At 71.3% G+C, this 57537-nt stretch carries 47 protein-coding genes (1 of these 47 only partly in view); 18 read left to right on the top strand and 29 right to left on the bottom strand.

Annotated features, from left to right (window positions below; translation table 11 throughout):
• Positions 1–1036, bottom strand: the 5' portion of a protein-coding gene (locus IO39_RS48980; protein WP_043640814.1) for a glucarate dehydratase family protein. 221 nt of this gene lie to the left of the window's left edge; only the first 1036 of its 1257 coding nucleotides appear in the window; its start codon is at positions 1034–1036; its stop codon lies beyond the left edge, outside the window.
• Between the two features lie 103 nt (positions 1037–1139).
• On the opposite strand from IO39_RS48980, the gene IO39_RS48975 reads away from it, so the two are divergent.
• Positions 1140–2609 carry an aldehyde dehydrogenase (NADP(+)) gene (locus tag IO39_RS48975; protein ID WP_043640812.1) on the top strand — a complete coding sequence of 490 codons (1470 nt, stop codon included), beginning with the start codon at positions 1140–1142 and terminating at the stop codon, positions 2607–2609.
• Positions 2610–3977: 1368 nt separating this feature from the next.
• On the opposite strand, the gene IO39_RS48970 is transcribed toward IO39_RS48975, so the two are convergent.
• The 5 genes from IO39_RS48970 to IO39_RS48950 form a co-directional block, all read right to left on the bottom strand.
• On the bottom strand, positions 3978–4898 hold the full coding sequence (locus tag IO39_RS48970; RefSeq protein WP_043640809.1) for a 5-dehydro-4-deoxyglucarate dehydratase: 921 nt from the start codon (positions 4896–4898) through the stop codon (positions 3978–3980).
• 13 nt (positions 4899–4911) lie between these two features.
• A complete protein-coding gene (locus IO39_RS48965; protein WP_043640807.1) occupies positions 4912–5682 on the bottom strand; it encodes an IclR family transcriptional regulator in 771 nt (256 codons plus the stop codon).
• 67 nt (positions 5683–5749) lie between these two features.
• Positions 5750–6529 carry a carbohydrate ABC transporter permease gene (locus IO39_RS48960; protein WP_245642703.1) on the bottom strand — a complete coding sequence of 260 codons (780 nt, stop codon included), beginning with the start codon at positions 6527–6529 and terminating at the stop codon, positions 5750–5752.
• A gap of 1381 nt (positions 6530–7910) precedes the next feature.
• Positions 7911–8840: a carbohydrate ABC transporter permease gene (locus tag IO39_RS48955; protein WP_043640803.1), complete on the bottom strand. Its 930-nt coding sequence runs from the start codon at positions 8838–8840 to the stop codon at positions 7911–7913.
• Entirely contained in the window at positions 8837–10117 is a 1281-nt protein-coding gene (locus tag IO39_RS48950; protein ID WP_281200415.1) for a sugar ABC transporter substrate-binding protein, read from the bottom strand. The genes IO39_RS48955 and IO39_RS48950 overlap by 4 nt, the downstream gene beginning before the upstream one ends.
• Positions 10118–10283: 166 nt before the next feature.
• Here IO39_RS48950 and IO39_RS48945 point away from each other — a divergent pair, with 166 nt between their 5' ends.
• The 3 genes from IO39_RS48945 (at position 10284) to IO39_RS48935 (ending at position 13212) form a co-directional block, all read left to right on the top strand.
• Positions 10284–11078 carry an NAD-dependent epimerase/dehydratase family protein gene (locus tag IO39_RS48945; protein WP_043640797.1) on the top strand — a complete coding sequence of 265 codons (795 nt, stop codon included), beginning with the start codon at positions 10284–10286 and terminating at the stop codon, positions 11076–11078.
• Between the two features lie 242 nt (positions 11079–11320).
• Entirely contained in the window at positions 11321–12283 is a 963-nt protein-coding gene (locus IO39_RS48940) for a LacI family DNA-binding transcriptional regulator (RefSeq protein ID WP_043640794.1), read from the top strand.
• Complete coding sequence (locus IO39_RS48935) at positions 12280–13212, top strand: aldose epimerase family protein (protein ID WP_043640791.1); 933 nt, start codon at positions 12280–12282, stop codon at positions 13210–13212. The genes IO39_RS48940 and IO39_RS48935 overlap by 4 nt, the downstream gene beginning before the upstream one ends.
• Here IO39_RS48935 and IO39_RS48930 read toward each other — a convergent pair.
• The gene (locus IO39_RS48930; protein ID WP_043640788.1) at positions 13205–15664 is read right to left on the bottom strand and encodes a SpoIIE family protein phosphatase; all 2460 of its coding nucleotides are present in this window, start codon (positions 15662–15664) and stop codon (positions 13205–13207) included. The two genes, IO39_RS48935 and IO39_RS48930, sit on opposite strands and share 8 nt — an antisense overlap.
• A gap of 296 nt (positions 15665–15960) precedes the next feature.
• Here IO39_RS48930 and IO39_RS48925 point away from each other — a divergent pair, with 296 nt between their 5' ends.
• From IO39_RS48925 to IO39_RS48895, 7 genes are all read left to right on the top strand, one after another.
• Positions 15961–16575, top strand: a complete 615-nt coding sequence (locus tag IO39_RS48925; RefSeq protein ID WP_043640784.1) for a response regulator — start codon at positions 15961–15963, stop codon at positions 16573–16575.
• A 184-nt stretch (positions 16576–16759) separates the two neighbouring features.
• Complete coding sequence (locus tag IO39_RS48920) at positions 16760–19273, top strand: DNA translocase FtsK (RefSeq protein WP_043640781.1); 2514 nt, start codon at positions 16760–16762, stop codon at positions 19271–19273.
• Positions 19274–19356: 83 nt separating this feature from the next.
• Positions 19357–20115: a helix-turn-helix domain-containing protein gene (locus IO39_RS48915; protein WP_043640778.1), complete on the top strand. Its 759-nt coding sequence runs from the start codon at positions 19357–19359 to the stop codon at positions 20113–20115.
• A 60-nt stretch (positions 20116–20175) separates the two neighbouring features.
• Positions 20176–21585, top strand: coding sequence for a 30S ribosomal protein S12 methylthiotransferase RimO (rimO, locus tag IO39_RS48910; RefSeq protein WP_043641039.1), 1410 nt, complete (start codon positions 20176–20178; stop codon positions 21583–21585).
• Entirely contained in the window at positions 21582–22154 is a 573-nt protein-coding gene (gene pgsA, locus IO39_RS48905) for a CDP-diacylglycerol--glycerol-3-phosphate 3-phosphatidyltransferase (RefSeq protein WP_043640775.1), read from the top strand. Before rimO ends, pgsA begins: the two co-directional genes overlap by 4 nt.
• 3 nt (positions 22155–22157) lie before the next feature.
• On the top strand, positions 22158–22649 hold the full coding sequence (locus IO39_RS48900) for a CinA family protein (protein ID WP_043640772.1): 492 nt from the start codon (positions 22158–22160) through the stop codon (positions 22647–22649).
• Positions 22650–22935: 286 nt separating this feature from the next.
• Positions 22936–23292 carry a helix-turn-helix domain-containing protein gene (locus IO39_RS48895; protein ID WP_043641037.1) on the top strand — a complete coding sequence of 119 codons (357 nt, stop codon included), beginning with the start codon at positions 22936–22938 and terminating at the stop codon, positions 23290–23292.
• Here the strand turns inward: IO39_RS48895 and IO39_RS48890 are convergent.
• Positions 23289–24068: a DNA-formamidopyrimidine glycosylase family protein gene (locus IO39_RS48890; protein ID WP_043640771.1), complete on the bottom strand. Its 780-nt coding sequence runs from the start codon at positions 24066–24068 to the stop codon at positions 23289–23291. The two genes, IO39_RS48895 and IO39_RS48890, sit on opposite strands and share 4 nt — an antisense overlap.
• A 490-nt stretch (positions 24069–24558) precedes the next feature.
• The gene (locus IO39_RS48885; protein WP_052424346.1) at positions 24559–25665 is read right to left on the bottom strand and encodes a PP2C family protein-serine/threonine phosphatase; all 1107 of its coding nucleotides are present in this window, start codon (positions 25663–25665) and stop codon (positions 24559–24561) included.
• Between the two features lie 281 nt (positions 25666–25946).
• On the opposite strand from IO39_RS48885, the gene IO39_RS48880 reads away from it, so the two are divergent.
• Positions 25947–27914, top strand: a complete 1968-nt coding sequence (locus IO39_RS48880; RefSeq protein WP_157549926.1) for an ATP-binding protein — start codon at positions 25947–25949, stop codon at positions 27912–27914.
• Positions 27915–28004: 90 nt separating this feature from the next.
• Here the strand turns inward: IO39_RS48880 and IO39_RS48875 are convergent, their stop codons facing one another.
• Positions 28005–28454, bottom strand: a complete 450-nt coding sequence (locus IO39_RS48875; RefSeq protein ID WP_043640770.1) for an RrF2 family transcriptional regulator — start codon at positions 28452–28454, stop codon at positions 28005–28007.
• A 145-nt stretch (positions 28455–28599) separates the two neighbouring features.
• On the opposite strand from IO39_RS48875, the gene IO39_RS48870 reads away from it, so the two are divergent.
• Positions 28600–29781, top strand: coding sequence for an ROK family transcriptional regulator (locus tag IO39_RS48870; RefSeq protein ID WP_043640768.1), 1182 nt, complete (start codon positions 28600–28602; stop codon positions 29779–29781).
• Between the two features lie 210 nt (positions 29782–29991).
• On the opposite strand, the gene IO39_RS48865 is transcribed toward IO39_RS48870, so the two are convergent.
• The 4 genes from IO39_RS48865 to IO39_RS48850 all read right to left on the bottom strand — a co-directional run bounded on the left by IO39_RS48865 (position 29992) and on the right by IO39_RS48850 (position 34797).
• The gene (locus IO39_RS48865) at positions 29992–31548 is read right to left on the bottom strand and encodes a glycoside hydrolase family 3 protein (RefSeq protein ID WP_043640764.1); all 1557 of its coding nucleotides are present in this window, start codon (positions 31546–31548) and stop codon (positions 29992–29994) included.
• 71 nt (positions 31549–31619) lie between these two features.
• The gene (locus IO39_RS48860) at positions 31620–32471 is read right to left on the bottom strand and encodes a carbohydrate ABC transporter permease (protein ID WP_043640762.1); all 852 of its coding nucleotides are present in this window, start codon (positions 32469–32471) and stop codon (positions 31620–31622) included.
• Positions 32468–33478 (bottom strand): carbohydrate ABC transporter permease, encoded by a 1011-nt coding sequence (locus tag IO39_RS48855; RefSeq protein WP_043640759.1) that lies wholly within the window; start codon positions 33476–33478, stop codon positions 32468–32470. The genes IO39_RS48860 and IO39_RS48855 overlap by 4 nt, the downstream gene beginning before the upstream one ends.
• A 2-nt stretch (positions 33479–33480) precedes the next feature.
• On the bottom strand, positions 33481–34797 hold the full coding sequence (locus tag IO39_RS48850; RefSeq protein WP_043640756.1) for an extracellular solute-binding protein: 1317 nt from the start codon (positions 34795–34797) through the stop codon (positions 33481–33483).
• A 137-nt stretch (positions 34798–34934) separates the two neighbouring features.
• On the opposite strand from IO39_RS48850, the gene IO39_RS48845 reads away from it, so the two are divergent.
• From IO39_RS48845 to IO39_RS48835, 3 genes are all read left to right on the top strand, one after another.
• On the top strand, positions 34935–36083 hold the full coding sequence (locus IO39_RS48845) for an ROK family transcriptional regulator (protein ID WP_043640754.1): 1149 nt from the start codon (positions 34935–34937) through the stop codon (positions 36081–36083).
• 12 nt (positions 36084–36095) lie between these two features.
• On the top strand, positions 36096–36758 hold the full coding sequence (locus IO39_RS48840; RefSeq protein ID WP_043640751.1) for a M15 family metallopeptidase: 663 nt from the start codon (positions 36096–36098) through the stop codon (positions 36756–36758).
• 86 nt (positions 36759–36844) lie between these two features.
• Positions 36845–37930 carry a carboxylate-amine ligase gene (locus tag IO39_RS48835; RefSeq protein ID WP_043640748.1) on the top strand — a complete coding sequence of 362 codons (1086 nt, stop codon included), beginning with the start codon at positions 36845–36847 and terminating at the stop codon, positions 37928–37930.
• Between the two features lie 12 nt (positions 37931–37942).
• Here the strand turns inward: IO39_RS48835 and IO39_RS48830 are convergent, their stop codons facing one another.
• From IO39_RS48830 to IO39_RS48770, 13 genes are all read right to left on the bottom strand, one after another.
• A complete protein-coding gene (locus tag IO39_RS48830) occupies positions 37943–38689 on the bottom strand; it encodes a sulfite exporter TauE/SafE family protein (protein ID WP_043640746.1) in 747 nt (248 codons plus the stop codon).
• A complete protein-coding gene (locus IO39_RS48825; RefSeq protein ID WP_211267437.1) occupies positions 38686–40494 on the bottom strand; it encodes a gamma-glutamyltransferase family protein in 1809 nt (602 codons plus the stop codon). The genes IO39_RS48830 and IO39_RS48825 overlap by 4 nt, the downstream gene beginning before the upstream one ends.
• Before the next feature lie 48 nt (positions 40495–40542).
• Positions 40543–41505, bottom strand: coding sequence for an ABC transporter ATP-binding protein (locus IO39_RS58665; protein WP_052424344.1), 963 nt, complete (start codon positions 41503–41505; stop codon positions 40543–40545).
• Positions 41502–42467 carry an ABC transporter ATP-binding protein gene (locus IO39_RS58660; protein WP_043640740.1) on the bottom strand — a complete coding sequence of 322 codons (966 nt, stop codon included), beginning with the start codon at positions 42465–42467 and terminating at the stop codon, positions 41502–41504. Before IO39_RS58660 ends, IO39_RS58665 begins: the two co-directional genes overlap by 4 nt.
• Complete coding sequence (locus IO39_RS48810; RefSeq protein WP_043640737.1) at positions 42464–43351, bottom strand: ABC transporter permease; 888 nt, start codon at positions 43349–43351, stop codon at positions 42464–42466. The genes IO39_RS58660 and IO39_RS48810 overlap by 4 nt, the downstream gene beginning before the upstream one ends.
• The gene (locus IO39_RS48805) at positions 43344–44303 is read right to left on the bottom strand and encodes an ABC transporter permease (RefSeq protein WP_043640735.1); all 960 of its coding nucleotides are present in this window, start codon (positions 44301–44303) and stop codon (positions 43344–43346) included. The genes IO39_RS48810 and IO39_RS48805 overlap by 8 nt, the downstream gene beginning before the upstream one ends.
• On the bottom strand, positions 44303–45919 hold the full coding sequence (locus IO39_RS48800; RefSeq protein ID WP_043640733.1) for an ABC transporter substrate-binding protein: 1617 nt from the start codon (positions 45917–45919) through the stop codon (positions 44303–44305). Before IO39_RS48800 ends, IO39_RS48805 begins: the two co-directional genes overlap by 1 nt.
• A 90-nt stretch (positions 45920–46009) precedes the next feature.
• Positions 46010–46687 carry a GntR family transcriptional regulator gene (locus tag IO39_RS48795; protein ID WP_043640730.1) on the bottom strand — a complete coding sequence of 226 codons (678 nt, stop codon included), beginning with the start codon at positions 46685–46687 and terminating at the stop codon, positions 46010–46012.
• Between the two features lie 25 nt (positions 46688–46712).
• Entirely contained in the window at positions 46713–47504 is a 792-nt protein-coding gene (locus tag IO39_RS48790) for a hypothetical protein (RefSeq protein ID WP_052424342.1), read from the bottom strand.
• A gap of 9 nt (positions 47505–47513) precedes the next feature.
• Positions 47514–49328 (bottom strand): hypothetical protein, encoded by a 1815-nt coding sequence (locus IO39_RS48785; protein WP_157549925.1) that lies wholly within the window; start codon positions 49326–49328, stop codon positions 47514–47516.
• The gene (locus tag IO39_RS48780; protein ID WP_043640727.1) at positions 49319–50071 is read right to left on the bottom strand and encodes an ABC transporter ATP-binding protein; all 753 of its coding nucleotides are present in this window, start codon (positions 50069–50071) and stop codon (positions 49319–49321) included. Before IO39_RS48780 ends, IO39_RS48785 begins: the two co-directional genes overlap by 10 nt.
• Positions 50068–50673: a TetR/AcrR family transcriptional regulator gene (locus IO39_RS48775; RefSeq protein WP_169789252.1), complete on the bottom strand. Its 606-nt coding sequence runs from the start codon at positions 50671–50673 to the stop codon at positions 50068–50070. The genes IO39_RS48780 and IO39_RS48775 overlap by 4 nt, the downstream gene beginning before the upstream one ends.
• Positions 50674–50929: 256 nt before the next feature.
• Entirely contained in the window at positions 50930–55981 is a 5052-nt protein-coding gene (locus IO39_RS48770) for an Lhr family helicase (RefSeq protein ID WP_439331515.1), read from the bottom strand.
• Positions 55982–56064: 83 nt separating this feature from the next.
• Between IO39_RS48770 and IO39_RS48765 the strand changes: the two genes are divergently transcribed.
• Positions 56065–56553, top strand: a complete 489-nt coding sequence (locus IO39_RS48765; protein ID WP_052424339.1) for a VOC family protein — start codon at positions 56065–56067, stop codon at positions 56551–56553.
• Positions 56554–56572: 19 nt separating this feature from the next.
• On the opposite strand, the gene IO39_RS55770 is transcribed toward IO39_RS48765, so the two are convergent.
• Complete coding sequence (locus IO39_RS55770; RefSeq protein ID WP_157549924.1) at positions 56573–56767, bottom strand: hypothetical protein; 195 nt, start codon at positions 56765–56767, stop codon at positions 56573–56575.
• Positions 56768–56811: 44 nt separating this feature from the next.
• Here IO39_RS55770 and IO39_RS48755 point away from each other — a divergent pair, with 44 nt between their 5' ends.
• The gene (locus IO39_RS48755) at positions 56812–57006 is read left to right on the top strand and encodes a DUF3046 domain-containing protein (protein ID WP_043640719.1); all 195 of its coding nucleotides are present in this window, start codon (positions 56812–56814) and stop codon (positions 57004–57006) included.
• A 154-nt stretch (positions 57007–57160) separates the two neighbouring features.
• On the opposite strand, the gene IO39_RS48750 is transcribed toward IO39_RS48755, so the two are convergent.
• Complete coding sequence (locus IO39_RS48750) at positions 57161–57385, bottom strand: hypothetical protein (RefSeq protein WP_245642701.1); 225 nt, start codon at positions 57383–57385, stop codon at positions 57161–57163.
• Between the last annotated feature and the right edge of the window lie 152 nt (positions 57386–57537).

Genomic DNA, 57537 nt, shown 5'->3' with positions numbered 1-57537 from the left:
GGGTGTGCGTGTCGCAGGCGAACGTGAGGTTCGGCGTGGCCGCGGCCAGGTGGGTCATGGCGGCCAGGCTGATTCCGAGGTGGGAGTTGGAGTGCATGGACAGGCCGATGCCGAATGTGTCACACATGGCGGCGATGTGGGAAGAACGTACGAGGCCGCCCCAATAGTGGTGGTCCAGGAGGAGTACGCCGATCGCGCGCGACGCCATCGCAGGCGGGAAGTGCTCCGGGGTGACCACGCACATGTTCGTGGCGAGGGGCATGGGGACGGCGGCGGCCACCTGCGCCATGCCGTCGATGCCGGCGGTCGGGTCTTCCAGGTATTGGAGGACGCCTTCGAGTTCACGGCCCACGCGGATCGAAGTCGCCACCGACCAGGCGGCGTTCGGGTCCAGGCGGAGCGGCACTTCGGGGAACGCCTCGTGCAGGGCGCGGATCGCGGCGATCTCCTGGTCAGGGGGGAAGACGCCGCCCTTGAGCTTGATCGAGGTGAAGCCGTACTCCTGGATGAGGAGGTGGGCCTGCTCGATGATGCGGGGCTCGTCGAGCGCGCCGCCGAAGCGGTCGGGCTCATCGCCCGGGTGGCCTGCCCACTTGTAGAAGAGATATGCGCTGTACGGCACCGCGTCCCTGACCTTGCCGCCCAGGAGTTCGCTCACCGGAACTCCGGCCGCTTTACCGCGAATGTCGAGGCAGGCCACCTCGAAGGGGGAGAAGATCCGGTCGACGCTCTTCTCCTTGGTGGTGGCGCCGGTCAGGCCGTGCAGGTCGGGCACCGTTGCGCCGACAATCGCGGAGATCCGGGCGTACATCGTGTTCAGGGCATGGACGTCGAGGCCGATCAGGGCCTGGGCGCATTCACGTACCTTGCCGAGATGATCGAGGTCGCCGTAGGTCTCGCCCAACCCGGTCAGGCCCTCGTCCGTGACGACCTCGACAATGGTACGGAGAGCCCATGGCTCGTGGACTCCGGCGGCGTTCAGGAGAGGCGGATCCCGGAAAGCGACAGGTGTTACGTGGATCTGCCTGATGATCATCGCACGCCGTCCATGTATGTGAACGATTGCCAGATTTGTGGACAAGTTGCCGCAACTGTAAGAATCAGGTTGAAGAAGTGTCAAGACTCCGAAGGGCCATTCGATGATCTACGGACACGACCCCAGGACCGGCGAGACCGTGGGCGCAGCCCTGCCCGAGACCGACAGCGCCGGGGTCGACGCGATCGTTTCCGCTGCGGCCGCCGCGGGGGCGGCGTGGCGGGCGACCCCGGCTGCCGAGCGGGCCGTTGCGCTGGAGGCGGTCGCCGGCGCGCTTGCCGCCCACGTGGACGAGTTGTGGCAGCTCGCCGACCAGGAGACCGCGCTCGGCGAGGTGCGGCTGCGGGGCGAGGTGGCGCGTACGGCGGGGCAGTTCAGGCTCTTCGCCGAGGTGATCAGGGATGGCGGTTACCTCGACGCCATCATCGATCACGCTGACTCTTCGCTCACGCCGCCCCGGCCGGACGTGCGCAGGATGAAGCACCCTCTGCAGGGCGTCGTGGCCGTGTTCGCGGCGAGCAACTTTCCGTTCGCGTTCTCCGTGGCCGGTGGTGACACCGCCTCCGCGCTGGCGGCGGGATGCCCCGTGGTCGTCAAGGCGCACCCCGGGCACCCGAACACGTCGGAGCGGGTGGCGAAGATCGTACGGGAGGCGCTGCCGAACCCCGATCTGCTCGGGCTCGTGCAGGGCATGCAGGCCGGTGTCGATCTCGTACAGCACCCCGGTGTGGTCGCGGCCGGCTTCACCGGCTCCGTGGCCGGGGGCAAGGCGATCCAGAAGCTGATCGACGAGCGGGAGGTGCCGATCCCGTTCTTCGGTGAGCTCGGCAGCGTCAACCCCGTGGTCGTGCTTCCGTCGGCGCCGGTGAAGGAGGTGGCCGCCGGTTTCGCGTCGTCCCTGACGCTGGGGGTCGGGCAGTTCTGCACGAACCCCGGGCTCATGTTCGTGCCCGAGGGGGACGAGCTGCAGCAGGCGATCGTGGAGGCCGTCGAGGGGACCAGCGGTGGGCCGATGCTCGCCGAGCGAATCAGGGACGGGTACCTCGGAGGCGTCGAGCGGCTGGGCGAGCTGCGGCTGCTGGCCGAGGGCAAGCCGGGGGAGGGCAGCTGGGCTGTCACGCCCAAGGTGTTCACCGTCGACCTCGAGACGTTCGCGCAGAAGTTGCCGCAGATCGGTGAGGAGTGCTTCGGGCCGGCGTCCATCGTGGTGACGTACCGGGAGGTTTCGGACCTGCGGCCGGTGCTTGAGCGGCTGGAAGGGTCGCTGACCGCGACCGTTCACGGCACCCGGCCGGAGGAGGCGGGGGATGTCGCCGAGGCGCTGGCCAAGAGGGCTGGGCGGCTCATCTGGAACGGGTGGCCGACCGGTGTCGCGGTGTGCTGGGCCATGCACCACGGTGGTCCCTGGCCTGCTGCTACGACGCCGTACACGTCGGTGGGAGCTACGGCCATCGACCGGTGGCTCGCTCCGACCGCTTACCAGGACTGGCCGGACACGCTGCTGCCGGATGAGCTCAAGGAGGGCAACCCGCTGTCCATCCCGCGGAGGGTCGACGGTCGGCTGCAGGCCTGAGCGATGGCGTGACTGGAGTCGCCGGCCTGGGCTGTGGTGAATCGATGACCGGTTCCCTGCGTGGCAGGTCGGCGACGCACGACCCCGCCTTCCGCCTCTCAGGATCGCCTAGTAGCCGAAGCCTGAGGTTTGGAGCCGGAGGACGGGGCTGCGATCTGAGGTTGGGGTCCAAGGTTTGAGGCTGATCTGAGGTTGGGCCCAAGGTTTGGGCTATGAGCTTTGGGTCTGCGGTCCCGGGCTGTGAGGTTTGGGGTCTGCGGTCCCGGGCTGTGAGCTTTGGGGTTGGGGTTCCGGGCTGTGAGGTTGGGTCGGAGGTTCGGGGGCTGTTATCTGAGGTCGGGGTCGAAGGTTCGGGGTTGGCACTGAGGTTCGCGGTCCCAGGTTTGGGCTCGATCCTCAGGTTTGCGGTCCCGGCGTTTGGGCTGGTCCTGAGCCTTGGGGTCTGAAGTTTGGGCCTGGGTCGGGCGTAACGCGGTGGACATGGTCTTCAGAGGTGGATCTCAATAAGTGGGGGTCACCGGTCGGGGTTTCCCTGCGCCAGGTGCTGCTGGGGCCTCACACTGTTGTCCGCGGCCATCACGTGCCTCCTTCGATCTTTGGTTTGCGCCTTGAAGGATCACGCGATGGCCGTCACCGTTTCACGATTTCCACGCCTGTGAGCGGGTCACGCTCGTACTTCTCTTCCGCGGGCGCAACCAGTCTGGGGAAGCCGGTTCGTCGGGGCTGTCGTCTGACCGCGGAGGCCGCGTGGTCCTGGAAGGATCACCGGTGGCGGTAGCTGTCTGGTCACGGATATCGCCTGGATGGGAAGCCGTCTGGTCGCACGTTGGCTGGCCGCGGAAGCTGGCTGGTCCCGGAAGTCCCCCTGGGCGTGGAGTCCGCTGGGCGTGGGAGTCCGTTGGTTGGGGGAGTCCGTTGGTTGGGGGAGTCCCGCTGGTTGCGGAAGTCCGCTGCTCGAAAGTCGGCTGGTTACGGAAAGTAGTTCAGTCGGCCAGCCGGCTGGTCACGGAAGCTGGCTGGGCGCGATGTTGTCTGATTGTTGAAGGCTGCGCAGCCTGTGGCGCTTCGACCCGGCGCTCACGGTGATGTCCCGGCGGGAGGGGGAGGTGGTGCTGGGGACGCCGATGGGTTCCGGGTCATGCTGTCCGGTCGGGCAGGCGGGTTTCGGGTCATGCTGTCCGGTCGGGCAGGCGGGTGGTGGTGGAGGCCGCCTGGCGTGGAAGCGGGGCGGCGTAGGCGCCTGCCACTTCACCGGCCTTGGTGCAGGCGCGGGACATCTCCCGGTGCTCCGCATCGTCATCTTGAGCCCGCCGGGGCTCCGAGCACGTCTCTTCCGGGAGTGACTGTGGAAGCGCTGGTGGGCGGTGGTCAGGTCGAGGGGTCGGCGGTGGTCAGGTGGAGGCCTTGGGTGATGAGGTGTTTCAGGGTTTCGAGGTGATCCGGGCTGGGATCTGTGAGTGGGGGGCGGACGCCGCCCACGTTCAGGCCGCGGATGCGGGCTCCGGCCTTGACCAGGGAGACGGCGTAACCGGGGACGCTGTCGCGCAGCTCCACCAGCGGTAGGTAGAAGTCGGTGAGGAGACGCTGTACGAGGGCCTCGTCCCCGCCGGTCACCGCCTTGTGGAAGGCCAGGGAGATCTCGGGGGCGAAGGCGAAGACAGCGCTGGAGTACAGGTTCACGCCGAGGCCGCGATAGGCGGGCACGGTCAGTTCGGCCGTGGGGAGGCCGTTGAAGAAGGTGAAGTCCTTGTCCGTCACTCCGCGTACGGTCAGGATGATGCGCTGCAGCAGGTCGAAGTCGCCCAGACCGTCCTTGAAACCCACCACGTTCGGCACCGTCACGGCCAGGTCGGCGACGGCGGCGGGGGTGAAGCGGGCGGTGCCGCGCTGGTAGACGATGACGGGGAGGTCGCTTGCCGCCGTCACTTCGCGTACGTACCGGACCAGGCCGGCGGTGGGGCCGGTGACCAGGTAGGGAGGCATCAGGAGCAGGCCGTCGGCGCCTTCGGCGGCCGCGGCGCGGGCGAAGGCTCTGGCGGTCGGGAGCGGGCCGCCGGCGCCGGCGAAGACGGGGACGCGGCCGGCGGTGGCCGTGACGGCGGTCGACACCACGCGGGTGTACTCCTCCAGGTCGAGCGCGTTGAACTCGCCTGTGCCGCACGCGGTGAACACTCCTCCCGCTCCGGCCGCGACCCCCTCGGCGACGTGGCGGGCCAGGATCGGTTCCGCGAGGTTGCCATCGGGGCCGAACGGGGTCACCGGAAAGAAGAGAACGCCGTCTAACCGCATCAACGAATCCTTTCTAGCGGATGCCCTCCCTGCGGAGCGTGGCAGCCAGCTTGCGGGTGTGTCGGATGACCGCTTCGGTGATCGGCTCGACCTCGGCGGGCGCGAGTTCCGCCGGCATCGAGCAGCTGATCGCGTCCGTGGCGGGGATGCGGTAGTCCACCGCCACGGCCACGCAGGCCACGCCTCGCGTGCCCTGCTCGCGTTCGTACGACCAGCCTCTGGTGCGGACCTGGTCGAGCTCTCCCGTCAGCTTGGTCAGGTCGGTGATCGTGTGCTCGGTCAGCGCGGTGAGCGGCTCCGGCAGCAGTGCCTCGACCTCGTCATCGGTGAGCTGGGCGAGCAGCACCTGCCCGAGCGCCGTGACGTGGGCGGGCAGCCGCCGGCCCACCCTGGGGATGATGTGGTCGGCCTCGCGGGACTCTCTGGTCGCCAGGTAGAGCACGTGTGCCCCGTCCCGCCGGGCGAAATGGACGGTTTGCCCGATCTCGTCCCGCAGGTCTTCCAGGCAGTCCTGGGCGAACGGCAGCGCGGGATCCTTGTCGAGGTAGGCCGTGCCGGTCAGGAGCGCATGCGGCCCGATGCCGAACGCCGATCGGGCCGAGTCGGTCTCGACCCAATTAAGCTTGACCAGCGTCCGCATGAGGGCGTGCAGGCTGCTGCGGGGAAAGCCGGTCCGCTGCTGGAGCTCCGACAGGGTCAGACTGTCGTGTGATTCGGCGAGCGTTTCCAGGATGCGTACGGTCCGCTCCGCGGACTTGACCAGCTGGGGCTGCTCCATGCTCATCCCATCTCGTATCCTTCGGCGGCTTTGAAGATCCAGGATATTGGATAGCGTCCATATACATGGACACCTAACCCTTGATCGCGCCGCTTGTCAGGCCGCGCATGAACTGCCGCTGGAATGCCAGGAACGCGATGATCGAGGGCAGCAGGGCCAGCAACGAGGCCGCGAGCAGTACGCCGATGCCCACCTCCTCGTCCGAGCGGAGCGAGCGCAGCGCGATGGGCAGCGTCCACATGTCGGACGTGGGTGCGACGATCAGAGGCAGCAGGTACTGGTCCCAGATCATGGTGAAGCCGAAGACGCCGATCACACCGAGCGCGGGGCGGCACAGCGGCACGATGATCGTGGCGAAGATGCGCAGCTCGCCCGCGCCGTCGATGCGCGCGGCCTCCTCCAGTTCGACCGGCACCTCCTTCATGAACTCGGTCATGACGAGAATGGAGAAGCCCCAGGCCCCGACGGGCAGGATCATGCCGGCGTACGTGCCGATGAGGTTCAGGTGGAACACCGGCAGGTCGGCCAGGACGAGGGAGAGGGGGATCGCGATGATCTCCTCGGGGAGCATCATCGTGGTGAGCATGAGCAGCATCACGAACGTCATGCCGCGGAACTTCTTGCGGGCCAGCGAGTACGCGGCGAAGACGCTCACCAGCATCTGCAGGAGCAGGCCGAAGCCCACGACGATGAACGAGTTGAGCAGGTACAGGTAGACGTTCTTGTTCTTGGCCTGGATGAAGTTGTCGAGGGTGAAGTCGTCCGGCCAGAGGGTGAACGAGGTGGGGTCGAGGGTCTTGCTGAACGTGCTCATCAGGAGCCCGACCAGTGGTCCGGTGAAGACGACCACCATGAGGCCGTAAATGATGATTTTTCCGGTGGTTGCCCAAGGGCCCCGCCGTGACTCCAGGCCCAGGGCGCTGTCGAACCTCATGACGACGACTGCCTCCCGTTCGGGTGTGGAGTGATGGGGGATCTGGTGGTTTGTGGGGTTATAGAAGGTTCGGGGTTTCTGTGGGGTTCAGAAGGTCTGCCAGTTCTGTAGGGTCCGGAAGGTCTGCCAGTTCTGTGGGGTCCGAAAGGTCTGCCGGTTCTGGAGGGTCTTGAAGATTTGCACGTTCCGGAGGGCTTGGGAGATCTGGACGTTTCGGAGGGCGTGCGCAATGTGGACATTCCGGAGGGCCTGGGAGGCGTGGGCATTCCGGAGGGTTTGGAAGATCTGGGGGTTATGGGAGAGCCGGGAGATTCGGGAAGTCTGGGAGATTCCGGGGATTTGGAGGATTGGGAGCTTCTGGAGGATTTGGGGAGGGGCGGTGTCAGGCTGCCGCGGTGGAGGAGTGGCGTCAGGCCGCTTGTCTTCGGGGCGGGGTGTGATCCGGCGCTTCCTGGTTTGCGTCCAAGGTCTGGTCTGGAGCCGCCGGGTGTCTGTGCGGGGTCTGGTGTTGTCATGCCGGGTCTCCGGGTGATGCCCGGTGTTGTGATGCTGGGTTTCTGTCGGCTGTCCCGTCTCGTGGTGCTGGGCGCCTGTGCCGCGTCTGGTCTCTGGATGCCGCGGTTCTTCCGGTTGGTGCTGCGGCTCTGTGTGGTGGCGAGATCCTGTGTGGTGTCGGGTTCCGTGGTGCGGGGTTGCTGTGTGGCGTCAGGCTTCGTGGCGCGGGGTGGCCATGTGGTGTCCGGGCTCGGGTCGTGGCGTTTTCGTGTGAGGTCTGGTCCCGTGGGGCGGAGCTTCTGTGCGGTGTCCGGCCTCGCGTTGTCAGGGTTCTGCGTGATGCCCCGTTTCACGTTGCCCGGTTCCAGGGTGTGAAGTTTCCGCAGGGCAGTTGGGCTCGGGGTGTGAGGTTCTCGGGTGAGGCCGGGGCTGGGGGTGCGGGGTTTCCGGGTGAGGCCGGGGCTCGGGGTGCGGGGTTTCCGGGAGAGATCACGACTCGGAGTGCGGGGTCGCTTGTTCGGCGGCGGTCCGGAGGAAGAGGCGTTGCCCGATGTGGTGTGCGGCCTCGCGCCGTCGGGTTGCTGTGTGGTGTGCGGCTTCGGGTTGTCGGGTTGCTGGGTAATGTGCGGCTTCGCGTTACCGGGTTGCTGGGTAATGTGCGGCTTCGCGTTACCGGGTTGTTGTGTGGTGTCCAATTTTGTCAGGTCCGGTTCCGGGGTGTGCCGCTTCCGCGGAGCGTCCGGGCTGGGGGTGCGGGGTGCCCGGGTGAGGTCTGGGGTGTGGGGTCTGGGGGCGGGGTGGGGTCTCATGTGGCCTGCCTCCTGCGCAGCATCTGCACGATCACCGTGAGCGCCAGCGTGGCGAGGAACAGCACGATGCCGCCCGCCGAAGCCACCCCCAGCTCGTTCTTCTGGAACCCGAGCTTGTAGATCAACGTCATCAGCACTTCGGAGGAGCCGTTCGGGCCGCCGTTCGTGAGGACGTACACCTCGACGAACACCCGCAGGCCGCGGATGGCCGCCAGCGTGAACAGGATCCAGAACACCGGGCGCAGGGCGGGCAGCGTGATGTGGCGCAGGCGGCGCCAGGTGGAGGCGCCGTCCACGGCGGCGGCCTCGTACAGGGTGCGGTCCACGCCGACCAGGCCGGCCAGGAAGATCATCATGTCGTACGGGGTGCCGCGCCAGATGCTCATCATCATGATCGACCACAGGGAGGAGTCCTCGCTGGCCAGCCAGGGCTGGGGGTCGATGCCGGCCCAGCCGATGATGATGTTGAGCATGCCGTTGTCGGCCGGGTGGAACATGATGCGCCAGACCTCGGCCACGGCCGCCATCGTGGTGACGACCGGCAGGAAGGCGGCGGTCCTGATGAACCACAGGTAGCGGGCGGGGCCCTCGATGAGCAGGGCCAGGCCGAGGCCGAGCACGATCGAGCCGATCGTGGTGCCCAGAGCCAGGACGACGCTGTGCCAGATGGCGGCGGCGAACTCGTCGTCATTGATGATCGTCTGGTAGTTCTGCAGGCCGACCCACTCGTCGCCGAGGAAGGTCTGCACCTTGAACAGGCTCTTCCACAAGCCCACGAACATCGGGATGAACTTGAAGTACAGGAAGAGCAGCAGCGCGGGCGCCAGGAACAGCCAGGCGACCAGCGGCCCCCGCCACCGCGCCGGCTTGGGCGGATGACCGGGGGGCGCCGTCCGGCCGCGCGCCGGGGTGAGTGTGGAGGTCATGAGGCTTTCTGGCTCTGCAGTTCCTGGGTGAGCTTGGTGTTCAGCTCATCCATCGCCGTTCTGACGTCGGCGGAGCAGTCGGCCCAGACCGCGTTGATGGTGTCGGCGGAGGTCTGGCGGATCGGCGCCCAGTTGGGCACCGGCGGGGCGTAGACGGCGTGCGCGTACGACTCCTGGAACACCTTCCAGCGCGGGTCCTGGCGCTCGGCGGACATGTCCACCGTGGTGTTCACGGGGAGGCGGACGATGGCGCCGTTGGCGTCCTTGTTCATGCCGATCCGCTGGCCCTCGGGGGAGATGGCGAACTCGGCGAACTTCTTCTGCGCGTCCTTGTGCTCCGACCCGGCCATGATGTAGACGTTCTCGCCCTCGCCGAGCGTGCCGGGGCCACCGGACGGGCCCTTGGGCACGGGCAGGACCTCGATCTTGTCGGTGCCGATGGCGTTGACGAACCTGGCCAGCACGTACGGCCCCACCAGGTAAATGCCGCCCTGGCCCTTCTCGAACACCTCGTGCGTGACCGTCGTGTCATTGCTGACGGCGCCCGGGTTGACGGTCTTGGTCTTGCAGAACTGGTCCTGGAGGTATTGGACGGCCTCGACGGTCTTGGGGTCGTTCACGGTGGCGGCGTACTTTCCGTTGCCCGCCGACTTGATGAATTCGCCGCCGTTGGCGTAAATGAGCGAGGAGGCGTACCAGGAGGCGTAGCCGCGTTTGGTGCCCGCCGGGGCGACGAAGCCGGCGGTGTCCTTCTGGCCGTTGCCGTCGGGGTCCCGCTCGGTGAACGCGACGGCCAGCTTGGAGAGGTCCTCCCAGGTGGCGGGTGGTTCCATCTTGACCTTCTCGCGCCAGTCCTTGCGCACGATCAGGGCGAAGGACTGCGCGGAGAACGGGGCGGCGTAGAACTTTCCGTCGCTGCCCGTGGCGGCCTTCCAGGCGGTTTCCGCGAGCTGGTCGCCGCCGGCCAGTGAGGCTTTGTCGACTTCCTGCAGCCAGCCCTGCGACTGCATGTTGCCGAGTTGCGCGGTGTCATTGATGACGATGTCGGGGAGCTGTTTCTGCGCCGCCTGCTGGTTCAGCTTGGTCTCGAAGTCGTCGAAAAGAGCGACCACTTTCGTTTTCACGCCGCTGGCCTTGGTGAATGCGCCGGCGAGCTTCTGCGCTGTCTTGGCGGCGTCGGAATCGGCCGCCTGTCTGATCCAGATCTCCAGAGTGTCGTCCGAACCGGATGATCCCCCGGAACCGCAGCCTGTCAGTCCTAAGGCGAGAGTCGTCATGATCGCGACTCCCAGCAGACGATGTGACATCAGACCGCCTCCTGTTCACATATGTGGACATGAGTCGTGGACTTGGATGTGTGTCTGTGAACGTAACTAGTGGCATGGCTCACGGTCAATATTCAAGGATGTGAATTTCGGTCAGAATCGTGTACATCATGGAGACATGCGCATTCTTATGACAGGGGCCGCGGGAAAGGTCGGGACGCTGCTTCGGCCGAGGCTCGCCCGCGACGGCCGTACGCTGCGGCTTTCCGATCTGCAGCCGATGGAGCCGGGAGCCGGCGAGGAGTGGGTGACGGCCGACCTGGCCGACCCGGAGGCCATGGCCGCGGCCATGAAGGGCGTGGACGCCGTGCTGCACCTCGGCGGCCAGAGCCGCGAGCATCCCTGGGCCGACATCGTGCACGCCAACATCAACGGGACCCAGGTGCTGCTGGAGGCGGCGTACAAGGAGGGGGTCCGGCACGTCGTCCTCATGGGCAGCCACCACGCCGCCGGCTTCCACACCCGGCCGGACAACGGCGAGGACCTGCCCGACTACGCCTTCCCGCGGCCCGACACCTACTACGGCGTGAGCAAGGTCGTCATGGAGGCGCTCGGCAGCCTCTACCACGACCGCTTCGGCATGAACGTCACCGTGATCCGGCTCGGCACCTGCAACGAGGGCCCGCTCGACACGCGCGGGCTGGCCACCTGGATCTCCGCCGACGACCTCGCGTGCCTGGTCGAGGCGGGGCTGACCGCACCCGGCTACCACGTCGTCTGGGGCGTCTCCGACAACCCCCGCCGCTGGTGGTCGCTGGAGGAGGCCAAGGCCATCGGGTACGTCTCGCGCGACTCCTCCGAGCCCTTCGCCGCCGGCCTCATCGCCGAACACGGCGAGCCCGACCTGTCCGACCCGGTGCACGACCGCGCGGGCGGCATCTTCACCCTGAACGAACTGGGCGGCAAGTGGTGACCCCGGCCCCCGCCGCCTGACGGAGCCTGCGCCCGTGCCGGCCGCACGGCGGCGGCCCGCGCCCCGGTTGGGGTGGCGGTGCGACTCCACCTGCTTGTCGGACGCCTGCTCCGAGGCGAACAGCGAGCCCGCACCTGGTGGCTGGAAGAGATGTCTCTTAGCAACCGGTTGCAAGAACCTTGACGGGGTCGGAGGTAAACGTCAAGGTTTGATCTAGCAACCGTTTGCAAGGGAGGGCGGCGATGGCGGCGACGATCAAGGACGTGGCCCGGGCCTGCGGCGTCCACGTGTCCACCGTGTCGCGCACCTTCTCGGCGCCCCACCTGGTCAATCCTGCCACCAGGAGCAGGGTGCTGGCCGCCGCGGACGACCTCGGCTACCGGCCCAACCGGGCGGCCAGGGCACTCACCACGGGACGCACGTTCAACATGGGTCTCATCGTGGCCGACATCTCCAACCCGTTCTTCCCGCCCCTCATCAAGGCCGCCCAGGCGCAGGCCAGGGGGCGGGACTACCACGTGTTCGTGGCCGACACCGACGAGGACCCGCGCGTCGAGGAAGAGCTGATCAGGACGTTCACCAAGCAGGTGGACGGCGTGCTGCTGTGCAGCCCCCGGCTGTCGAACAAGATGATCGAGCGCCTGGCGGAGGACGTGCCGTTCGTGGTCGTCAACCGGCGCATCAAGGGCATGCCCGCCGTGCTCATGAACGTCGCCCAGGGCGCCAGGCTCGCGCTGGACCACCTCGCCGAGCTCGGCCACCGCAGGATCGCGCTCGTGTCCGGGCCCATCGGCTCGTGGACCAGCAACGAGATGCAGGGCGTGGCCGCCGAGACGCCGGGCCTCGACCTGGTCTTCTTCGGCCCCAACCAGCCGACGGAGGCGGGCGGCCTGGCCGTCGCCCCTGAGGTGGCCGCCTGCGGCGCGACCGCGGTGCTCGCCTACAACGACCTCGTCGCGCTCGGCCTCATTGAGGGCCTGTCGGCGATGGAGATAGGGGTACCAGACCAGATAAGTGTGGTCGGGTTCGACGACATCCTGCCGGGGCGGCTCAACCGTCCCAAGCTCACCACGGTCGCCATGCCGGCCGTGCAGGCGGGCAGGATGGCCGTCGATCTGCTGCTGCAGTCGGGGGGCGAGGGCGCGACAGTGACCCTCGACACCGCCCTCATAGTCCGCGAGTCCACGGGAAGGGCACAGACATGAACTTCGGAACGCTGCCGTCGGGTGAGCAGGTGGAGTGCGTAGAGCTGTCGTCGGGACGGCTGCGCGCCGAGGTGCTCACCTACGGCGCGATCGTGCGCACGCTGGAGGTGTCCGGGGTCAACGTCGTGCTCGGGCTGGACACGCTCGACGACTACCGCACCCGCAGCCGCTACTTCGGCGCCGTCGTCGGCCGGTACGGCAACCGCATCGCCGGAGCCCGCTTCACCCTTGACGGCGTCGAGTTCCGGCTGCCGGTCAACAACGGCCCCAACAGCCTGCACGGCGGCACCGAGGGCTTCGACAGCAAGGTGTGGACGATCACCGACCGCACCCCCTCGTCGGTCACGCTCACGCTGACCAGCCCCGACGGCGACCAGGGCTACCCGGGCACGCTGACCGCCTCGGTGACGTACACGCTGGCCGACGACGCGCTGCGCATCGACTACGCGGCCGAGACCGACGCGCCGACCGTGATCAACCTGACCAACCACTCCTACTTCAACCTCAAGGGCGGCGGCGACGTGCTCGACCACGTCGTCCAGATGGAGGCCGACCACTACCTCCCGGTGGACGAGAACAAGATCCCGACCGGCGAGCCGGCCCCGGTCAAGGGCACGCCGTTCGACTTCACCGAGCCGCACGCGGTCGGCGAGCGGTACGACGGCGCCTACGACCACTGCTTCGTGCTCAACGGCGCGGCCAGGGTGACGGCCGGCGGCCTGACCATGGAGGTCACCACCACCGAGCCGGGCGTGCAGTTCTACTCGGGCAGCATGCTCGACGGGGACGCCACGCCGTACGGGCCGTTCGCCGGGTTGTGCCTGGAGACGCAGCACTACCCCGACTCGCCCAACCAGCCGCAGTTCCCCTCCACGGTGCTGCGGCCGGGCGAGCGCCGCACCTCGACGACCACCTACCGGTTCATGTGACGGTGCGCAGGGCGGCGCTGGCCTTGATGACGAGCAGGGCCACGTCGTCCTGGGACGGCTCGGAGGCGAACGTCTCGACGGCGTGCCGCACCCGTTCGGCCACCGCGTGCGCGCTCAGCCCCGCGCAGCCGGACAGCAGCGCCGCCAGCCCGTCGCCGTCGTCCAGCATGCGGTCGCCGTTGCGCCGCTCGGTCACGCCGTCGGTGACGCACAGCAGCACCTCCTCCGGCGCCAGCTCGAACGACTCCACGTAGAACCTGGCGCCGGCCTCGATGCCGAGCAGCAGCTGCGGGGTGGCCATGGCCTGGACCTCGCCGTTCGGGCGCAGCAGGAGAGGCGGCGGATGGCCCGCCGAGGCGATCGTGCACAGCGCGCCGCCCTGGGGGAGCGGGGTCAGCTCCCCGCACAGCAGGCTGAGGAACCTGCCCTCCTCGCCCTCCTCCAGCAGCGCCTGGTTGAGCCGGTCGAAGATATCGGCCACGGTGTAGTGCTCCTTGGCGAGCAGGCGTACGGCGTGCCTGGCCAGGCCCGTGACCGCGGCCGCCTCCGGCCCGCTGCCGCACACGTCGCCCAGCGCGAAGCACCAGTGGTCGGCCACCGTGAACAGGTCGTAGAAGTCGCCCCCGACGTCGGCGCCCTCCTCGGCCGGCTCGTAGACCACCGCGGACTCCAGGCCCGGCATGGGCGCCACGCGCATGGGCAGCAGGCTGCGCTGCAGCACCCGGGAGGTGGTGGCCTGCCGGGCGTACAGCATGGCCGTGTGCAGGTTGAGCGCCACCAGGCGGCACAGGTCGGCGAGCAGGTCGGCCAGCTCCAGCGGCAGCGTCGGCTCGGCGCGGCCGATCACCAGCGCGCCGTGCGAGCGGCCCTGCGTCAGCAGCGGGAAGGCCAGCACGGTCTCGGGGCCCACCGGCCAGCTCACCTCGTCGAGCGCGGTGCGGGGGATCGCGGGCAGCGACTTGCGCAGGTCGGCGTTGTGGCGCTCCTCGCTGTGCCAGACGTGGGCGAGCCTGGTCATGCCGGCCAGGTCGGTCAGGTAGACCGCCGCCCAGGTGGCGATCTTGGGCACCACGAGCTGGGCGGTCAGCGCCGCGATCAGCTCCTCGTCGTGCACGCCGGCCAGCAGCTCGCCCGCCTCGGCCAGGAACGACAGCCGCCCGCGGTGCGCGCGGTCCTGCTCGGCCAGCCGCTCGCGCTGCACCGGGACGGCCACCTGGTCGGCGATGTGCTGCAGGCTGACGGTGAGATCCTGGTCGAACCGGCCGGGCTGGGCGGCGGTCACGACGAGGTAGCCGATCACCTCGCCGGACACGAGCAGCGGCGCGCACGCCAGCGACCTGGCGCGGAGCTGCTGGGCCAGCTCGACGTCCCCGGCGAGCAGGTCCTCGACCACGGCGGGCGTCTTGCGGTCGGCGCCGAACACGCCGGTGGCCAGCACGCCCACCAGCCCCGCCGTCGCGCCCGCGCCCGCCGCCACGCCGAACCGGTTGCCGTCCTCGCCGCACAGCAGCACGTACGCGGCGTCGCCGCCGCTGGAGACGTTCACGATCCGGGCGATCGTGGCCAGCAGCTCGGCGAAGGGCATGTCATGGTCGAGCAGGTCCTTGATGCGCCGGCCCGGCTCGCCGCGCAGCGGCGCGGGCGGCGGCGCCAGGACGTAGCGGTGGTCGGCCGACACGATCATCCAGATCGCCCCGCGCTCCCCGGCGTGCCCGCGGGTGCGCAGGTGGGAGACGTAGACGGGGATGAGCCTGCCGTCCGCGTGCCGCATGCGCGCCTCGCCGCGCCAGCGGCCCAGGCCCAGCGTGTCGGTCAGCGACAGCGCGTACGGGCCGTGGCCGCGCCAGGCCACCAGCTCCTTCAGCGAGCGGCCGACCGTCTCCTCCGCCGGCCGGCCGAGCAGCTGCTCCGCCTCGGAGTTCCACGACCGTACGACCCCGTCGAGGTCGCAGACCACGACGCCGATGTGCAGGCCGTCGAGCGGCGCCGCGGCGGGGCCGGAGACCGGGCCGGACCCGTGGCCGGGCCCGGCGGGCTCGCAGCCCTCGCCGAGCTCCATGCGCACCCAGACCCGCTTGGCGGTCCTGGTGTAGGTGACGCCCCAGGCGTCGGCCAGCATCCCGGCCAGCGCCAGGCCGCGCCCCGAGGTCTGCAGCGAGCCCTCGCAGGAGGCGGGCTCCGCGGCCGGGATGGTGCGGGTGGGGTGGTGGTCGTCGACCTCGATCTCGAGCTTGGCCGGGCTGGCGTCCACGTCGAGGCGGCAGGTCAGCTCGACCCCCGTGCCCGCGTGCACCACCGCGTTCGTGACGAGTTCGCTGGTCAGCAGCACGGCGTCCTCGGTCAGATGGCTCAGGCGCCATTCGCCGAGCACCTGGCGCACGAACTTGCGCGCGTGCGCCGGCGCGTGGGCCGTGCCGTCGAAGGCCGTGCTCGACACCCTGGTCGTGTCCACTCTGCGTCCTAGAACATCACTCGATGTGGCAGTTCGGTCACTCTCAGAGTGGCAGACTGATGCCGCTGATACCTCCCGTTGTGAAGAAGGCCGCCATGGTCGCGCAGTCGGACTCCCCGTACCGACCGGGTCCGCTTCGCCCTGCTGACCCGCGTCCCCCGCTCGTGGCCCGGCCAGGGCCGCGCGACGGCGCCTTCCGCGCCGGGCCGGCGCCCCCGGACGGTCCGGCCCGTGGACCTCGACCGGCTCCTGGAGGTGATGCGCGGGTGGCTCGCGGGTGAACGGAAGGGCGACGGATGAACCGACAGGTCAAGATCCTGCTGGTGGACGACAACGACGAGAGCCTGGTCGCGCTGGAGGCCGTGCTGCGGCCGCTGCAACAACTGCTGTTCAAGGCCAGGTCGGGGCCCGAGGCGATGAAGCTGATGCAGCGCCACGACTTCGCGGTCGTCCTGCTCGACGTGCTGATGCCCGGCATGGACGGCTTCGAGACCGCCACCCACATCAAGCGGCTCGACCAGACCCGCGACGTGCCCATCATCTTCCTGACCGGCACCGGGCCCAGCTCAGGCGCGGCCTTCCGCGGCTATGCCGTGGGCGCGGTCGACTACCTCACCAAGCCGTTCGACCCCTGGGTGCTGCGCTCCAAGGTGGCGGTGTTCCTGGAGCTGTTCCGCAAGACCGCGGTGCTGAGGGAGCAGGCGGCGCTGCTGCACGAGCTGGTGCGGGACGACGAGGCGCTGTCGGGGTTCGCGCGGCGGCTCGGGGCGGTCGAGTCGCGCCTGGAGCTCATGGCCGAGGGCGCGGGCGGGGACGAGGGGCTGCGCGAGGCGGTCAAGGACCTGGCGGACCGGGTGGCGGCCATGCAGGCGGCCTTCGCGGCGGTCTCGACGGTGCGGGGCAGGGAATGACGACGGGGTGACACGCGAGGTCTCGACGGGCGGGCGGGCCTGACGACGGGGTGCCGCGCACGCTCCCGGCCGCGCGCGGCAGAGCCTCACGACGGGGTGACGCGCAAGGTTTGCGGTGTTCACATGTCAGGACACCGGCGAGCCTACGCGCGTACCCCCGCGTCTCCGTCGTACCTTTGGCATCATGGCCACCCGTACGCCGAAAAGCGCAGCGAAGGGGCCGGCGAAGCGGTCGACCTCGTCGCGCTCGACCCCCGCCAAGCGCGCAAGCACGTCGGCGGGGCGGGCCAGGACGAAGGCAGCCGCCCCCGGCCGCAAGCCCCCGATGACCCACCAGGACCCCGTGAGCTGGGTGTTCACCATGATCGGCAAGCTGATCGTGGGGTTGTGGATGTTGTTCGCCAACGGCATCGGCAGTGCCGCGCGGGCCGTGGGCAAGAACGCCCGCGAGCTCGACCCGGCGCACCGGCGCGACGGGGCCGGGCTGACGGTGCTGGCGGGCGCGATCGTGCTGGCGGCGATGACCTGGCGCAACTCCGACGGCGCGGTGGCCGGCGTGGTCAACGCGGCCGTGCGGGGCGTGTTCGGCTCGCTGGCCTGGGCGCTGCCGCTGCTGCTCGGGCTGCTCGCCTGGCGCTACCTGCGCCATCCCGACCAGAACGCCGACACCGGCCGCATGGTGATCGGCTGGGCGGCGCTGATGGTCGGCGTGCTCGGCGTCATCCACGTCGCCAACGGCACGCCCTACCCGGCCGGCCAGGGCCAGGGCATGGACAAGGTGTCGCAGGCCGGCGGCATGGTCGGGTTCATCGTGTCGGCGCCGCCGATGAGCATCCTGCCGTCCTGGGTGACGATCCCGCTGCTGCTGCTCCTGTCCGGGTTCGGCGTGCTGGTGATCACGGCCACGCCCGTGCACCGCATCCCCGAGCGGCTGGGCGAGCTCAGGCACCTGCTGTTCGAGCGGCAGTCCGAGACCGCCGCGCCGAAGTCGCCCGCCAGGAAGCGGGTCAGGACGAAGAAGACCGAGGACGGCGGCGAGACCGGCGACGTCGTCAAGCCGTACGACACCCCGGTGCTGGCGGAGAAGGACAAGAAGGCCGAGCACTCGCCGGAGATCGTCCCGGGGCTGACGGACGAGGACGAGACGCCCGCGCCCGAGCCTGAGAGGCGCCCTGAGCCGCCGGAGCCCACACCCGCGCCGCGCAAGGTCGAGCAGCTCGTGCTGTCCCCGCAGGCGGGCCCCTACAGCCTCCCCGACCTCACGCATCTCAAGCCCGGCACCGCGCCCAAGCCGCAGACCAAGGCCAACACGACCGTGGTGAACGCGCTGACCAGCGTGCTGGAGCAGTTCAGCATCGACGCGCAGGTGATCGGGTTCACCCGCGGCCCGACCGTGACGCGCTACGAGATCGAGCTCGGGCCCGCGGTCAAGGTGGAGAAGGTCACCGCGCTGACCAAGAACATCGCCTACGCCGTCAAGTCCGCCGACGTGCGCATCCTGTCGCCGATCCCCGGCAAGTCGGCGATCGGCGTCGAGATCCCCAACGCCGACAAGGACCTGGTGGCGCTGGGCGACGTGCTGCGCTCGCAGGTGGCGCAGGCCGACCACCACCCGATGATCGTCGGCCTGGGCAAGGACGTCGAGGGCCGCACCATCGTCGCCAACCTCGCCAAGATGCCCCACCTGCTCATCGCGGGCGCCACCGGCGCCGGCAAGTCGGTCTGCGTCAACGGGCTGATCACGTCCATCCTGATGCGGGCCACCCCCGACGAGGTGCGCATGGTGCTGGTCGACCCCAAGCGGGTCGAGCTGAGCGTGTACGAAGGCATCCCCCACCTCATCACCCCGATCATCACCAACCCGAAGAAGGCCGCCGAGGCCCTCGAATGGGTCGTGGGCGAGATGGACCGGCGCTACGACGACCTGGCGGCGTCGGGGTTCCGGCACGTGGACGAGTTCAACAAGGCCGTGCGGGCGGGCAAGCTGCAGCCGCCGCCCGGCAGCGAGCGGGTCTACCAGCCCTACCCGTACCTGCTGGTGATCGTGGACGAGCTGGCCGACCTCATGATGGTGGCGCCGCGCGACGTCGAGGACTCGATCGTGCGCATCACGCAGCTCGCCCGCGCGGCGGGCATCCACCTGGTCATCGCCACGCAGCGGCCGAGCGTCGACGTGGTCACCGGCCTGATCAAGGCGAACGTGCCCTCCAGGCTCGCCTTCGCCGTCTCCAGCCTCACCGACTCGCGGGTCATCCTCGACCAGCCGGGCGCCGACAAGCTGGTCGGCCAGGGTGACGCGCTGTTCCTGCCGATGGGCGCCAGCAAGCCCATCCGCATCCAGAACGCGTTCGTCTCGGAGAAGGAGATCGCCGGGATCGTCGCGCACTGCAAGGAGCAGATGCAGGTCGAATACCGCGACGACGTCGCCGCCGCGCCGGTCAAGAGGGAGATCGACGAGGAGATCGGCGACGACCTCGACCTGCTGATCCAGGCGGCCGAGCTGATCGTGACCACGCAGTTCGGCTCCACCTCGATGCTGCAGCGCAAGCTGCGGGTGGGCTTCGCCAAGGCGGGGCGGCTGATGGACCTGCTGGAGAGCCGCGACGTGGTGGGCCCGAGCGAGGGCTCCAAGGCGCGCGAGGTGCTGGTGAAACCCGACGACCTGCCCGGCCTGCTCGCCGACCTGCGTGGCGAATGACCCCAATGCGTGCTTGCACGGCGTTAACTGATTGAATATGTACCACCACGAAGAGTAGCCGGTGTGGTGGGGGGCGGTTCGCTGTGCAGGAGCAGAGCATCGGGGCCATGCTGCGGGCGGCCAGGCAGACGGCCGGGCTGACGATCTCGCAGGTCAGCGCGGCCACCAGGATTCGCGAGGCGATGATCCAATGCCTGGAGCAGGACGACTACGACCAGTGCGGCGGCGCCTTCTACGCGCGGGGGCACATCAGGGCGGTGGCCAGGGCCGTCGGGCTCGATCCCGAGGCCACGGTGCACCTCTATGACCAGCAGCACGGCGGGGCGCCGCAGCCCATGGCGGCCTCGGCCGTCTTCCAGACCGACCGCAAGATCCACCTGCCCGAGCGGCGGGGCCCGAACTGGACGATGGCGCTCGGCGTGGCGCTGGCGATCGTGATGGTCTTCGGCATGATGCGGGTGCTGGGCGGCACCGGCGACCAGGTGCGCACGGGCGACGTGCGGGTGGCCTCGGCCCGGCCCAGCGTCCCGCCGAACACGCCCATCACCGAGACGCCGCGGCCCACGCCGTCGGCCTCGGCCAAGAACACGGTCACCGTCCGTATCAAGGCCAAGCGGTCGTCCTACGTGAGCCTGCACGACGCCGAGGGGCACAAGCTGTTCTCGGGCACCCTCAAGGCCGGCAAGACCTCGACCTGGCGCGCGCCGGAGAAGGTGCACGTGCTGCTGGCCGACGCGGGAGCCGTGACGGTGCACGTCAACGGCAAGAGGGTGAAGGGTCTCGGGGGCAGCGGAGACGTGGTGCGGCGGGCGTTCGGGCCCCAGAAACCACAGGAGCGGTAACCGTCGCGGGGGAGCCAGTGCATCGGGTGGTGGCCAACTCCCGATACCGTAGTGTTCACCATGTCATCCCGCCGAACCGCATCGCTGATCACTCTGGGCTGCGCACGCAACGAGGTCGACTCCGAGGAGCTGGCCGCGCGACTCGAGGCTGCCGGCTGGCAGCTGGGCGACGACGACCCCGATGTCGTCGTCGTCAACACGTGTGGCTTCATCGACTCCGCCAAGAAAGACTCGATCGACACGCTCCTGGCCGCCGCCGACTCCGGGGTCAAGGTGGTGGCCGCGGGCTGCATGGCCGAGCGCTACGGCAACGAGCTGGCCGAGGCCCTGCCCGAGGCCAGCGCGGTCATCTCCTTCGACGACTACGCCGAGATCGGTGAGCGACTCGACGACGTGCTCGCCGGCAAGCCGCTCAAGCCACACACGCCACGCGACCGCCGCACCCTGCTCCCCATCTCACCGGTCGAGCGCGCCGGCGCGGCCAAGACCGGCATCCCCGGTCACGGTGACCTGCCGGAGGGCCTCGCGCCCGCCAGCGGGCCCCGGGTGCTGCGCAAGAGGCTCGACGAGAGCCCGGTGGCCTCGCTCAAGCTGGCCTCCGGCTGCGACAGGCGCTGCACGTTCTGCGCCATCCCGGCCTTCCGCGGCTCCTACGTCTCACGGGGGCCCGACGAGCTGGTGGCCGAGGCCGACTGGCTGGCCCACCGGGGCGTGCGCGAGCTCGTCCTGGTGAGCGAGAACTCCACGTCCTACGGCAAGGACCTGGGCGACCTGCGCGCGCTGGAGAAGCTGCTGCCCCGGCTCGCCGCCGTGGAGGGCATCGAGCGCGTGCGCGTCAGCTACCTCCAGCCCGCCGAGCTGCGCCCCGGCCTGATCGAGGTCATCACCGGCACCGAGGGCGTCGCCCCCTACTTCGACCTGTCCTTCCAGCACGCCAGCGGCACGGTGCTGCGCCGCATGCGCCGCTTCGGCGACCCCGAGCGCTTCCTCGGGCTGCTGGACAGCATCCGCGAGCGCGCCCCCGAGGCGGGCGTGCGCTCCAACTTCATCGTGGGCTTCCCCGGCGAGACCGAGGAGGAGTTCGGCGAGCTGGTGGGCTTCCTGGAGCGGGCCAGGCTCGACGTGATCGGCGTGTTCGGCTACTCCGACGAGGACGGCACCGAGGCGGCCGGCCTGCCTGGCAAGCTCGGCCAGGAGGTCATCGACGAGCGGGTGCGCCTGCTCACCGAGCTGGCCGAGGAGCTGACCGCCCAGCGCGCGGAGGAGCGCATCGGCACCGAGGTCGACGTGCTGATCGACGACGACCTGGGCGACGGCGGCTATGAGGGCAGGGCCGCCCACCAGGGGCCCGAGGTCGACGGCTCGGTCACGGTGCAGGGGATCGGCCTGGTCAAGGGACAGATCGTACGCGCGCACGTGGTCGACGCCGAGGGGGTTGACCTGATCGCGCGCATCAAGGCCGGTCCATGACCCGGGACGAGCGCCGCGTGGTAAGCCCGTGGAACATCGCCAACGTCCTCACGGTCCTCCGGTTGGCGCTCGTCCCTTTCTTCGTCGTCTGCCTCTTCCTGCCGGGCACGGGCTGGCGGGTGGCCGCGCTGGCGCTGTTCGCGGTGGCCTCCATCACCGACCACCTCGACGGGGAGCTGGCCAGGCGCTACGGCCTCATCACCGACTTCGGCAAGATCGCCGACCCGATCGCCGACAAGGCGCTCACCGGGGCCGCGCTGGTGTGCCTGTCGATCCTCGGCGAGCTGCCCTGGTGGGTCACGATCGTGATCCTCGGCAGAGAGCTGGGCATCACGGCGCTGAGGTTCGTCCTGCTGCGGCACGCGGTCATCCCGGCCAGCTACGGCGGCAAGGTCAAGACCGTGCTGCAGATCGCGGCCATCGTGCTCTACCTCCTGCCGTTCGTGCCGGGGCCCGTCCGGTGGGCGGTGATGGGGGCGGCGGTCGTCGTCACGGTGGGCACGGGCGCCGACTACGTTCTCAGGGCGGCGAAGCTGCGTAAAGTGGCCAGGCAGGCGCGCGGGGAGTGATCGATGGCTGACGTGGCCGGGATGCTGGGGATGCTGGTGGAGCGGGACGCGACGGTCGCGGTGGCCGAGTCGCTGACCGGCGGGCTCATCGGGGCCGCGATCACCTCGGTGCCGGGGGCGTCCCGGGCGTTCAGGGGCGGGGTGATCTCCTACGCCACCGATCTCAAGCACGAGCTGCTGGGCGTGCCGGGCGAGCTGCTGAGGCGTGAGGGGGCGGTGCACGCCGAGGTGGCCGCGGGCATGGCGGCGGGGGTGGCGCGGCTGTGCGGGGCCACGTACGGGCTGGCGGTGACCGGCGTGGCCGGTCCCGAGCCGCAGGACGGCCGGCCGGTCGGCACCGTGCACGTGGCGGTGTCGGGGCCGGGCGGCCGGAGGTGGGCCCGGGAGTTGAGTCTCGGGGGGTCGCGCGAACGTATCAGGGTAGAGACGGTGGACGAGGCCGTCGATCTATTGTCAGGTGTGCTGAAGGCGAACATAGGGGAACATTCCGGGTGATTACCGTGTTACGTCCCGAGCGAACATGCGATGCGCGGTCTGACGCGGTGTCGGTGGATACGGGTACGGTGGAGCTGTGAGTGAGGTCCGTGAGCCAACTGCAAGCACCGAGCGCCCGGCAGGCGGGCCTGATGAGTCGCGCACTGAGCCACGAGCGGCGGTCCAGGGGCGGCGACGCCCAGTGATGACGGCGAGGAGTATGTACGAAGCCAAGAAGAACAAAGTGCGGCACGATCCGATCGCGCGGGGCGTGGTGAAGACATCCGCGCCGGGGAGGGAGCGACAGATGATTCTGCTGCGTCAGCTGCTCGGCGACGTGCTGAGGCGGCTGCGGGTGCGGCAGGGGCGCACGCTACGCGAGGTGTCCACGCTTGCCCGGGTTTCGCTCGGCTACTTGTCCGAGGTGGAGCGCGGCCAGAAGGAGGCCTCGTCCGAGCTGCTCGCGTCCATTTGCGGCGCGCTCGGGGTGCCGCTTTCGCAGGTGTTGCGTGAGGTTTCCGACCAGTTCGCGCTGGCGGAGCTCCAGGCCACCCCTGTGCTCGCCGACGTGCCGGAGCACGAGCGCCTGCCTCTTGCGGAGACGGTGCCCGGGTCGATCGGCGACTCCGTGTTCCCCGAAGTCAAGGACATGGTGGCTGCCTAACGCTGCTGGCAGCCGGCACACCACAGGATCAGCCGTTCCTGTGGCTGCGCACCCATCTCCCCACGACTGATGCGGGTGCCGCATCGGCGACAGGGCCTGCCTGCCCTGCCGTAGACCCAGGTCTGGTTCCCTGGGCGGCGATCACCTGTGGTCACCGTGCCCGCATGCCCCTTGTTCGCGTCCAGCAGCCGCTGGGCCAGTGACACGAGCCCGTTGAGATCCCCGATCTCCCCGACCTTCTTCCACGGCCAGACTCCCCGCAGGAACAGGGTCTCGGCGCGATAGATCGTGCCGATCCCCGCCAGGTTGCGCTGATCGAGCAGCGCCTCCCCGATGGTCCTGCCGGGTGCCGCTCGCAGTCTTCGCACGGCCTCGTCCGGGTCCCAGTCCACGCCCAGCAGGTCCGGCCCCAGGTGACCCACCAGCCGCGCCTCGTCGGCGGTCCTGACGAGATCCACCATCCCGAGCTTGATCCCCACCGCCTGCCACCGCTCGTTGGCCAGGACGAGCCTGACGCGGTCGCCCGGGGGGACCCGGCCGCCGGCCGGCGCGACCTGCCAGCTGCCCTCCATGCGCAGGTGGGTGTGGACGGTCAGGCCGCCCTCGACGCGGGTGAGCAGGTGCTTGCCGCGCGAGAGCGTGGTGATGACCTCCCGACCGCGCAGGTCGGCGGTGGCGTGCCGGGGGACACGGAAGTCCGACCTGGTGAGCACCCGCCCGTCCAGGGCGCCGCGCAGGCGCGCGGCCGTGCGGTAGACGGCGTCTCCTTCGGGCATTTTCCCAGTTTAGGAGCGCTTTCCGCCTTCCGGCGATGGGCCTCCGGTGGTGAGTCTGCTGGTGGCGCGCTCGGAGTGGCGCGCTTTCAGGGTGACGGTCTGTCCGGTGGCGGTCTGTCCGGTGGTGGGCCCTTCTGCGGTGGGTCTTTCTGTGGTGGGTCTTCTGTGGTGGGTTTCCGTGGGGCGGGGCTTTCCGACGGCTTTTCGTTACGGCGGCGCCGGCGTCACCGCCACCCGCCGTACCCGGCTGGTGGCCTCCAGGAATACGCCCGCTGACCCGCACGGGGCGACCGCCGTTACGCGCGCCACCTTGACCCGTCGGGTGGCAGAACGTGGCCCTTGTCCTGCCGCCTTCGCGGGGGCTGGCGGTGATGATGACGGCCGGGACTGGGCCTTGACGGAAGGCTGGTGGCGCGCCGTGCGGACCCTCGCCACCGGCCCCGGGGCCGAGGTGGAGCGGGTCGTGCTCTGGTTCACCAGGAGATGACCCTCAGCCCGGCCGCCGCTCATGCTCCTCCAGGGGAACCGGCGCGGGCCGGGGCGCCGGGGCGGGCGGGCCGGGCTGGGCCAGGATCAGCGTCAGGTCGTCGGCCGCGTGGTCGCGCGGGCCCGCGGTGTGCCGCCGCAGCAGGCCGAGCACCTCGTGCAGGGACTCCTCCAGCGTCGGCTGCGTCAGGGCGGCGTGCAGGCGCTCGTCGAAGGGCAGCTCGGCGCCCTCGCGGTCACGGGCCTCGGTCAGCCCGTCGGTGAACAGGAGCAGGCGGTCGGAGGGCAGCAGCCGGACGCGCCACACGTACGGGTCGGGCGACAGGCCCAGGGGACGGCACGGGCGCGGCGGGTGCAGCGCGCGCAGCCGGGTGTCGACGCGTACGGGAGCGGGATGGCCGCAGTTGACCAGCAGCGCCCCGCCCGGCACGAACTCGACCAGCAGCACCGTCACGAAGTCCTCGGGCCCCAGGGAGCCGGCGATGCCGGCGTCGAGGTCGCGCGCCAGCGCGGCCAGGTCGGGCGCGGTGGCCGCGATGCGGCGGAAGACCGCCAGCACGCTCGCGCTGAGGTGGGCGGCGTCCAGGCCGTGCCCCTTGACGTCGCCGATGATCAGCCGCAGGCCGGTGGGCGTGGCGACCGCGTCGTGCAGGTCGCCGCCGAGGCGGCCGGCGCCCGCCGCCGAGCGGGTGTGGGCCGCCAGGCCGACCCCGCCCAGCGAGGGCGGCAGCGCGGGGATCATCGCCCACTCCGCGATGCGCGTCATCCGCGCCAGGTCGGCCCGGTCGCGGGCGCGCGCCCTGGCCGTCACGAACGCCCACAATCCGCCGGTGGCCACGATCAGCGTGCGCACCAGGTGCTGCGGCAGGGACGATTCGCCCGCCGCGACGGGCGGCAGCGGGGTCAGGGACAGCGCGGGCACCAGCAGCGCCAGGGCCCGCGCCGGCGGCAGCAGCGCCAGGGCCAGCGCGGTGACGGCGGCCAGCACGGTGTGGCGCACGCTCGACCAGTGGGCGGCCACCATCGGCCCGGCGAGCAGCAGCACCGACAGGGAGACGCTGGCGTAAGCGGCGTCGGCCAGCGCGATCACCACCTCGGCCAGCAGCAGCACCGGCAGCAGCCGGCGCCGGCGCCTGGCGGAGAATTGCCGCGGGATGGGAACTCCTAGGGGGAATCTGTTGGCCGGTAGTCACCTTCTCACTTTTAGTGACGTTGCGGGAGCGGTTCCGGCAAACTGTGGGGCAGACCGAGCCCTGTGAGGTGACGATCATGCAAGCGGGCAGATGTCAGGGAAATCTCCCCACCGAGAGCACGACACTGATCGGCCGCCGTGGGGAGGTGGCCGAGCTGCGGTCCTTGTTCCGGAGATCGAGACTGGTCACCGTCACGGGGGTGGCCGGGGTCGGGAAGACCAGGATCGCGCTGCGCACCGCCGCCCTGCTGCGGGACGGCTTCGCCGACGGGGCCTGGCTGGTCTCGCTGTCGCCGCTGGCGGAGGGGAGCGCGCTGCCGTACGCGATCGCGGAGTCGCTGCCGCTGGCCGACCAGAGCAGCCGCCCGGTGACCGAGGTGCTGGCCGACTACCTGGCGGAGCGCCAGCTGCTGCTGGTGCTCGACACCTGCGAGCACGTCACCGCCGCGTGCGCGGAGGTGGTCGAGGCGCTGCTGGCCGCCGCGCCCCGGCTGCGCGTCCTGGCCACCTCCCGCCGCCCGCTGGGCTGCGCGGACGAGCGGGTCTTCACGGTGGAGCCGCTGCCCGTGCCCGAGGGCTACGACGACTGGTGCGACGACGACGCGGTGGCGCTGCTGGCCGACCGGGCCGCGGCGACCGTGCCCGGCTTCGTGGTCGACGACGGCAACCGGCGGGCGCTGCTGCGCGTGTGCCGCAGGCTGGAGGGGCTGCCGCTGGCCATCGAGCTGGCCGCCGCCCGGCTGCGCGAGGTCACCCCCGAGCGGCTGGCCGAGCGGCTGGAGGACCGCTTCGAGGAGCTCGGCACCACCGAGCACCAGGTCTACGACGCCGACCCGCCCTGGCACCAGGCCCTGCGCACGGCGATCGGCTGGAGCCACCAGCTCTGCACTCCGGCCGAGCGGCTGCTGTGGGCGCGCGCCTCGGTGTTCGCCGGCGGCATCGACCCGGTGGCGGTCAAGCAGGTCTGCGCCGACGAGCGGCTGCCGGCCTGGCAGATCCCGCAACTGCTGGAGTCGCTGGCCGACAAGTCGATCCTGGTCTGGGAGCCGACCGGCGCGGGCGACCGCTACCGGATGCTCGACACGATCCGCGAGTTCGGCGCCATCTGGCTGAAGGACCTGGGCCAGGACGAGCGCGTGCGCCGCCGCCACCGCGACTACTACCTGGCGCTGGCCAGGGAGGGCGACGTCTCGTGGATCGGGCCCGACCAGTACCAGTGGTACGACCGCATGACGGCCGAGCTCGGCAACCTGCGCGCGGCGCTGCAGTTCTGCCTGGCCAGGCCCGAGGGGCGCACCGCGCTGGAGCTGGCGGGGGCGCTGTGGTTCCTGTGGTATCCGTGCGGGTTCCCCGCCGAGGGCCGGCACTACATGGAGCGGGCGCTGGCCCAGGACCCTGAGCCGGGACCGGCGCGCAACAAGGTGATGTGGGCCTGCAGCCTGGCCATGGTGTGCCAGGGCGAGGGCGCGGCGGCGCGGGAGCTGGCCGAGGAGTGCGCGGCCGAGGCCGACCGGCAGGGCGACCTGGAGGCGGCGCTGATGGCCCGGTGCGCGATCATGTGCGCCAGCATCATCCTGGGCGACCTGGAGCGCACGATCGAGGTGGGCGACGAGGTGATCCCCAGGGCCGACGGGTCCATTTACGTCTTCCCCATGCTGCTGGGGCTGACCGCGTACGGCATGGCCAGGACGATGACCGGCCGCTTCGAGGAGGGCATCGCCACCCTGGAGCGGCTGCGCGCGCTCTGCGACCGGCACGGCGAGCGCTGGCAGCGGGCCTACGGCGACGTGCTGCGCGCCCAGGCCGAGCTGGCCTGCGGGCGGGCCGCGCGGGCGCTGCGGTTCGCGCAGGCGGGGCTGGAGGTCAAGTGGCGGCTGCACGACCGGGTGGGGATGGCCATGGCGATCGACCTGCTGGCCCCCGCGGCGGTGGCGACCGGGGAGGGGGAGCGGGCCGCCCGCATGCTGGGGCTGGCCGACCAGGTCTGGGACACGGTCGGCAAGCAGCACTTCGGCGCGCCGGAGCTGATCGCCGCCCGCAAGGACTGCGAGAGCCGGGTGCGCGGGGTGCTGGGCGACCGGGCCTACGACTCCGCCTTCCGCCTCGGCAGGGACGCCGATCTGGACGCCGAGGTGTCGTACGCGCTGGGTGGCCAGGCCCGGCGCTGACCGCCCGGCCCCTCGCACGGCGGGCCGGTGCCGCCCGGCCGCGAGGAAGGGGCTGCCCCGCCGGGTCCGGCGGCACGTGACGAGGGAGGGTCAGTCCCAGGCGGCCGGGTCGGCGGCGAGCTGGCGCACCCGGTCGGGCAGCGCGCCGGAGGCGACCTGCTCCAGCGTGACCTCCTCCAGGATCGACCGCTCGGTGGCCCGCAGCGCGATCCACACCTGCTGCAGCGACTCGGCCGGCCCCCGGTAGCCGACGTGCTCGGGCCGCTCGCCGCGCACGTTGGCCAGCGGGCCGTCCACCGCGCGGATCACGTCGGCCAGCGAGATGTCGGAGGCGGGCCTGGCCAGCACGTAGCCGCCCTCGGGCCCGCGCTGCCCGCGCACCAGCCCGGCGCGGCGCATCTGCAGCAGGATGTTCTCCAGGTATTTGGGCGGCATGTCCTGCTCCTTGGCGAGCTCGCCCACTGTAGTCGGGCCCGCACCGGCTGCGGCGAGTTCGGCGGCGGCGCGGAGGGCGTAGTCGACACGAGCGGATAGGCGCATGTTCTCGATTATCCCCCCTGGTCAACACTGGTTAGGCGCAAGGTCGTCAGAACGGGGCAGGAGATCCGAATACGGCGGCCATCGCGGGGCCCTTTGACAGCGCTAAACTTCCAACAACCTTTTCGATTTGACGGTGGGATTCAGCGTGGAGCGACGCCCTGGTGTGCCCAGATTGCTCAGGGAGATCAACGACCGGGCCGCCCTGGAGTTGTTGCTGGCGACCGGCCCCATGACGCGCGGGCAGATCGGTGACCTGACCGGTCTGTCCAAGGTCACGGCCTCACAGACGCTGGCCAGGCTCGAAGAGCGCGGCCTGGTCGAGGTGGTCGGCACCCAGGCCGGCGGGCGCGGCCCGAACGCGGCGCTCTACTCGGTGATCCCCTCCAGCGCCTACGTCGCCGGGCTGGAGGTCGGGCCCGAGCTGCTGTCCGCGGCCGTCGCCGACATCCACGGCCGGACGATCGCCGAGGTCACCGTGGACCCCAACGGCCACGACGACCCGGTCTCGGTGGTGCACAGCGCCCTCGTCAAGGCCTGCCGCAGCGCCAAGATCAGCCTGTCGAAGCTGCGCGGCGTGGTGATCGGCACCCCGGGCGTGGTCGATCCGCGCAGCGGCGACATCCGCTTCTCCTTCGACCTGCCCGGCTGGCACGAGGGCGTCCACGAGGCGCTCGCCGGTGACCTGCGCCGCCAGGTGACGATCGAGAACGACGTCAACCTCGCCGCCATCGCCGAGCGCGTCGACGGGGCGGCCGAGGGGGTCGACGACTTCGTGCTGCTGTGGGCCAGCCGCGGCCTGGGCCTGGCCATCATGCTGGGCGGCAAGCTGCACCGCGGCCGCTCCGGCAGCGCGGGCGAGATCGGCTACCTGCCGGTGCCCGGCGTGCCGCTGCCCGAGGACATCCGGACCCAGCCGGGGCGGCTGCCCTCGCTGGCGGGCGGCCTGCAGTCGCTGGTCAGCGCCGAGGCGGTGACGGAGCTGGCGCAGGGGTACGGCTTCGCGGCCGGCAGCGCCACCGAGTGCGTCAGGGTCGCCGTGGCCGCGGGGGAGCGGGGCGAGCCGCTGCTCGACGAGATCGCGCACCGGCTGGCGCTCGGCGTGGCGGCGGTGTGCGTGATCCTCGACCCGGGGCTGGTGGTGCTGGCCGGCGAGGTCGGGCACGCGGGCGGCGCCGCGCTGACGTCCCGGGTGGAGGAGGCCGTGGCCCGCATCTGCCCGGTGCGGCCCCAGGTCGTCACCACCACGGTGACCGACAAGAACCCGGTGTTGCGGGGGGCCGTGCTGGCGGCGCTGGACCAGGCCCGCGAGGAACTGCTCACCTCCTGACCCGCCCCCCACGCCACCGGCTCCCTCCGGGAAGGGAGGAGAGCCGGGCACGCGGCAGGCCGGGACCGGACGCGCGGAAACCGGCCGCGAGAACGGCCGGTTTCAGGCGGTGGGGTGGGGAGGCCGGGCGCGCGGCCGGTCGGCGTCGGGCGGTGAAAGCGGGGCGCGCGGGTGGCGGGGTTCAGGTGCCAGGGCGCCGGGTGGCGGGTTTCAGGCGGTGAGGAGTTCGACGGCGGCCTGGGCGTTGGCCCGGGCGGCGCCGTACGTGGCGATGTAGGCCGCGCTGTCCGGTCGCCACACCGGCAGGCCCATCTCGATGACCGTGGTGTCCGGCCGGGCCGCCACCAGGGCCGAGACCAGCTCCCTGCTCTCGGGGTGGCGATGCGCGTCCTTGACCACGACGACCAGCGACCGGCCGGCGGCCTTGGCCAGCAGCACGGGCACCTCGGCGGCCGCGGGCTTGAGCCGGATGATCTCGGCCTCCGGCAGCCACGGCCCCACGCCCCACGGCACGTCGCCCACGGCGATCGTCGGCGGGGTGTCCACCTCGATCACCAGCGGTTCGACGAGCGGCTCGGCGGAGCCGGTCAGCCGGACGGCGCGGCGCGCGGCGTCCAGGCCGACCACGTTCTGCTCGGCCGCGACGGCGGAGGCACCGACCGTGGCGGTGGTAGCGGCGGAGGCGCCGACCGTGGCGGTGCCACCGACCGTGGCGGTGGCGGGCTCAGGCGCGGCAGGCCCGGGCGCGACGGGTTCGGGCGCGGCGGGTTCGGGGGCGGCCCAGGCCCGCAGGTCCGCGACCCGCGCCGCCGCCTCCTCCAGCCGCTCCACCGGCAGCCTGCCCTCCCGCACCGCCGCGACGATCTCGGCGATGATCGCCTGGACGTCGTCGTACGTGGGCAGCGGCCCCAGGCACAGCAGGTCGGCCCCGGCCGCGATGGTCAGCACGGCGCCGCCGGCCAGGCCCACGCTCTTGGTGATCGCCTGCATGTCCAGGGCGTCGGTGATGACCACGCCGTCGTAACCGAGCTCGCCCCTGAGGAGCCCGGTCAGCGCGGCGCCGGACAGCGTGGCGGGCGTGCTGCCCGTCAGCGCCGGCACCGCGACGTGCGCGGTCATCACCGACCGGGCCCCCGCCCCGATCGCCGCGCGGAACGGGACCAGCTCCCGCTCGCGCAGCACGTCCAGGCCGACGTCCACGACGGGCACGGCCAGGTGGGAGTCCACCCGGGTGGCGCCGTGGCCGGGGAAGTGCTTGACGCAGGCGGCCACGTTCACCGACTGCAGGCCCTGCACGGCGGCGACCGTGTGCCTGGCGACCAGCTCCGCCTCCGTGCCGAAGGACCTGGTGCCGATCACCGGGTTGTCGGCCTCGGTGTTGACGTCGGCGCTGGGCGCCATGTCGAGGTTGATGCCGCAGGAGGCCAGCTCGGAGCCGATCGCCCGGTAGACGCGGCGGGTCAGCTCGACGTCGTCCACGGCCCCCAGCGCCGCGTTGCCCGGGTACGGGCTGCCGACGTGGTAGGCCAGCCGCGTCACGTCCCCGCCCTCCTCGTCGAGCGAGATGACGGGGTCACCGGCGCCCCGCAGCGCGGTGGTCAGGCCGAGCACCTGGCCGGGGTCGGCCACGTTGAAGCCGAAGAGCGTCACGCCGCCCAGGCCGTGCTCCAGCTCGCGCAGCACCCAGTCGGGCGCCGTGGTGCCCTGGAAGGCGACGAGCAGTGTGCCGGCCGCGAGGCGGCGCAGCCCCCGATCACTCTGACTCATGGCTCCTCATCCGTTTTCAGGCAGGGTCAGGTACGGTGCCCGACGGCACCGTACGGATATTTCGTGCTTTGTCAGCCCTTCACGGCCCCCGCCGTCAGCCCCTGGACCATACGGCGCTGCACGAGAAGGAAGAAGACGACGACCGGAATCGTCATCAGGGTCGAGCCGGCCATGATCGCGCCCCAGTCGACGCCCTCCTGGCCGAAGAAGAACTGCAGGGCCACCGGCATCGTGTACCCCTCGGAGCCCGACATCAGGTAGAGGGCGAACACGAGGTCGTTCCACGCGGTGATGAACGAGAAGATGCTCGTGGCCACCAGGCCGGGCGCGACCAGCGGGAAGAGCACCTTCCAGAAGGTCGCCATCCGCCCGGCCCCGTCGATCCAGGCGGCCTCCTCCAGCGACTTGGGCACCGCGGCGACGAACGTCCGCAACATCCAGACGCCGAACGGCAGCGTCAGCGCGACCTGGGTGACGATCAGCCCGAGGAGCTGGTCGCCCAGCCCGACCCGCTTGACCATCATGTAGAGGGGGATGAGCAGCCCCTCCGCCGGCAGCATCTGCACGATCAGCAGCACGACCAGGAAGGGGCCGCGGCCCTTGAACCGGAACCGGGCGATGGCGGTGGCCGACAGCAGGGCGAAGGCCGAGCCGATGAACACGGTGCCGAGCGCCACGATCGCGCTGTTGCGCAGATAGAGCCAGATGGAGTTGTTCGCGACGCCCTCGGTCAGCACGCGTTCGAAGTGCTCGAAGGTGAAGTGCGTGGGGAACGGGATGAACTCCGTCGTGAAGATCTGGTCGTTCTCCTTGAAGCCGGTGGAGACCATCCAGTAGACGGGGAAGATCGCGAACAGGAAGACCAGGAGGCCGGCGGCGTTCAGGAGGACCTTGCCGAGCCTCTTGCGGGCGAGCGGGGTCACATCTCCTCCTGCTTCACGATCTGCCTGACGTAGAAGACGGTGATGACGAGCAGGATGATCGTCAGGACGACCGAGATGGCCGCGCCGGTGCCCAGCTTCTGCGGGGGCCGGAACGCCTCGGCGACGGCGTACATGGACAGGTTGAAGCCGTCGCGGTTCGTGGGCCCGTTCATCAGCACGTAGAGCTGGCTGAAGACCTTGAAGTCCCAGATGATCGACAGCATCGTGAGCACGGCGAAGACCGGCTTGAGCATCGGCAGGGTGATCTTCCTGAACGTGTGCCAGGGGCCCGAGCCGTCCACCTTGGCCGCCTCGTACAGCTCGGCGGGGATGCCCTTGAGCCCGGCCAGCACCGACACCGCGATGAACGGGAACCCGGCCCACACGACGCACACGATCAGCGCGATGTAGAGGGGCAGGGTGTCGTTCAGCCAGGGCGTGCCGGTCCAGCTCTCCTGGCCGGCCGGCGGGGCCGCCAGCCAGTCGGGCAGCAGGTTCAGCGCCCAGTTCACCATGCCGGCCTCGGCGTCGAAGAGGGAGCGCCAGATGACGCCCTGCGCGACGGGCGGCACGGCCCAGGCGAACATGCAGGCGATGACCACGAACAGCGACATCTTCCTGCCCAGGCGGTGCAGCAGCACGCCGACCGCGGTGCCGAGCATCAGCGTGAGGCTGACGGCGAAGAGGGCGAACAGCACGCTGTTGCGCAGGGCGGACCAGAAGATCTCGTTGTCGAAGATCCGCTGGAAGTTGTCCAGCCCCACCCACTCGGCGGGTCGGCTGCCCCGGACCTGCGCCAGCCCGACCTTCTGGAAGGACATGACGATGAGCTGGTACATCGGGTAGAGCAGCAGCCCTCCGATGACCAGCAGGCCGGGGATGAGCAGCACGTACGGGATGCTCCATACCGGCAGCCCGCTGGCGCGGGCGCGCCCGGCGTTCTTGCGCCGGCGGCCCGGGGAGGGGGAGGGCCCCCTGCCCCGGGTGACCGTTGTCGTGTTGGCCATCGTTACTGGTTCAGGATCTCTTCGAGTTCCTTGTTGGCGTCCGCGAGGGCGGCGGCGGCGTCCTTCTTGCCCTCGATGACGTCACGGGCGGCGTTCTGCAGCACGGCCTTGGTCGCGTCGGCCTCGGACCAGTTGGGGTCCGCGGGGAAGGCCTTGGCCTTGGCGAACGCCTGGGCGAACGGGCCCTGCGCCGGGTCCTCGTTCAGCGCGGCCAGGGTGTCCGGGTAGACCGGGAGCAGGCCGCCCTCCTTGGCGTAACGGTCGGCCCACGTCTTGCTGGTGGCCAGCTTGATGTACTCCTTGCCCAGGTCGGCCTGCTGGGTGCTGCCCCACAGCGCGATGTCGTTGCCGCCGAAGAAGGAGGGGGCCACGCCGCCGCTCTTGGCGGGCAGCGGGAAGAAGCCGATCTTGTCGCCCTTCAGCTTGCCCTTCGACTCCTCCTCGATGCCCGACAGGTCCCAGGCGGCGGTGAGGTACATCGCGACCTTGTCATTGGCGAAGCGGGTGCGGATGTGCGTCGTGTCGTGCGTCAGGTTCGCCTTGCTGGACAGGCCGTCGGTGACCAGGCTGGTGTAGGTGGCGAAGCCCGCGGCGAAGCCGGGCTCGGTGAGCTTGCCGACCCACTTGTCGCCCTCCTTGACGGCGTACTCGCCGCCCTCGGACCAGGCGAAGGCCGCCAGCAGGTGGTTGGCGTCGGAGCCGCCGTTGAAGGCGAAGCCGTCCACGCCCTTCTTCTCCGACTGGATCTTCTTGGCCGCGGCGACGAGCTCGTCCCAGGTCTTGGGGATCTCGATCTTCAGGTCCTCGAACCAGTCCTTGCGGTAGAGCACCGCGCGGGCGCCGGCGCCCCACGGCACGGCGTAGATCTCGTTGTCGACGGTCTCGTAGCCGTAGAGGTTCTGGGGGATCTGCGCGCGCTCGCCGTCACGGGCGATGTCGGTGATGGGCGTGAGCGCGTCCTGGCTCTGCCACATCGGCACCTGGTCGTTGCCGATCTCGGTCACGTCCGGGCCGGTGCCGGTCGCGGCGGCGGCGAACTTGTCCGCGACCTGCGGCCACGGGATCCACTCCAGCTTGACCTGCGCCCCGGTCTGCTTGGTGAACTCGGCGTTGAGCTCCTCCATGTACGTGGCCGCGGCGGGGTTGCTGTTGCCGAGGCGCCACACGGTCAGCGTCTTGCCGGCGTACTTGGGGCCGGAAGAGGCGGCGGCCGCGTCGGGTGAGGACGTGGGGGTTGGTTCACTGGAGCCACAGGCGGCCAGGCCCAGGGCCAGCGCGGCCGTGGTGACCGTAGTGGCTGTGATCTTCGCGATCCTCACAGGGTTCTCCCTTCCCGGGTGCTGGCCTACGGTCCGCACCAGGCTGATCGTCAAATGCCGAACGATGCTGGTAAACTAACAAGAAACTTTATTAAAAGAAACGGCCGTTAGCCGATCGTGACGAGAAGGGTGCGCCGATGAGCCGAGACCCCGGAACCCCCCGGCTGCTGCGCCGGCTGAACGATCGCGCCGCGCTCGAACTGCTCCTCGGAGACGGCCCTCTCACCCGCGCCGAACTCGGCGAGCGGACCGGCCTGTCCAAGGTAACCGCAGGTCAGCTTCTGGCAAGACTGGAGGAACGGGGTCTGGTCGAGGTCGCGGGCGAGCGCGCGGGCGGCAGAGGGCCGCACGCCGCCGTGTACGCCGTGGTCCCCTCCAGCGCGTACGTCGCCGGCCTGGAGGTCCTGCCCGACAGCCTCACTGTCGGTGTGGCGGACATCACAGGCCGGGTCGTCGTCGAGATCACGCTCAACCCCTCCGACGGCCGCGACCCCGTCAAGGCGGTGCACGCGGCCGTGCAGCGGGCGTGCGACACGGCCAACGTCAGCCTGTCGCGGCTGCGCGCGTTCGTCATCGGCACCCGGGGCGTGGTCGACCCGGTCACCGGCGACGTGCGCATCTCGGTGGACCTGCCCGCCTGGCACGTCGGCGTGCTGGCCAGCCTGCGCGAGACCCTCGGCGTCTCGGTGACCATAGAGAACGACGTCAACCTGGTCGCCCTGGCCGAGCACCGCCACGGCGCGGCCGTCGGCTGCGACGACTTCGTCATCGTGTGGGCCGGCGTCGGCCAGGGCCTCGGCGTGATGCTGGGCGGCAAGCTGCACCGGGGCATCACCGGGGGCGCGGGGGAGATCGGCTGGCTGCCGGTGCCGGGGGAGCCGCTGCCGACCGACGTCACCCGCCCGCAGACGGGCTCGTTCCAGCGCCTGGTGGGCCACGACGCCCTGCGCGGGCTGGCCGAGGAGCTCGGCGTGACCGGCCACACGGTGGCCGACCTGGTGCGCGGCGGCGACGATCGCTACCTCGACGCGGTGGCCGCCCGGCTGGCGCTGGGCGCGGCGGCCGTGACGGTCGTGCTCGACCCCGGCCTCATCGTGCTCAGCGGCGACATCGGCCGGGCCGGCGGCGAGCGGCTGGCCGCCAAGGTGCAGGAGGCCGTGGCCCGGGTGTGCCCGAGCCGGCCCACCGTCGTCACCTCGACGGTGGCCGGGAACCCCGTGCTGCGCGGGGCTCTGGTGGCCGCCCTGGACCAGGCCCGGGAGCAGGTCTTCTCCGACACTGTGTGAGAATTTCTGCCCATGTGGCAGTCCCCGAACGATGTCGTGCTCATGTCCGACCCCCGCGTGACCTCGATCCCGGTGCGGGAGGCCGGCGAACCGCTGGCCGACGCGCGCGGGCGGCTGCGGGTGGACACCCGCGTGGCCGAGCGCACCGGCGACGACCGGGGCGCCTACGCGCACCTGCGCGCGGGCGTGCTGCGCCGCCTGGAGCACGCCGAGAGCCTGCTGCCCGACGGCTACCACCTGCTGATCGTCGAGGGCTACCGGCCCGTCGCCACGCAGCGCCGGATCTTCGACGACTACCGCGCCACGCTGACCGGGCTGTCGCCGGCGGAGTCCTACGTCGCGGCCAGCCGCTACGTCTCCCCGGTCGAGGTCGCCCCCCACACCGCCGGCGCCGCCGTGGACCTCACGCTCTGCAACCCCGACGGCGTCGAATACGACATGGGCACCCAGATCGACGACAACCCGGAGCAGAGCCAGGGCGCCTGCTACACCGCCGCCCCCAACATCTCCGACGACGCCCGCGCCCACCGCAAGCTCCTGGCCGCCGCGCTGGAGCCCGCCGGTCTCGTCAACTACCCGACCGAATGGTGGCACTGGTCGTACGGAGACCGTTACTGGGCGATGTCCACCAAGGCAGAGCACGCGCTCTACGGCCCCGTCGAGTTCACCGGTTGACAACCCCCTGTCCAACGGGTTTTCCACAGGGCGTGCTACGGGCACAACTCGTACGCAGGGTCTCGGACTCCCAGCGAGGTGTGGGCATGGTTCCACTCATCGGGATCGAAGAGGAATACCTCGTCGTCGATCCCCGCACTCGCCACGTGACTCCCCGGGCCGCCGATGTCCTGGCCGCCGCGACGGACGTGCTTGACGTGGTGCACGAAATCACCCGATTCCAGGTGGAGGCCCGCACGCCGCCCTCCGCCGACCTGAGCGAGCTGGGCTCGCAACTGCGCGCGGTGCGCAAGGAGGTGGCGGGCGCGGCCCGCTCGTGCGGCCTGGCCGTCGTCGCCAGCGGCATCCCCGTCCTCGGCAACGTCATGCCGCCGCCGCTCACCGACGACGACCGCTACCACCGGGGCCGCGTGCTCTACCGGGCCCTCCAGGACGAGATCAGCATCTGCTCCCTGCACGTCCACGTGGACGTGCCCGATCCCGAGCACGCGGTCTACGTGGGCAACCACTTACGCCCCTGGTTGCCGACGCTGATCGCGCTGGCCGCCAACTCGCCGTTCTTCGTGGGCCGCGACACCGGCTACGCGTCCTGGCGGGTGATCAGCTGGGGCCGGTGGCCGGTCTCCGGCGCGCCCCCGTACTTCGCCTCGTTCGGGGCGTACGAGCTGGCCCTGCGGGCGCTGGCCGAGTCGGGCGCGCTGCTCGACGCCAAGACCGTCTACTGGGACATCAGGCCGTCGCCCCGCCTGCCCACCGTGGAGATCAGGGTGGCCGACGTGCCGCTCGACGTGGCCGACAGCCTCACCCTGATCGGGCTCATCCGCGCGCTGGTGGTGACCGGGCTGGCCGCCGTCGCGCGCGGCGACCGCGGCCTGCCCGTGCCCTCCGAGGTGCTGCGCGCCGCCTACTGGCGGGCGGCCCGCGACGGGCTCCAGGGCGACAGCCTCGACATGCGGCACGGCACGCTCGTGCCGGCGGCGGTGATGGCCGGGCGCCTCCTGGAGCACGTACGCCCGGCGCTGGCGCAGGCCGGCGACCTGACGTTCGTCCAGGAGGGCCTCGACCGGCTGCTGCGCAAGGGGTCGGGGGCGATGCGGCAGCGGCGGGCGTACGCGCGGGGCAACGACCTGGCGGAGGTGGTGGACGACCTCATCGAGGCCACCGTGGCCTGACCCCGGCGACATCTAGTGCAGGGCGAGGGCCACGGCCACCCCGAGGCCGAACGCGACCACCACCCCTCGCAGGACCTTGGCGGGCATGAGCCTGGCCAGGCGCGTGCCGAGGAACCCGCCCGCCAGGCTGGCCGGCGCGATCACCGCCGCCGCCCGCCACTCCACGGGCCCGAACAGCGAGAACGCGACGACCGAGACCGAGCAGACGACCAGCGAGAGCACGGCCCGCACGGCGTTGACGCGATGCAGGCTGTCGTGCAGGAACAGGCCGAGCACGGTCAGCAGCACCACGCCCATCCCGCCGTTGAAGTAGGCGCCGTAACAGCCGCCGAGGAACACCCCGGCGTACACCATCCGGCTGGTCTTCCCCTCCGCCTCGCCGCCGATGAGCTTGCGCAGCCACGGCTGCGCCAGCAGGGCGAGGCTGGCGAAGGCCACCAGCCACGGCACCATCGACTCGAACAGCTTGCCCGGCGTGACCAGCAGCAGCGCGCTCCCCCCGGCCGCCCCCAGCACCGCCGTGACCGACAGCAGCGTCGCCCTGCGCCGCTGGCCGCGCAGCTCGGCCCGGTAGCCGAGCGCGCCACCCAGGTAGCCGGGCCACAGCGCGACCGCGTTCGTCACGGTCGCGGTCAGGCCCGGATACCCGAGTGCCAGCAGCGCCGGGAAGGAGATGAGCGTGCCTCCTCCCGCCAGCGCGTTCACCACGCCGGCCAGCAGCCCGGCGCCGACCAGGAAGAGCAGGTCGGCGGCCGTCATCGGCCGGCGGCGTAGCCCTGGGCGCCACGCGGGTTCGCGGCGGCCTTGAGGAAGGCGCCGTCACGGGCGACCGCGCTGAGCCGGCCGAGCGACCACGGGCCCTGCACCTCGACCTCGTGGCCGCGCCGCCGCAGCTCCGCGACGACGCCCGGGTCCACGCGCTCCTCGACGTGCATGACGCCGGGGCGGGAGCCGCGCGGGAAGAACGAGCTGGGGAAGTGCTCGGAGTGGAACATGGGCGCGTCGATGGCCTCCTGGAGGTTCAGCCCGCCGTGCACGAGCGCCAGGAAGAAGTTCAGGCTCCACTGGTCCTGCTGGTCGCCGCCCGGCGTGCCGAACGCCAGCCACGGCCGGCCGTCCCTGAGCGCGAACGACGGCGACAGCGTGGTGCGCGGGCGCGCCCCCGGCCGCAGCGCCGTGGCCACGCCCTCCTGCAGCCAGAACATCTGCGCCCGGGTGCCCAGGCAGAAGCCCAGCGCGGGAATGGTGGGGGAGGACTGCAGCCAGCCGCCGCTGGGGGTGGCCGAGACCATGTTGCCGAACCGGTCCACGACGTCCACGTGGCACGTGTCGCCCTTGACCGTGCCGTCGGCCGTCACGGTCGGCTCGCCGACGCCCTCGCTCGCCACCGGGCCGGCCAGCTCCCGGCCCACGGTGGGCTCGCCCACGCCCTGCGGCCTGCGGACGCCGGACAGGCCGGGCGCGTCGCTCGCCGTGCCGGGGTCGGGGAAGGCGGGCAGCCGGGGCTCCCGCCCGCCGGGCGCGCCCGGCCGCAGCTCCAGGCTGGCCCGGTCGCCGATCAGCCGCCGCCGCTCGGCGTTGTACGCCGGGCTCAGCAGGTCGGCCATGGGCACGTCGGTGTCGCCGTACCAGGCTTCGCGGTCGGCGAAGGCCAGCTTGGCGGCCTCGGTCACGGTGTGCAGGTAGTCGGCGCCGAGGAACTCCATCCCGTCCAGGTCGAAGCCGTCGAGCAGGGCGAGCTGCTGCAGGAACGCCGGGCCCTGCCCCCACGGGCCGGTCTTGCAGACGGTGTGGCCGCGGTAGTCGTAGGTCAGCGGCTCCTCGACCGTGGCCTGCCAGCCGGCCAGGTCGTCGCCGGTGAGCAGGCCGCCGTGCACGCCGCCGGAGCTGTCGAGCCAGGCGGTCCCGGCGCTGAATTCGGCGATCGCCTCGGCGACGAAGCCTTCGTACCAGGCCCTCCTGGCGGCGGCGAGCTGCCCCTCGCGGGTGTCCGACGCGGCCTCGGCCTCGGCCACCAGCCGCCGGTAGGTGGCGGCCAGCACGGGGTTGGCCAGCTTGGAGCCGGGAGCTGGAACGTTCCCGCCCGGCAGCCAGGTGGCCGCCGACGTCGGCCACTCGCCGGTGAACAGCTCCTTGACCGAGCCGATCGTGGTCGAGATGCGCTCCAGCACCGGCACGCCGTGCTCGGCGTAGTGGATCGCCGGGGCCAGCACGTCGGCCAGCGACCAGGTGCCCCACCGCTCCAGCAGCAGCATCCAGCCGCCGAACGCGCCCGGCACCGTGGCGGCCAGCAGCCCGGTGCCGGGCACGACGTCCAGGCCCAGCTCGGCGAAGCGCTCGATGGTGGCCGCGGCGGGGGCCGTGCCCTGGCCGCACACGACCGACACCTTCTGCTCGGCCTCGCTCCACAGCAGGATCGGCACCTCGCCGCCGGGACCGTTCAGGTGCGGCTCGGCGACCTGCAGCACGAACCCGGCGGCCACCGCCGCGTCGAAGGCGTTGCCGCCGCGCTCCAGCACGCCCATGCCGGTGGCCGAGGCCAGCCAGTGCGTGCTGGCGACCATACCGAAGTCGCCCGACAGCTCGGGCCTGGTGGTGAACAAGATCTCTCCTTACTTGGCCGCGTCGGGGACGCGGTCCGCCGTTACCAGGTGGCACGCGGCAGGATGGCCGCCTCCACGCGGGTCGTTCAAGAGGGGCTCGGAGGTGCGGCACTCGTCGTACGCCAGCGGGCACCGCGTGTGGAACCTGCACCCCGGGGGCGGGTCCATCGGGCTCGGCACGTCGCCGCCGAGCACGATCCTGCGCCGCTCCCGCTGCCTGACCGGGTCGGCCACCGGCGCCGCCGACAGCAGGGCCTGCGTGTACGGATGCCGCGGCCCCGCGAAGATCTCGGCCGTCGGCCCGGACTCGACGATCCTGCCCAGGTACATGACCGCGATCCGGTCGGCCAGGAACTCCACGACCGACAGGTCATGGGTGATGAACAGGCACGAGAACCCCATGTCCCGCTGCAGGTCGGTGATCAGGTTGAGCACCGACGCCTGCACGGACACGTCCAGCGCCGAGACCGGCTCGTCGGCCACGACCAGCTTGGGCTCCAGCACCAGCGCCCGGGCCAGCCCGACGCGCTGCCGCTGCCCGCCGGACAGCTCGTGCGGGAAGCGCCTGGCCATCTCGCGGCGCAGCCCGACCCGCTCCAGCATGGCCGCCACCCGCCGCGCCGCCTCCCGCCGGTCGCCGACCTTGTGCCGCAGCAGCGGCTCGGCCACGATCTGCTCGATCGTGAAGCGCGGGTTGAGCGAGGAGAACGGGTCCTGGAAGACCATGTGCACGTCCCTGCGCAGCGGGCGCATGGCCCGGCGCGACAGGTGGGTGATGTCCGTGCCGCCCAGCTCGATCGTGCCCGAGGTGGGCTCGGTCAGGCGCAGCACGCACTTGCCGACCGTGGACTTGCCGCTGCCCGACTCGCCGACGAGGCCGAGCACCTCGCCCTCGCCGATCTCCAGCGACAGGCCGTCCACGGCGCGTACCGGGCCGTAGTGCTTGACCAGGTTGTCGATCCGCAGGATCACGACTGACCTCCGGGGTGGAAGCAGGCCGCCAGATGGCCGGCGCCCTGGCGTTCGAGCGGCGGCCTGGACGCCCGGCAGTCGGCCTGGGCGTATGGGCAGCGGTCGGAGAAGGCGCACTGGTCGGGGTCCGACAGCGGCGAGGGCACCATGCCGGGGATCTCCGCCAGGCGGCCGTTGACGGCGGCGGAGGGCAGGGCGTTCATCAGGCCCAGCGTGTACGGGTGGCGCGGGCGGGCGAACAGCTCGGCCACCGGGGCCTGCTCGACGGCGCGGCCGGCGTACATGACCACGGCCCGGTCGGCGATGTCGGCCACCACGCCCAGGTCGTGGGTGATGAGGATGATCGCGGTGCCGAGCCGGTCGCGCAGGTCGCGGAAGACGTCCAGCACCCCCGCCTGGATCGTCACGTCGAGCGCCGTGGTGGGCTCGTCGGCGATCAGCACCCGCGGCGAGCAGGCCACCGCGATGGCGATCATCACGCGCTGCCGCATGCCGCCGGAGAGCTGGTGCGGGTACTCCTTGACCCGGCGCGCCGGCGCCGGGATGCCGACCAGCTCCAGCAGCTCCACGGCCCGCTTCGCGGCCGCCTGCCGGGACAGGCCCTCGTGCCTGCGCAGCACCTCGGCGATCTGGTAGCCGACGGTGAACGACGGGTTGAGCGAGGTCATCGGCTCCTGGAAGACGACCGAGACGGTCTTGCCGCGGACTTTGCGCATCTCGGACTCGGGCAGCGTGGTCAGCTCCCTGCCGTCGAGCCTGATCGAGCCGGACAGCCGGGTCGTGCCGGGCGGCAGCAGCCGCGGCACCGACATGGCGGTGACCGACTTGCCGCAGCCCGACTCCCCGCACAGCGCGAGGATCTCGCCCTCGTCGAGGGTGAGCGAGATGTTCCTGACCGCCTGGACGAGGCCGTCCTCGGTGTCGAAGCCGACCTGAAGGTCGGTGATCTCCAGCAGGCTCATCGGTGGCTCCTCGGGTCCAGTACGTCGCGCAGCCCGTCGCCGAGCAGGTTGAAGCCGAGCGTGGCCAGCGCGATCATCAGCCCGGGCCAGATGGCCAGCCAGGGCGCGTCGCTCAGGTACTGCTGCGCGGTCGTCAGCATCACGCCCCACGACGGCGTCGGCGGCTGCACGCCCAGCCCCAGGAACGACAGCGTGGACTCGCCGATGATCGCCGCCGGGATCGCCACCGTGGCCTGCACGATGAGCGGGCTGGCGCAGTTCGGCAGCACGTAACGGAAGATGATGTGCCCGTCGCCCGCGCCGTCGGCGATGGCCGCGGCCACGTAGTCCATCTCCCTGACCGCCAGCACCTCGCCCCGGGTGATCCGGATGACGGCCGGGAGCTGGGAGAAGCCCAGCGCCAGCACCACGCCCTTCAGCGAGGGGCCGATGATGGCCGCCAGGCCCACCGCGAACACCAGGAACGGGAAGGCCAGCGTCACGTCCACCAGGCGCATCACGATCGGGTCCAGCCAGCGCCGGTAGAAGCCGGCGACCAGTCCGATCGGGATGCCGACGGCCATCGCCAGCAGCGTGGACAGCACGCCCGCCTGCAGCGAGACCTGGGCGCCGTGCGCGATCCTGGCGAAGGCGTCCCTGCCGAGGTCGTCGGTGCCCATCGGGTGCGCGCCCGACGGGGGAGCGAGCGTGGCCAGATAGTCCTGCGCGGCGGGGTCGCCGGTGACCAGCGGCCCGACCAGCGCCAGCAGCACGAACGCGACCACCAGCACCAGCCCGGCCATCGGCATCGGCCGCCGCCGGAAGCGCCGCCACAACCGCGCGCGCCGGCTCACCTCGGCCGGGGCCGCCTTCGGGCCCGCCCCGGCCTGTCCCACCTCAGTCATGACTGCCTCCCGACAGGCGGATGCGCGGGTTCAGGAAGGCGTAGGCGATGTCGACCAGCAGGTTGACCACCACGTACCCGATGACCGTGACGAGCACGACCGCCTGGATGACGGGGTAGTTCCTGGTCAGCACCGCGTCCACGGTCAGCTTGCCGAAGCCGGGGATGACGAAGATCTGCTCGGTCACCACGGCGCCGCTGATCAGCGCGCCGAGTTGCAGGCCGAGCACCGTCACCACGGTCGTCAGGCTGTTGCGCAGCGCGTGCGCGCCCACCACCTTGGCCTCGGGCAGGCCCTTGGACCGGGCGGTCCTGACGTAGTCGGCCGACAGCGCGCCCAGCATGGCCGAGCGGGTCTGCCGCATCAGGATCGCCGCGAAGCCCGTGCCGAGCACGATCGCCGGCAGGATCATGCGCTTGAGGTTCTCGGCGGGGTCCTCGGTGAAGGGGACGTAGCCGGAGGCGGGCAGCACCTGCCAGGTCACCGCGAACAGCAGGATGCCGAGCAGGCCCAGCCAGAAGTGCGGCACCGACAGCCCGGCCAGGCCGAAGCCGGTGGCCACGTAGTCGGCGAACTTGCCGCGCCGCACGGCCGCCACGATGCCCGCGCCCACGCCGACGACGATCGCGACCAGCATGGCCAGCGCCGACAGCTCCAGCGTCACGGGGATCCGCTCGGCCAGGATGTCGATCACGGGGAGCTGGTCCTGCGTCGAACGGCCGAGGTTGCCCGTCAGGGTCTGGCCGACGTAGTCCAGGTACTGCGCGGGCAGCGGCTTGTCCAGCCCGAACTCCTTCCTGATGGCCTCGACCGCGGCAGGCGAGGCCTCCTGGCCCGCCATGACCGTGGCCGGGTCACCGGGCAGGGCCCGGATGCCCAGGAAGATCAGGACGCTGGACAGGAACAGCACGAGGATCGCCGAACCGCAGCGCCGGAGGATGAACCACAGCATCAGGCTGCGAACCCGGCGGTCACGAAGCGCGGCAGGCCGTCCTGGAAGTACTGGATGCCGGCGACGGTCTTGTGCGTGCCCAGGTAGTACTTGTTGTGGTACAGGTACACCACGCCCCGGAGCTCGGCGGCCTTCTTCATGGCGGCGCCGTACAACTCGGCCCGCTTGGCCGGGTCGGTCTCGGCGGCGGCCTGGCTGACCGGCTCGTCGATGCCGGGGTCGGACATGCCGGCGTAGTTGTTGCTGCCCTGCGTGGTGACCAGGTTCGTGAGGTTGCCGTCCGGGTCCACGCGGCCCGACCAGCCGCTCAGCAGCACGTCGAACGTGCCCGCCTTGCCCTGCTCCAGCACGCTGACGAACTCGGCCGTCTGCACGGTCACGTTGAAGCCCGCCTCCTTGGCCATCGACTGGATGACCTGGGCCAGGCGCTGGTTGACGGCGTCGTTCGGGGTGGCCAGCGTGACCGGGACCGGCGTGGGCACGCCGCTGGCCTGCACGAGCTGCTTGGCCTTGGCCAGGTCCCGCTTGGGGCAGGTCAGGTCCTTCGGCCGGTACGGGCTGTCGACCGGCACCGGGAAGCAGTCGACCTCGTGCAGGCCGTTGTATACGGCCTTGTTGATCGCGTCGCGGTCGAGCGACAGCTCGAACGCCTCGCGCAGCTGCGGGCTCTTGCCCAGCGGCGTGTCCACCTCGCCGGGCTTCTCCGTCGAGCCCTTGACGTTGCCGATGTTGATCTGGAAGCCGTAGTAGCCCAGGCCGCCGCCGGCCACGACGCTCAGGTTCGGGTCGTCCTGCACGCCCTTGACGGTGTTGGTGGCGAGCTGGTCGGCCACGTGCACGTCGCCGGACTTGAGGTTGGCGGCCCGCACGTTGGGGTCGACGATGATCTTGTATACCAGCTTGTCCAGCTTGACCTTGGCGGCGTCGTAGTAGTCGGCCGCCTTCTCCAGCGTGATCTGGCTGCCGGAGGTGCGGCCGGCGAACGCGAACGGCCCGACGCACACCGGGTTGGCGCCGAAGTTGTCGCCCTCGGACTCCAGCGCCTTCGGCGACATGATCATGCCGGCCCGGTCGGCGAGCTGCGCGGTCAGCGGCGTGAACGCCTGCTTCAGCGTCAGCTTGACCGTGGCGGGATCGACCACCGTGACCTCGGAGACCGCCGCCAGGTCGGCCGCCCGCGCGGACTTCTCCCAGGTGCGGTGCCGGTCGAGCGACTTCTTGACCGCCGCCGCGTCGAACGGCGTGCCGTCGTTGAACTTCACGCCCTCGCGGAGCTTGATCGTCACCTCCCTGCCGTCGCCGGACAGCTCGGGCATGGCCGCCGCGAGCTGCGGCACCAGGGCGGAGGAGGCGTCGATGTCGTAGAGCTTCTCGCACATGTTCGCGAACACCTCGCGGCCCACCAGGGTGGTCGAGCTGCTCGGGTCCAGCGCGTCGGGGTCGGCGTTGAGCGCGATGTTGAGCGTGCCACCGCTCTTGACCGGCCGGTGGTCGGCCGAGGCGCTGGCTATGGAACTGGGTGCCGCGGGCGTGCTGCTCGTACCGCCTCCGCCGCACGCCGCCAGGGCGAGGGGGAGGGTGACGAGCGCCGCGACGACCTTGGGGGACGGTCGCATGAGGCCTCCGTTGAAAGGTTTAGGAGACTGTATACAAGATTTCACATTTCATGCGTGTTTCATCACCGTATGTTGTTATCTGAGTGTTTCCTAATCGTTTGGGTGTTTTGTCCTGCGACCGGCCGCGGCGAGGAACGACCGCCGGGCCGCGGCGACGTGCGCGACGGCCCTGGCCTGGGCTTCGTCCTCGTCGCCCGCCTCGATGGCCTCGCACAGGCTCAGGTGCTCCTGCCAGGAGTGCGGGCCGCGGACGGCGGCGGTCTGGCTGAAGATCCACTGCGCCCGCTGCAACATCGGCTTCATCATCAGCGCGAGGTACGAGTTGCCCGCGGCCTCGCCCACGGCCAGGTGGAAGGCCGTGTTGAGGTCGGCCACCTCCGCCAGCCGGCCGCTCTCCACGGCCTCCTTGGCCTGCTCCAGCACCCGGCGCAGCCGCTCGGCCGAGGCGGGGGTGCGCTTGCGCGCCGCCAGCCGGGCCGCCAGGCCCTCGACCGCCATGCGCACGTCGAAGAGCTCCTCGCCCTCCTCCGCCGACAGGCGGGCGACCGTGGCGCCCAGGCGGGGGACGACCTGGATGAAGCCCTCGGCGGCCAGGACGCGGATGGACTCGCGCACGGGATTGCGCGAGACGCCGAGCGCGGCCGCCAGCCGATCCTCGATCAGGCGCTCGCCCTGGGCGAGCTCGCCGGAGAGGATGCGGCGGCGCAGCTCTCTGGTGACCTCGTCACGCAAGGTCTGGTGGGCCCCGCCCAGCGTCATATCAGTCATAGGGGGATTTATCGTATACAAGATGTTAGGGATGATGTGCCGGATGCCAGTCGGCGTCCGTAATCTCCCGTGCCACCTCCCAGAGCCGGTCGAACTCCGCGGTGAAGTGCCGGCACCAGTGGTGATCGCGCCGGCCGGTCAGCAGGAAGCCCGGAGCGGCGTGGGGCGAGCGATGGGAGCCCAGCTCGACGTGGATGACGCCGTCGTCGTCGGCCGGGTCCAGCAGGATCATCATGAACGCGGGCGTGAACGGCAGCAGCCGCACCTCCAGGCGCTCCCTGGGGGCGGGCAGGTCGCGCAGGACGTACAGCGTGGACCTGGCGCGGTGCTCGAACACGTCGGGCTGGCCGGGGATCGTGGAGCGCCGGGCGGCCTCCTCCGGCACCGGGCCCGACGGGTCGATCACCAGCACCTTGACCGACGCGCCCCGCTCCAGGGCCTTGCCCAGCTCGTCCACGTAGGAGCGGATCGTGCGGTTGAGCGTCACCCCGGCCAGGCGGATGTCGCCGGCGTGGGCGACGCGCGCGTGGAGGTCCTTCACCTCCTCGCTCAGCAGTTCCCCGCCGGGCAGCCCGGCCTCCACCAGGCGGCCCAGCTCCTCCACCCGCCGGTCGAGCTCGGCGACCTGGTGGCGGGGGCCGAGCGCGTTCACCGCCACCAGGGCCAGCGTGGCCAGCGTGGCGGCGCCCACGACCTTCGGCTCCACCAGGTCGAAGACGCCCAGCACGCCCACCACCAGCGCGATGAGCGCGGTCACGTAAATCTCGAGGTTCTTGCCGGCGCTGAGATCCGCGCGTAATCGCGCCAGTGGCCCCATGCCGCGTGCTTACCCCGCCGCGGCCCCCGCACGCAACCCGTCCGCCTCGGTCTTCTCGGCCGCCTTCTTGCCCGCCTGCTCGTCGGCCTTCCTGGCGCGCAGCCACAACCACCCGCCGAGGGCGTACATGCCCGCGCCGAGCAGCATGAAGGCGATCGCCACGGGATAGCGCAGCGCCGGCTGCACGTGCGTGGCCAGGAACCAGGAGTGCCCGAGCTGCCCGTTGGCCACGAAGACCGCGCCCAGGATGCCCTGCGGGATCAGCGGGATCGCGCCGAGCGACAGGCAGACCATCACGATCATGCGCTGGGTCTTCGACAGGCTGTCGGGCATCGTGAACGACGACGACGACTTCTCCCCGCCGGGACGGCGGCCCGTACGCATGACGTGCAGCAGGTCCGGCCCGTCGGCCGCCAGCCGCCGCTCCGCCAGCAGCCCGAACCCCCACCAGCACAACGCACCGGTGACCAGCCCCGCCGGCACGCCCCACCAGCCGAACCACACCGCCACCGCCACGGCCGGGGCCGCGGTGAGCGCCACGAGGAACAGCATCAGGTACGCCATGCCGGTGGCCGAGCCGTCGTCGTCACTCGTGCGCAGCGGGTTGCCGCCCCGGTTGCGCGGGTCGATGCCCGGGACCAGCCCCACCACCGAGATCAGCGCCACCAGGCCCACGCCCCCGCCGAGCAGCGCGAACGTCGCGGACATGACCAGCGCCCACGGCCCGTTCACGGCCGCGGTGCAGACGACCGCCAGCCCCAGCGCGATCGGGCTCACCGCCACCAGCCAGGCGAGCTGCCGCCCCCGCACGTCGGAGGCGCCCGGCGTCATCAGCGTCAGCCAGTGGGCCGTGCCGTCGGCGCCATAGGCGTTGGACGTCATCGCCGCCGCCATCATGATGAAGATCGGCCCCGCCAGCGGCACCATGCCCGGAATGCCGACCAGCAGCGGCGTGACCGCGAAGAACACCCCGTACGACAGCGCGAAGGCGAGCTGGTGGCTGCGCACCAGGTCTCTCGTCCAGGTGCGCAGCTCCTTGGCCACCACGGCGCCGTTCGCGGTCGTGGCGCGCATCGGCCTGCGCCCGCGCGTGGAGGGCCGGTTCGTGCCGGCCCGCCTGGCCAGCAGCGCCGCCCACGCCGCCAGCAGCAGCACGATCAGCACCGCCATGGCGGCCAGTGCCACGTAATCGCCCTGCACCGCCAGCAGGCCCCACCCGGACGGGAGATACCGGACGAAGGCCGGGATCTGCCCGCCCTGCCCGAAGGCCGCCATGAAGACCCAGATCTGCCCCAGGAAGGCGAGGATCACCCCGTTGATCAACCCGGCGCCGATCGCCCCCGCCCTGGAGCCCAGCGCCAGGCCCAGCAGCGCCACCGTCACCTTCGACAACAACACGAACACCGCGAGCTGCAGCACCATCGCCGGCACCGCCACGAGCGCCCCTGCGACGCCCTCCCGCGCGCCCGCCACGACCAGCCCCGCCAGCGCCAGCAGGCTGATCGCCGGGGCCAGCCCGACGAAGGCCGCCACCAGCAGCCCGGCCGCCATCCGCTGCGGCCGCATGCCCAGCGGCGAGAAGAACTCCGGGCGCAGCGTCTCGTCGCCGCCGCCGGAGAAGACCGGGCCGATGATCCAGCCGAGCATCCAGACGGCGTAGCCGGCGGTCAGCCAGTCGCCGTCGAGGAACGCCAGGAAGATCGTCCCGCCCGCCAGCAGGACGCCGAGCACGCCCGCCGACGCCATCATGCCGCCCTGCTGCCCGCTCATCGAATGCCGCAGGATCGCGATCTTCATCCGGGCCATCGTCATCGCTACAGCCATGACAGCCCCTTGGTCGTGACGGTGCCGGCGCCCACCAGCTCGACGAACCTGTCCTCCAGCGTGGCCACGCCGCGGACCTCGTCCAGCGGGCCCGCCGCCGCCACCCGCCCCTTGTCGATCACGCCGACGTGGTCGCAGAGCTGCTCCACCAGCGCCATCACGTGGCTGGACAGCACGATCGAGCCGCCGCCCGCCACGAACCCGCGCAGGATCATCTTGATCGTCGCCGCCGACACCGGGTCCACCGCCTCGAACGGCTCGTCCAGCACCAGCAGCTTCGGCGCGTGCAGCAGCGCCGTGGCCAGGCCGATCTTCTTGCGCATGCCCGTGGAGTACTCGATGACGAGCGTCTTCTCCGCCGCGTCCAGCTCCAGCACCGACAGCAGCTCCTCGGCGCGCTCGGCCACCACCTCCTTGCTCATCCCGCGCAGCAGCCCCAGATACGTCAGCACCTCGCGCCCGGTCAGCCGCTCCGGCATGGCCATCCCGTCGGGCAGCACGCCGACGAGCTGCTTGGCCGTGGCCGGGTCCGCCCACACGTCGGAGCCGAAGATCCGGGCCGTGCCCGCATCGGGCCGCAGCAGGCCCACCGCCATCGACAGCGTGGTCGTCTTGCCCGCCCCGTTCTGCCCGACCAGCCCGTAGAAGGAGCCCCGTGGAACGATCAGGTCGACGTGGTCCACGGCCACGTTCTCGCCAAAGGTCTTGGCCAGACCTCTGATCTCCAGGGCGTGTTCTGTCATGGGTTTCTCCCCGTGGCGATGGTGAAGGTCTCGACCAGCTCGCGGGCGAGCAGGTCGAGGTCGAATGCGGGATCGTTGAACAGCAGCCCCGGGACCGCGTCGATCGCCCCCCGGATGGCGATCGCCATGCTGCGCCGGTCGAACTCGCGGAACTCGCCCGACTTCTGGCCCCACTCCAGCAGCTTCTCCAGGTCGCTGAGCGCCACCTCGGACTGATGGCCGTACGGGTTGGGCTCCTCGCCCTCGCCCGGCGAGTGCGTGACGATCTCCACCAGGGCCAGCAGGGGCTTGCGGTGCAGGCGCATGAACTCGAGGTTGCCCTCGATGTAGGCGCGCAGGCCGAGGGCGGCGGTGGGCTGGGCGAGGATGCGCGGCACCATCAGGTCGGTGGCCAGCTTGGCCACCTCCGCGACGATCGCCTGGATGAGCTGGGTCTTGCCGCCGAAGTGGTACGAGATCACGCCGGTGCTGATCCCGGCCCGCTCGGCGATCCTGGCCAGCGTGGTGCGGGCGTAACCGTGCTCGGCCAGGACGTCGATGGCGCACTCGATGATCTGGGCCCGCCTGGCCTCTTCAATGAACGTTCGACTTTCTGACGGCACGATCAGAACTTTAAACGCTCATTCAAACTTTTGGGAAGACCCGACCGGAACGGGGTGGTTGCGGTCCGCCCGGCCTCAGACGCGAAGACAGGCGCCAGATGTGAAGATCGTCCCGGCCTCAGAGGTGAAGCCAGGCGCCAAAATGTGAAGATCGCCTCGGCCTCACCCGCGAAGACACGCGTCAGATGTGAAGATCGCCCCGCCTCGGATGCGAGGCGGGCGCCAGATGTGAAGGTCACCCCGGTCGGGGCCGAGGTCAGGCGCGCAGGCGCAGCCCACGGGGTGTGGGGTGGAAGCCGGCCGCCTCCAGGGCCGCCGCCAGCGGGGAGTCCACGATGGCGGCGCCGTCGGCGCGCTCGACGGTCAGCTTGCCCAGCGCCCCGTCGCGTACGGCCAGGGCCAGCGCGTCCACAGCCGGCTGCAGCCGGTCGCCGTCGGTGAACGACAGGAGGGTCTTGCCGCCGCGCTCGACGTACAGCACCAGGTGGCCGTCCACCAGCACGACCAGCGAGCCGGCCTTCCTGCCCGGCTTGTGCCCGACGTCCCCCGGGCGCTGGGGCCAGGGGAGCGCGGCGCCGTACGGGCTGGCGGGGTCGGCGGCAGCCAGCACCACGGCCCGCCGCCCGGCCCGGCCCCGCCCCGCGCCGGCCGATCCGGCGGACGGCGCGGTGCCAGGTGCGGTGTCAAGTGCGGTGCCCGGTGCGGTGCCCGGTGCGGTGCCAGGTGCGGTGTCAGGTGCGGTGCCGGGCGGGCTGCCCGGTACGGTGCCGGGCGGGCTGCCAGGTGCGGTGCCGGGCGTGCTGCCCGGAGCTATGCCCGGTGCCATGGCCCGCATCCGGTCCACCGCCCCCGCCAGCGCGAACTGCGCGCCCCCGAGCCCTTCCACGAAGTAGCCCCGGCGGCACCGCCCGCTCTCCTCGTAGGCCCGCAGCACCTGGTAGACGGGCGTGAACCCGCCGGGCAGCCGCTCCGACGTCACCGCGCCGCGCGTGACCACCCCGTGCCGTTCCAGCAGCACCTCGGCCTGGGCGTGGGCCCGCTGCGTCGCGTCGTCGGCCGGCGAGGGCAGCAGCCACCACCGGCCGGCCACGGTCGGCGGGCCCGACCTGCTCGGCAGCACGGCCCGGCGGCGCCGCGTGGTGGCGGGCCGGTGCGCGGGCCGCCCGGTGCCGAGCGTGGCGCGCAGCGGCGCGAGGGTGTCGCCCGACACCCGCCCCGCCCACACCAGGTCCCACAGCGCGGCCACCAGCGTCGCGTCGTCCAGCGACGTGAGCTGGTCGGACAGCCCCCGGAAGAACAGCGCGCCACCGCCGCCCAGCAGCTCCAGCACCTGCTCGTGCACCGGCGTCATGGTGATCTCGGCCGGCTCGGGCAGCAGCAGCGGCGCGGTGTCGGCGAAGTAGAGCGAGACCCAGCCGTCGCCGCCCGGCAGCGACCCCTGCCCCACCCACATCACGTCGCCGGACGAGGTCAGCTCGTCGAGCAGCGCCGGATGGTAGCCGGGCACCCGCGACGGCAGCACCAGCGTCTCCAGCGCGGAGGCGGGCACGGCGGCGCCCTGGAGCTGCTCGATCGCCCGCACCAGCGCGTCCATGGCCCGCGCCGACCCGACCCCGCCCCGCGCGTCCATGCCCCGCGCGTCCATGCCCCGCGCGTCCATGGCCCGCGCCGGTGCGATCTCGCCTCGTGCGTCCATGCCCCGGGCCGGCCCGAACTCGCCCCGCGGGCTCTCCTGGGCCGTGACGCCGTGCCAGGCGGGCAGGAACAGGGCCAGCGTCTCGGGGGCGACCGGCTCCACCTCCTTGCGCAGCCGCGCCAGCGACCTGCGGCGCAGCATGCGCAGCACCCCCGCGTCGCACCACTCCTCGCCCCGCCCGCCGGGCCGGAACTCCCCACTGACGACCCGCCCCGACGCCGCCAGCCGCCGCAGCGCGTCGCTCACCACGGCCACACCCAGCCCGAACCGGGCGGCGGCCGTGCCGGCGTGGAAGGGCCCCCGGGTGCGGGCGTGCCGCGCCACCAGGTCGGCCAGCGGGTCGGCCACCGGCTCCAGGAACGCGTGCGGCACCCCCACGGGCAGGGGCACGCCCAGCGCGTCACGCATGCGCGCGGCGTCCTCGATGGCGACCCACTGCTCCTCGCCGGCGATGCGCACCTTGATCGCCCGCCGTGCGCGTACGAGCTCCTCCAGCCAGGCCGGGTCGCCGCCGCGCACGCCGACGTCGGGCGCGAGCAGCGGCCCGTGCGAGCGGAGCAGGTCGGCGAGGTCCTCCACGTCGCGCAGCGGCCGGTCGAGCCGGGCCAGCTCGCGCTCGCTGTCGGAGATCACGTCGGGGTCGAGCAGCTCCCGCAGGTCGGCCTGGCCGAGCAGCTCGGCCAGCAGCGTGGTGTCCAGCGCCAGGGCCTGCGCCCGGCGCTCGGCCAGCGGCGCGTCGCCTTCGTACATGAACGCGCCCACGTAGTGGAACAGCAGCGAGGCCGCGAACGGCGACGCCTGCGAGGTCTCCACCTCCACCACCCGCACCCGCCGCGCGGCGATGTCGCGCATCAGCGCCACCAGCCCCGGCACGTCGAAGACGTCCTGGAGGCACTCGCGCATCGTCTCCAGCACGATCGGGAACGAGGCGTATCGCGAGGCCACGCCCAGCAGGTGGGCGGCCCGCTGCCGCTGCTGCCACAGCGGGCTGCGGCGGCCGGGCGTGCGGCGCGGCAGCAGCAGCGCCCGGCCCGCGCACTCCCTGAACCGGGAGGCGAACATGGCCGACCCGCCCAGCTCCTCGGTGACGATCTGCTCGATCTCCTCGGCGTCGAACGCCGCCACGTCGGTGGGCGGCTCGGCCAGTGTGTCGGGGATGCGCAGCACGATCCCGTCGTCGGAGTGCACGGCCTGCACGTCGACGCCGTAGCGCTCGCGCAGCCGCCGGTTGATCGCCAGCGCCCACGGGGCGTGCACCCGCGCGCCGTAGGGGGAGTGGATCACCACCCGCCAGTCGCCCAGCTCGTCGTGGAAGCGCTCGACCAGCAGGGTGCGGTCGTCGGGGACGTAGCCGGTGGCCTCCCGCTGCTCGTCGAGGTAGGCCAGCAGGTTGCCCGCGGCGTACTCGTCGAGCCCCGCCTCCCGCAGCCGCTCCGTCGAGCCCTCCTTGGCCTGTTCGCGCAGGAAGCGCCCGATCGCCCGGCCCAGCTCCGCCGGCCGCCCCGGCGCGTCGCCGTGCCAGAACGGCAGCTTGCCCGGCTGCCCCGGCGCGGGCGAGACGAGCACCCGGTCGGCGGTGATGTCCTCGATCCGCCAGGAGGTCGCGCCCAGCACGAACACGTCGCCGACGCGCGACTCGTAGACCATCTCCTCGTCCAGCTCGCCCACCCTGGAGGCGCGCTCGCCCACCAGGAACACGCCGAACAACCCGCGGTCGGGGATCGTGCCCCCGTTGGTCACCGCCAGCCGCTGCGCGCCGGGACGCCCCTGCAGCACGCCGGTGACGCGGTCCCACACGATGCGCGGGCGCAGCTCGGCGAACTCCTCGCTGGGATAGCGCCCGGCCAGCATGTCGAGCGTGGCCTCCAGCGCGCTGCGCGGCAGCGTGGCGTAGGGGGCGGCCCGCTTGACCACGGTCTCCAGCTCGTCGACCGTCCACTCGTCGAGCGCGGTCATCGCGACGATCTGCTGCGCCAGCACGTCGAGCGGGTTGCGCGGATAGCGCAGCTCCTCGATCAGGCCGCTCTTCATCCGCTCGGCCACCACCGCCGTCTGCACCAGGTCGCCCCGGTATTTCGGGAAGATGACGCCCTTGGACACCGCCCCCACCTGGTGCCCCGCCCGGCCGATGCGCTGCAGCCCGCTGGCCACGCTGGGCGGCGCCTCCACGCACGCCACCAGGTCCACCGCGCCCATGTCGATGCCCAGCTCCAGGCTGGAGGTGGCGACGACGGCAGGCAGGCGGCCCGACTTGAGCGCCTCTTCGATCTGCGCGCGCTCCTCCTTGGAGACCGAGCCGTGGTGGGCGCGGACGATCTCCGTCACGACGCCCTTGCTCGCCCCGGCCTGCGCCATCATCTCGGCCGGCATCCGCCGCCCCCGCCCGCCGCCGGTCCCCGGGGCCGGGCCGTCCGGCTCGTCGTATTCCTCACGAGGGGCGGTCTCCCAGATGGACAGGTCGACGGCCTCGGCGGAGCCGCGCCCCCGTTCGTACGCCAGCTCGTTGAGGCGGGTGCACAGCCGCTCGGCCAGCCGGCGCGAGTTGGCGAACACGATCGTGGAGCTGTGGGCCGCGATCAGGTCGAACAAGCGGTCCTCGACATGCGGCCAGATCGACCGGTTGGCGGGCTCGGGCGCGAACTTCTCGTCTCCCGCCCCGGACTCCGCCCAGGCGTCGGCCTCGCCCCCCGCCCAGGCGCCGGACCCCGCCCGAGGCCCGGTCTCCACCTCGGTCATGTCCTCGACCGGGACGACGACCTCGACCTCGATCCGCTTGTCCGACGGCGGCTGCACCACGGTGGCCGGCCGCGCCCCGCCCAGGAACGTCGCCACCTCGCTCACCGGCCGCACGGTCGCCGACAGCCCCACCCGCTGCGCCGGCCTGTCGAGCAGCGCGTCGAGCCGCTCCAGGGTGAGCGCCAGGTGGGCGCCGCGCTTGGTGCCCGCGACCGCGTGCACCTCGTCCACGATCACCGTCTCCACCCCGCGCAGCGCCTCCCGCGCCTGGCTGGTGAGCAGCAGGAACAACGACTCGGGCGTGGTGATGAGGATGTCGGACGGCTTCGCCGCGAACCGCCGGCGCTGATCGGCCGGGGTGTCGCCCGAGCGGATCGCCACCGAGATCTCCGGCACCGGCAGCCCCAGCCGCCGCGCCGTCTGCCTCAACCCCGCCAGCGGGGCGCGCAGGTTGCGCTCGACATCCACGGCCAGCGCCTTGAGCGGCGAGATGTACACCACCCGCGTCCCCCGCGGCTCCTGCTGCTGAGACCCCGCCTGCGGCCCGGGCGCGGAAGAGCCCGTGCGCCCTCCCGAGGCGGACCGCTTCCCCGCGACCGATCCCTCCCCGGAGGACGGCTGATCTCCAGAGGATGGCCGGCTCTCGGAGGACGGCCGATCGCCGGAGGGCGGCCGGCTCTCGGACGCCAGCCGGTCGAGCGACCACAGGAACGCCGCCAGCGTCTTGCCCGACCCCGTGGGCGCGACGACCAGGGTGTTGTCACCACGCGAGATGGACTCCCAGGCCCCCTCCTGGGCGGCCGTGGGCGCTTGGAAGGCTCCAGCGAACCATTGCCTGGTCACCTGGCTGAACTGGGCTAGCGAGCTCACCAGCACATACTGCCTCGCGCCACCGACAGAAAACGCATTGGGCGCCGCCCGGGTGATTGAGCCGGCGCCCTGGCGGACATACAGCGACCGTGACCATCGATTACGCGACCATCGAAGCCCGCCGTGCGGAGCTACGACGGCAATACGTGTTACCGCATCGACCGTCCAGCAGCGCGCGCGGCCTGCATCACATGGCGCTGGTCTCGTCGGACGTGGAACGGACCATCAAGTTCTACCACGAGCTCCTGGAGTTCCCGCTGACGGAGATCATCGAGAACCGCGACTACAAGGGGTCGAGCCACTTCTTCTTCGACATCGGCAACGGCAACCTGCTCGCGTTCTTCGACTTCCCCGGGCTCGACCTGGGGCCGTACCAAGAGGTGCTCGGCGGGCTGCACCACATAGCGATCTCCGTCGACCCGGCCACGTGGGAGCGGTTGCGCGGGAAGTTGGAGATGGCCGGCGTGCCGCACCAGATAGAGAGCGGCGCCTCCATTTACTTCAAGGACCCCGACGGCGCCCGGCTGGAGCTGCTCGCCGACCATCTCGGTGAGATGTACGGCGCGCGGGTGCTGTGAGTTCGCGAGGATCGCGACCCTAACGCCGCGATGCCCTGCGCGTACGCGGCTTGCCCGCCCTCGGCGCCTGCCTGATGCCGGCGTGCCGCTCGGCGCGCTCCTCCTTCTCCTTCCGTACGGCCTGCCTGATCACGAGTGACAATCGGCGGCGCTTGGCCCTGTTGGCCTTCGTCCTGGCTGTCTTCGGGGGTGAAGACTTGGGGGTCTTTGGCATGCGGATGTCCTACCCACACCGCGCGCGCTTTCATACTTGACTCCATGCGCCTGACCGAGTTCTGGAGACGGATGAACGCCCACTTCGGCGAGACGTACGCGGAGTCATGGGCCCGCGACTACGTCCTCGCCCCCTTGGGCGGCCGCACCGTCGTGCAGGCGCTGGCCGACGGGGAGAGCGTGAAGACGGTGTGGCGCGCGGTCTGCCAGGTGGAAGACGTCTCCCCCAAACTCCGCTGACCCACACCCATCCTCGCTCGTCCTCACCCGCCCTCGCTCACCCTCGCCCGCCCTCGCCTGTCCGCATCCACCTTCGCCTGTCCGCATCCACCTTCGCCTGTCCTCACCCCACCTTCGCCTGTCCTCGCTCACCCTCGCCCGCTCTCCTCCCCGCTCAGGCGGGCTGCGGCGGGCTGTCGAGCGCCTCGCGGAGGGTCGCGACCGTACGCTCCAGGTCGTCGGCGCCGCTCTGCCCGCCCGGTGACCACAGGAACTGCCAGCCGTGGTTGGTCGGGGTGGCGAAGACGATCGTCTGGCGGCCGGTACGCGGGTGCCACACCCACAACACCGGGTCCTCACCCCCGACCATGCGGCTGACCAGGCCATGAGAGGGCAACATCTCGGCGAGTGCCTCGAGACGGACGCGTCGTTCCCCGGTGTAGCCGCTCGCCACGTGCCGCCTCCAGTTGTCGCCCTCCCGTTGAGTCTCCCCAGCTCACCGAGCCTGACAACACGACGTGGGCAACGTCCCGTGACATCGTTCGGCCGGGG

Source organism: Nonomuraea candida (genome assembly GCF_000725485.1).
In the GTDB taxonomy this organism is placed as follows: domain Bacteria; phylum Actinomycetota; class Actinomycetes; order Streptosporangiales; family Streptosporangiaceae; genus Nonomuraea; species Nonomuraea candida.
This window is presented reverse-complemented; position numbering and strand designations above follow the sequence as displayed.

Excerpts from the sequence above, each read along its gene's own strand:
- IO39_RS48845 (WP_043640754.1), top strand. The coding sequence starts at position 34,935 with ATGAGCCGAGACCCCGGAACCCCCCGGCTGCTGCGCCGGCTGAACGAT.
- IO39_RS55770 (WP_157549924.1), bottom strand. The coding sequence starts at position 56,767 with ATGCCAAAGACCCCCAAGTCTTCACCCCCGAAGACAGCCAGGACGAAG.
- IO39_RS48945 (WP_043640797.1), top strand. The coding sequence starts at position 10,284 with ATGCGCATTCTTATGACAGGGGCCGCGGGAAAGGTCGGGACGCTGCTT.
- IO39_RS48800 (WP_043640733.1), bottom strand. The coding sequence starts at position 45,919 with ATGCGACCGTCCCCCAAGGTCGTCGCGGCGCTCGTCACCCTCCCCCTC.
- IO39_RS58660 (WP_043640740.1), bottom strand. The coding sequence starts at position 42,467 with ATGAGCCTGCTGGAGATCACCGACCTTCAGGTCGGCTTCGACACCGAG.
- IO39_RS48755 (WP_043640719.1), top strand. The coding sequence starts at position 56,812 with ATGCGCCTGACCGAGTTCTGGAGACGGATGAACGCCCACTTCGGCGAG.
- IO39_RS48900 (WP_043640772.1), top strand. The coding sequence starts at position 22,158 with ATGGCTGACGTGGCCGGGATGCTGGGGATGCTGGTGGAGCGGGACGCG.
- IO39_RS48780 (WP_043640727.1), bottom strand. The coding sequence starts at position 50,071 with ATGACAGAACACGCCCTGGAGATCAGAGGTCTGGCCAAGACCTTTGGC.
- IO39_RS48785 (WP_157549925.1), bottom strand. The coding sequence starts at position 49,328 with ATGGCTGTAGCGATGACGATGGCCCGGATGAAGATCGCGATCCTGCGG.
- IO39_RS48970 (WP_043640809.1), bottom strand. The coding sequence starts at position 4,898 with ATGCGGTTAGACGGCGTTCTCTTCTTTCCGGTGACCCCGTTCGGCCCC.
- IO39_RS48960 (WP_245642703.1), bottom strand. The coding sequence starts at position 6,529 with ATGGTGGTCGTCTTCACCGGACCACTGGTCGGGCTCCTGATGAGCACG.
- IO39_RS48805 (WP_043640735.1), bottom strand. The coding sequence starts at position 44,303 with ATGCTGTGGTTCATCCTCCGGCGCTGCGGTTCGGCGATCCTCGTGCTG.
- IO39_RS48750 (WP_245642701.1), bottom strand. The coding sequence starts at position 57,385 with ATGTTGCCCTCTCATGGCCTGGTCAGCCGCATGGTCGGGGGTGAGGAC.
- IO39_RS48950 (WP_281200415.1), bottom strand. The coding sequence starts at position 10,117 with ATGACGACTCTCGCCTTAGGACTGACAGGCTGCGGTTCCGGGGGATCA.
- IO39_RS48840 (WP_043640751.1), top strand. The coding sequence starts at position 36,096 with ATGTGGCAGTCCCCGAACGATGTCGTGCTCATGTCCGACCCCCGCGTG.
- IO39_RS48825 (WP_211267437.1), bottom strand. The coding sequence starts at position 40,494 with ATGGTCGCCAGCACGCACTGGCTGGCCTCGGCCACCGGCATGGGCGTG.
- IO39_RS48965 (WP_043640807.1), bottom strand. The coding sequence starts at position 5,682 with ATGAGCATGGAGCAGCCCCAGCTGGTCAAGTCCGCGGAGCGGACCGTA.
- IO39_RS48865 (WP_043640764.1), bottom strand. The coding sequence starts at position 31,548 with ATGAGTCAGAGTGATCGGGGGCTGCGCCGCCTCGCGGCCGGCACACTG.
- IO39_RS48875 (WP_043640770.1), bottom strand. The coding sequence starts at position 28,454 with ATGCGCCTATCCGCTCGTGTCGACTACGCCCTCCGCGCCGCCGCCGAA.
- rimO (WP_043641039.1), top strand. The coding sequence starts at position 20,176 with ATGTCATCCCGCCGAACCGCATCGCTGATCACTCTGGGCTGCGCACGC.
- IO39_RS48790 (WP_052424342.1), bottom strand. The coding sequence starts at position 47,504 with ATGGGGCCACTGGCGCGATTACGCGCGGATCTCAGCGCCGGCAAGAAC.
- IO39_RS48925 (WP_043640784.1), top strand. The coding sequence starts at position 15,961 with ATGAACCGACAGGTCAAGATCCTGCTGGTGGACGACAACGACGAGAGC.
- IO39_RS48835 (WP_043640748.1), top strand. The coding sequence starts at position 36,845 with ATGGTTCCACTCATCGGGATCGAAGAGGAATACCTCGTCGTCGATCCC.
- IO39_RS48855 (WP_043640759.1), bottom strand. The coding sequence starts at position 33,478 with ATGGCCAACACGACAACGGTCACCCGGGGCAGGGGGCCCTCCCCCTCC.
- IO39_RS48895 (WP_043641037.1), top strand. The coding sequence starts at position 22,936 with ATGATTCTGCTGCGTCAGCTGCTCGGCGACGTGCTGAGGCGGCTGCGG.
- IO39_RS48810 (WP_043640737.1), bottom strand. The coding sequence starts at position 43,351 with ATGACTGAGGTGGGACAGGCCGGGGCGGGCCCGAAGGCGGCCCCGGCC.
- pgsA (WP_043640775.1), top strand. The coding sequence starts at position 21,582 with ATGACCCGGGACGAGCGCCGCGTGGTAAGCCCGTGGAACATCGCCAAC.
- IO39_RS48890 (WP_043640771.1), bottom strand. The coding sequence starts at position 24,068 with ATGCCCGAAGGAGACGCCGTCTACCGCACGGCCGCGCGCCTGCGCGGC.
- IO39_RS48955 (WP_043640803.1), bottom strand. The coding sequence starts at position 8,840 with ATGACCTCCACACTCACCCCGGCGCGCGGCCGGACGGCGCCCCCCGGT.
- IO39_RS48935 (WP_043640791.1), top strand. The coding sequence starts at position 12,280 with ATGAACTTCGGAACGCTGCCGTCGGGTGAGCAGGTGGAGTGCGTAGAG.
- IO39_RS48830 (WP_043640746.1), bottom strand. The coding sequence starts at position 38,689 with ATGACGGCCGCCGACCTGCTCTTCCTGGTCGGCGCCGGGCTGCTGGCC.
- IO39_RS48940 (WP_043640794.1), top strand. The coding sequence starts at position 11,321 with ATGGCGGCGACGATCAAGGACGTGGCCCGGGCCTGCGGCGTCCACGTG.
- IO39_RS48920 (WP_043640781.1), top strand. The coding sequence starts at position 16,760 with ATGGCCACCCGTACGCCGAAAAGCGCAGCGAAGGGGCCGGCGAAGCGG.
- IO39_RS48975 (WP_043640812.1), top strand. The coding sequence starts at position 1,140 with ATGATCTACGGACACGACCCCAGGACCGGCGAGACCGTGGGCGCAGCC.
- IO39_RS48795 (WP_043640730.1), bottom strand. The coding sequence starts at position 46,687 with ATGACTGATATGACGCTGGGCGGGGCCCACCAGACCTTGCGTGACGAG.